This is a genomic window from Candidatus Cloacimonadaceae bacterium, assembly GCA_030693415.1.
Taxonomy (GTDB): Bacteria; Cloacimonadota; Cloacimonadia; order Cloacimonadales; family Cloacimonadaceae; genus JAUYAR01.
Genome location: JAUYAR010000143.1, coordinates 1 through 57,671, shown reverse-complemented (window position 1 = coordinate 57,671; position 57,671 = coordinate 1). Strand labels below are relative to the sequence as shown.

Here is a 57,671-nt window from a genome sequence, read left to right as displayed (position 1 = left end):
GATCCAACAGGCTATATCCCCCATAGATTTCGCGAACAACACCATTGTCAACAATACTGCATCAATAGCGTTGTCGATGTGGCAAAACGGTCAACAAAGCATCAAGGTATCGAATAACGTGTTTAGCTCTCAAACTGTTGGAGGAAGCGTCCGGTCGGTAAATTTTGCCAACCCCATTGTAACTTACAACGTGTTCCATAATACAACAGCTCTTGGATTTCAAATATCGCCTATTTCAAACATCATCGGCAATCCCAGCCTGGACGCGAATTATCAGCCGATCTGGAGCGCAACAGTCATGTCGCCATGCGTTGATAAAGGCAACCCGGATACTAATGGTAACGGAGTCTTGTGGAATGAGGATCCTGAGGATCGGGATCCGGATGGCACTCCTTTCGATATCGGAGCAATCAGAGCAGTTGATCATCGGTATGAAGAATATGCCATGCCTGTCGGTAATGTCAGTAGCGGAATAAAATGGATGAGTTTTCCGGCACTGAATACGCTGACGGCGGGATATACTACAAATTCAAGCTTCTTTGCGCCGATTATTCATCAGGCGAGACTTGACTGGGTAACGTGGAAATGGGAAAATTATGCGGAAATTACGATGCGGTATAATCTTCAAGGAAATATTGTTAATGATCAAGCGATAGCGAACAGCATCCAAGGCTATAAGGTAAAGGTTCTGGATACTCATCTAACCCCGATTTCAATCAAAACATCCGGCTTTCTGCAAGCGCCCAATACGGTTATCAATCTATATGCTTACCAAAGCGGCAGCACAACCGTTGCAAACGAAAACTGGATCGGTTATTTCGACCGGCGCAGTGCTCGTCCCTTTGATGCCTTGGCTCCGATCCTGAACTTTGTTACTTCGATCAAGACCCAGTATTGGAGCATGCACCGCTTGCCCGGTGGCACCTGGTTTGGAGGTGGTGCCCAAGTCGGTAGTACCTTCAATTATGGAGACATGGTAATCCTGACCGTTAGCCAGAACTGCAGCTTTACCTGGAACAACAATAAACCGGTTGATCCCAATACAAGAGACTTGCCGGTTCATTTCAGCTATTTGGAAAAGGAAGACTACATTCCTTTGTTTATCGAGCTTGATGACGCAGAGGGTGCCTTGCTCCCAGACGAGATTGGGTTCTACAAAGATGGCATCTGCAAGGGAGCGGTAAAGGTTGAAGGTGCCTTCACCGATCTCTGTGCCTATCTTGATGCCGGAGAGGTGATAGACCCGGATAATTCCGAGCTTATCCTTTACTACGCCTCCAAGGCGATGCCTGAAAACCGGATGCTGTGCAAGATCAAGCCCGAATCGCTGAATTATTTTAACGATAATGGCTTGAGATATTACACGCTCAAGATAAACACAACTACCGATATTAATCCTGTGATCCCGATTACGGCATTGCAGCAGAATTATCCCAATCCCTTCAACCCCTCCACGACGATCAAGTTTGAGCTGGCGGAGGAAGGTGCGGTTAGCTTGGAAATCTACAACATCAAGGGGCAAAAGGTAAAGACCCTAATAGATGGCATTAAGGTGAGCGGTCCGCATCGGGTGAGCTGGGACGGAACCGATCGGTATGGCAGATCAGTTGCCAGCGGATTGTATCACTACCGCTTGATTACCAAAGACAAGAGCATTTCCAAGAAGATGCTGCTCTTGAAATAGTTGTTCGGGGCGTGTTGCGCGCGCCCAATCATCAACAAATGCCTTTGGGGGCGTGCGCAACACGCCCCTACTTTTAGGAGAACTGATGTCTTATAGAATAGTAATAATCGCAGTCCTGCTGCTTTGCTCACACCTCAGCGCAGCTACCTTGACCGTTGCCTTGGATGGCAGCGGGCAGTTCACGAGTATCCAAACCGCCATCGAGACGGCAAATCATGGCGATATGGTTTTGGTGCATCCGGGCAGATATTATGAAAATATCGATTTCATCGGCAAGCAGATCACGGTTTGCAGCCTAGAAGCAACGACCGGCAACACAAACTATATCGGCACGACCATCATCGATGGCAGCGGAAACGGCTCCTGCGTCGCCTTCCGTAATGCCGAGCAGAATGCTGTTCTCAGGGGCTTTAAGCTTACCAACGGTACCGGATATCCCCTGTTTGCCATGCAGCTTCGTATGGGCGGCGGGATACTGATCTATCTTGATTGCAATGTCAGCGTGATTAACTGCGAGATTACCAATAATCGCGCCGTTCTTGGAGCAGGAATTTTTGCCACAGATAGTTCGTTGTATTTTAGCGGCTTGAAAATTTACAACAACTACGCTATCAGTTCGGGAGGTGGCATTTTAATTTGGGGATCCCTTGCTCACTATCCCACGATTGTGTTTGACCCGGTCAATAGGTGTTCTGTTTATGAGAATTACGGAACTAACCCGGTCGATATATCCGTGATCGATTTAAGAGCTAATCTGCAAATAAATCTGGATCTGTTCACGCTGGGCTCTGCGAATACATTTTATGTGGACCGGCATAGCAATCTGAGCGTAATGCATCAATACACCGATACGGTAAACATCTTAAGGGGACATCGAGTGGAAATCAATCATGACCTCTATGTCCGCCCGGATGGGAACGATGGCAATAGCGGATTGAGCCCGGCTCAGGCTATGAAGACCATCACCAAAGCTATGCACAGAGTCGCCGCCGACAGCCTTTATCGAAAGACGGTTTACGTTTTGCCCGGCACCTACAACGAAGGAGCGGGCGAACAAATCTTCCCCATTCCGCTCAAATCGCACGTCAAATTGATCGGCTCGGGCTCGGATCAGGTGACCTTGTATTCTGATGTTTTTAATGGATTGAATGTCTCTATTTTTTTTGCTGGCTATAAAAGAAGAAATCTGTCCATTGATGGCTTTAGGGTAACTGAGGGCAACAATAATTTTCGTAGCGCAATTTACTTTGGCGATTTGACGACATCTGTAACCTTTTCTGATATTTTAATAGAGAATATGAGCGTTTATAGGGATGGCGCAATATTTGTCAATAGAATCACGTCATCTGTATTTGATTCAATCGTGCTAAGGAATATCACGGCACAAGAATCAGCGTTTACAATCTGGGATATTCGTTCCGGTACCATTCGTAACTCTGTTTTCGAAAACATCCACTCCACCCATGTCTCAGATGATCCGGACTTATCAGGAACCTCGGTCATGAATTTTTGGGTGACTGACTCCCTTAGTGTAGAAAACTGCGTGTTCCGCAACATTTCAGTTGTGGACAATCAGCATACCTTTGGCATCTCGATAGGAGACCCCCTCCAGCATACAATAAATGTCAACATAAATAATTGTCTCTTTGAAAACATCAGGACAAACAATACCGCCCCCATATATTTTGTGACCAACCGCTATGGCGTGTATAAGGTTTCCAATAGCACTTTCTACAATAACTACGGTCAAGCTGGCGCCGTCGCAGTAATCGGGAAAATAGATATGCGAAACAATATCTTCTATAATCCCGATGGCGCAAGGGAGATTTACATGCTTAATGCAATTCCTCAAGCCAATTTTATCGGAAGGCTGGATTTCGATTATAACAACATCCTGGGCGGATTCACCGGTATCCACAATCCCGACCATCGCAACACCCTGATCTATGGCTCGAACAATAGCTCAGCAGACCCCATGTTTGCCGGTACCACTGCCGGGGACCTGATTATCTGCGCTTAGCCCAAGGCTCGCCTTGTATAGATAGCGGCACACCGGATATTACCGGACTGGAGTTATTGCCCTATGATCTTGCTGGCAACTGGAGGGTCTGGAATGGCAGGATAGATATGGGCTGTTATGAATACGGCTCCGAACCTTGGGTGTCAAATGACGATCCGGTGGTTCCGCCATCTCTGTCGGGCTTGAGTTTATACAACTATCCCAATCCTTTCAATCCTTCCACCACGATTGCGTATCAAATCCCTGAAACTGGGAATGTCCGTTTGGAGATTTATAACATGAAAGGGCAAAAGGTTCGCACCCTTGTCAATGAGCAAAAATACTCCGGAAGCCATAGTGTGCTTTGGAACGGTACCGACCAATCCGGACGCAGTGTAGTTAGCGGAGTATCTTTCTACCGTTTAGTAACTGATAATAAAACACTTAGCAAGAGGATGCTCTTACTAAAATAGTCTCAGTAGTGTGTAAGATACCTCTCATTCGGGGGAAGGTATCAACGCTGAAATCAAAGCTTGACAAATAAACAAGAGGAAAGAAAGTGCTCTTTATGATGCGAATCTTGGGACTACGTGAAAATGATCGATTAACGTCGGTGGAACGACCGGCTAAAATCATTGATACGAAGCGATTTGCTGAAGGCAATACTACAATGACTGAAGTCTCTTGGACAAAGGATCGGTTATGAAGATAATGATATTGCTGCCGCTCTTATTTGCCTTATGCGGCATCGGGATGCTACGCGCTCAGCCGGTTATCACGGTTTCGGTGGCATGCACGGACGTCAACGACGGATATCTGAAATTTGATTCGAGCAACACGGTTACCAGCGTGAGCTTGAACGGTTATCTTATGGTAGGCGATGCGTGGGATTGGTCTGTTATGTATAATTTTGCCACGAAAGCATACATTTCCTTTCCCACGACGCAGGTGCCGGCGGGTTATCATTTGCGCAGTGCCAGCCTGCATTTTTTTGTAGCGGCGGCTTATGGAAACAGCCAAGTGCAGGCATATCCATCATTTGAGATGTCCTGGGGCACGATCTCTCCGAACTGCCTGCTCACGCATGTGAACTATGGCGTGATGCTCGATCCGGGGGATCTAAACACACCCGATCTGCATCCACCGCTGAATCTGTTCAATTCCTATCTGCCGGGATGGAATTGGGCTGAGGTCACGCAATTTGTGCTCGACGATATACAGGAAAATCGTCCCTATTCGCAATACACTTTCAAGCTGCAATATCTCTCGGATTGGGGCTCCGGTGATGATTATTTGGTGATCGCGCCTGGCGGAACGACGGGAAACAATCCCTACCTTTTTCTTGAATGTGCCGCGGATGAAAGCTCCGCGGAAGATCATCTCGCCACTGGTGCTCTAATCATCACTGCCGCTCCCAATCCCTTCCGGGGTGATCTGAGCATCACGGTGCAAGGCAAAGGTTTGGGCAAGGCAAAGCTGGAGATATTCAATCTCAGGGGTCAAAAAGTGCGGACTCTGGAAACCCTCAACACCGCGGCAAACGCCACAAGCTTACATTGGAACGGAAAAGATGATCAAGGCCGAATAGCAGCACCGGGCGTGTATCTGATCCGAATCGACAACAGCTTGCTGAGCAAAGTGATAAGGGTGTTGAAACAACCATGATAACGCGCACGATCACCACTGTCATCCTTTTCGCCCTAATCCTGATCCCCTTGGCAGCGATCGAAACCCCTGATCGCCACAGATGGGAAATTACCATCGGCGCCGGTAACCAGTTGAGCGCCATGCCCATGTATCTGAATATCCGCAACAGTCTCTTTGAGACGATCTATAATGCGGACGAAATCGGTGTCTCGGGAATAATCACGGCAATCAGCTTTTATAACAGTTTTATCAATGCCGTTCCGGAGGGATCGGTTCGCATCTGGCTTGGAATCACGGACTGGACTAATATGAGTCAGGGTTGGATCCCGTCCTCACAACTGACCCAAGTGTTTGACGGAACGCTCAGCTTTCCCATTGGCGAAAACATCATCACTCTTGGACTAAACCAGCCCTTTGAATATACGGGCGGAAACATGGTGATGCTGGTGCAGCACCCCTGGGCTCTGCAAATCTATCACAATTACAGCTATTTCAAAACACAGACCATTGGTAATAACCGCAGCCGGGTGGCAGCCCATAACACAAACGAGCTTGACCCGGCAAATCCACCGACTCCCTCTGGACCACAGTTATCCGGCATGTTTCCCAAGACGACATTGCATTTTGCCTCCCAGCCACCGCAACCGGAGCTTTTCGTCTATCCTTCAACTCATAATTTTGGCGAAGCACTGTTAAACTCGGTGAACAACCGGGTGATCAATCTCTGCAGTACGGGGCTTGAGCCTCTGGTGATCAGCTCTATCTACATATCGGGCGACCCCTGTTTTTCGCTACTTCAAGTTCCGGCATTGCCTTTGAACCTTGCCAATGGCCAGTCCGCGTCATTTTATGTTCATTTCGTGCCAGATGAGACCGGAAATTTGGCAGCCACAGTCTCGCTGAATGCCAATACTGCGCAGGGAATTCATCTGCTGCCGATAAGCGGAACGGGAGTGGATCCCGTGATCTACACGCTGCCTTATTCCCAGAATTTTGATACTGCCACTCCTCCTGCATTACCTTTGGGATGGAGCGCCTATGCCGATCCGAACATTGGGAGCCATTGGGTGAGAACTTTTGCGGATGCCGCAGCGCCCAGTCCACCGAACGTGGCACGCATGATGAACACCAGTCCTCCTCAGGGCTTTCTGATCCTGATCTCTCCCCCACTAACAGAAAACATCTCGATCAGCACTTTGTCGGTTACCTTTTGGGCTCAATCGTTCGCGGAACCAATGGCACACAACCTGTCCGTGGGCGTTATGACTGATCCGGCAAATCCACTTTCCTATACGGAAGTGCGTAGCATTGTCTTGGACAATTCTGATTGGAACGAACATACGGTGCAGTTTCATACTTATCAGGGAGGTGGCAGATACATCGCCTTCAAGCATCCCCAGGAATGGGGTTATATATCGATCCGGCTTGATTCGATCGTGATCGAACCCCTCGCGGATGATGATCTTGCCGCTACATGGATTATTGGCAATTCCTTCCCTGCGGTGGGAGCAGAAAGCGTTTATCAGATCAGGGTGGCAAATCACGGCAATGCCGCGCAGGAAGACTATCAGGTCTGCCTGATGCGGTATGATGAGATCTTGCTTGCCTCGGTTCCCGGTATCCCTATCTCACATGGTGAAAGCGCGGTGCATAACGTTTCATGGATTCCCGCAAACGAAGGCATCACCGAGCTTTATGGCAAAGTGCTGCTGACAGGGGATATCGACCCAAGCAACGATCGCAGCGCCAAGATGAAAGCGACCGTTCTCAGTAGTGGCACCAGTGCGGTCACGATCGGTGCAGGAAATGAACAAGCCCGCATCCCGATTGATCTGTATCGCAGGAATTCACTGTTTGAGACGGTCTTTCTGGCAACCGAGATTGGAGAGATCGGAGTGATAACCGGCGTTCAGTTCTACAACAATTTTCTCACACCCACAATCCTGAACAAACCGTTGAAGATCTGGCTGGGAGAGACGAATGAGCGGGATTTGAGGCATCGATGGATCGCTTCAACCGAACTGGAACTCGTATTTGACGGAAGCGTTGGTTTCATGCCGGGAAACGACATCGCGGTGATCTATTTCGATACAGCCTATAGCTATCTGGGCGGTAATTTGGTGATGATGGTCAACCGTCCCTGGGATATGAGTTATTACAGCTCATCGGATTACTTTTGGTGCCAAAGCATCGGGAATAACCGATCCCGAAACGTTGCTGGGGATTCCGTTGTCTATAATCCCATGGCTCCTCCGCAGCCGGTATTGGTCCAGCTATCCGGTCAGTTTCCCAAGACCAGTTTCTTTATCCGCTATGGCGATTCCGATATTCAGGAGACGACCATTCCGTTTCCGGGTCGTCTGTCCATCAATCCCAATCCGTTCAAGGATCGCGTCTCCATCAGTTATGACATCAATGAAGCTGGGCTGGTGTTGATGGATATCTATAACGTCCGTGGACAATTGGTCAGGTCTCTGGTGCGGGAGACGAAGCAAGCCAGAGATCACGGATGCGTCTGGGACGGAACTGATGACAAAGGTATGCAATGCGGTAGCGGAATCTATATCATCAACCTGCGCGCAGGCAAGCAAAGTATAAACGTCAAAGTAGTGCGGATCAAGTAAATCAGCTCTGGTCTGCTTCCCTGATCTGCAATAGATTCGCCATTGAGATTGAGTTTTCTTGCCAGATCCGCTGTCCTTTTTCACAGGGCAGATCAGGGCACTCGGCACAGGTTCTGAAGCCTTTTTGTAAGGCGCAGGAACGGATTTGGCATACGCTGCAGAAACCGAGATGCTTACCGGAGCCGAGGCATCCGTCACAAACAATGCTTTCGGGATCGATGTCCTTGTCAAAACCTGTTTTATACTTTTCTGCCAGCGCTATTCTGGCTTCGGAATCGTCTGCGAGAGTAGCCTGATACACGCTGCAAACGGTGCAGTCGATGCCGCAGGGGGCGTAGTGCGGTCTCATGGTTTCTCATTATCTGGAAATCTGATGACGATGTCTTTGATCGGCAAGCGATCATGGCTGCCGGCAAGACCGCTGAGCAGCTTGGCGTGAAGGCTTTTCTTTTCTGCCGGATAGCCAAATGGGGAGAGTGCCACGATGCGCCATTTGTCCGGGATTTTCAGATAGCTTCTCAGCTTTTTCTCGCTGAAAGCGGCAAGCCAGCAACTGCCGATGCCCTTTGCCCAAGCGGCGAGCATCATCTGCTGAAATGAGATGGCGGTATCCACCAGATAATAGTCCTGGTGGTTGAGGCGGACGTTTTTGCTCATGTCCGCGCAGGCGATGATCACGCAGGGTGCCTTGCGGAGAAAGTAATTGGATAGTCCGATCAAGCCGCAATTGAAGGCTATACGCTTGATTTCAGCGGTTTCGGTGATCACGATATAGCGCCAGGGTTGTTTGTTCTGAGTAGATGGCGCCACTCTGCCGGCTTCGAGGATTTCCGCCAAAACCTCTGCAGGGATCGGATCCTGCAGAAAATCACGTACGCTGTGGCGGGACAAAATAAGTTCCTGTACGTCCATCTTTTCTCCTGATTTCAAACGCAGACGAAGGGCACTGCTACTCCCGTCCAACCGCCATTTATGGCTGATGGACGCCTTGTGGGTCGGGTCTTTTGGAATAGAACTATTTGTAATGGGTAGTGCATCAGCCCTCAAGGGAATGCAAAGCTTCCGGGCTGTTGATGTTGCGCAGGACGCCTTCGTCATCCACCGGAATGTCGATCACGGTGCAAACCTGGCTGCGGATCAAGCCTGCCAGTCCCTTGTCATTGTCGTCTGCATCAATATTTAGCCAGCTGGGAACGATCACCGGGTGTCCGCTCTTTCCCTGAAATGAAGGACGAATGGTAGAATCCGGCAACGATTTGAAGGTTTCGATCAGGAGCTTGATAGTGGATGCCTTTACAAAAGGGTGATCGACGGGATGGATCAGATAGCCGAGTGCCTGCTGATCTTTCAATTCGCTGATGGCATGGCGCAGGGTTTCCAGCATGCTGCCGGTTTCCAGATTTTTGGGGCAATGCACTTGTGCGATCCCGGCAGAGTGAAGCAGCTCTTTGATGATGTCCGCGAAACTCTTTCCTGCCAACACCGCCTCCGCTTTGGGCATGCCAAAGCGGCGTCCCTTGCCGGAAGCGGGGATGATGGCGATGATCTGATCAGAGGGCATTGAAAGCCTCGATGGCGGAATCCAACTCTTCAAGATTGGTCTCGAAGGTTTCCTGCCAGTATTCGGGTTCCCATTGGGCGAGGATCTCCTCGTAAGATTTGCCCTGCTGTTCCACCCAAGTGTAGTATTTCAGGTTATGGATGCGTTTCTTGACCTGATAGCTGAGCTCGAGATAGTTGTCTTCGGATTGAGATTTGAGTGCCGCTTCCCGGTCGAGGGCGGCTTGCAAAGACGTGTAATTTCCCTTTTCCGTCCTCTGCTCTTCGATGCGTGAGCCATAGAGTTCAGCGGAATCGGTGAAGATGGTGAAGATGACGTCATGCTCGTTCAGCTCAAAATACTTTGCTTGCTTGATCGCGGCTAACAGATTGGCGATTGAGGATATCCCCAGCAGCGGAAGGTCTTTCACGGTTTCAGTCGGGATGCCGGAGCCGATGAGATATTCCTGCCCCGCTGGTTCGTTGAACAGACGCAGCAGACGCATGCAATCCTCATCCCGGATAGCGGCGACGGCATCTGTGTTACGGACGTTGTGCACCCAGGGAATGTGTTTGTCGCCAATGCCTTCGATGCGGTGTCCGCCAAAGCCGTTATTGAGCAAAGTGGGGCATTCGAGGGCTTCGGTGGCGGTGGTTTTCATCCATGGAAAACGCTTTTTCAGGTAGTCCCCGGCGGCAATGGTACCGGCGGAACCGGTGGCGCTGACATATCCGCTTAAAGAACTCTTTTCGGTCTTGGTCAGGTCATAGACTTCCTCGATGGCATTTCCGGTTATATGGTAGTGCCAGAAGGGATTGCCCATCTCTTCGAATTGGTTGAGGATGATGTTGCGCGGATCCCGGCGCAGCTCGTCGCACTTGTCATAGATCTCTTTGACGTTGGATTCGCAACCGGGCGTGGCAAAGACCTCGGCGCCGATCTCCTTCAGCCAGGTGAAGCGCTCCTTGCTCATTTCCTCCGGCAGGATGGCGATCGAGGGGCATGCCAACAAGGCGCAATCGAAAGCTCCGCCGCGACAATAGTTTCCCGTGGATGGCCAGACCGCTTTGTGCAATTCGGGATCAAAACTGCCGCTCACTAATCTCGGAACCAGACAGCCATAAGCGGCACCGACTTTATGCGCTCCAGTGGGGAAGTATTTTCCCACCAAGCCGATGATGCGCGCTTTCACTCCTGAAATGGAGGAAGGGATTTCAAAATAGTTCGGCTTCCCGAAAAGCCCTGTGGAGACGTCGTTCTTCCAGGTGATGCGAAACAGGTTCAAGGGATCGATGTCCCATAGCCCGATCGGCTTGAGACGCTGTTTGACCGCGTCCGGAATCGTCTGTGGAAACATCTGCTGCCGCAGCGTGGGGAGGATTATCCCGCGTTCTTTGCAGCGGCGGGCGTTCTTTTTGATCACCGCGTCAAAGCGGGTTGTAATTAGTTTTGGCATTCGATACTCCTAATTTGCTATATTTAACACAGAGAAAGTCAGAGATATTGTTCACCACAGAGAAACAGAGGTTTCAGAGGGAGAGAAAACTGAGAATTGGTTTTCATATTCAAATATACTACTTGATGGTTTGGCAAAGGTTCTCTATACACAATATCTAAAACTGAGCTTGAGCAAAGCATTTTGATTACTTGGATATTACTGAGAGGGGAGGTTTGAAGCGTAGTCATGTGTTTTATGTGTGCTGCGCCGGGTCTTTCATGTTATTCATGCATCTAAGTCGGGTGATCCCGTCTTTGAGAAGGGGAACATTAAAATTGATCAACAACCCCAGTTGCTTATTGGTCAATTTCAAGTATGACATCAACTGAGCCTCATATATAGGTAGAATGTTGTTGACTGATTTTAGTTCAAGTATTACTGAGTTCTCAACGATCAGATCTGCCCGCAACCTGGAAATGATGCTCAATTCTTTGTAAGTGATAGGTATGATAACTTCCCGTTCAAAACTCAATTCACGATGATCCAACTCACAACACAAACACTCCATATATACGCTCTCGAGTAGTCCCGGTCTAAGATGGCGGTGTACCTCAATACACGCTCCGATGATCTTGCCACTAAGAGCATTTAGCTCACTATCAGTCAGTTTCATCTTTCTCCTCTTTGAGCTCTTCTCTGTCAACTCTGTTTCTCTGTGGTAAAAAATCCTCTGTTACTCTGTGTTAAAGAAAGCTCTTCAGCTTGGCGATCACATCGCTCACCTTGGAATTGAAGATCATCGAAGCGATCACGAAGGGTTTGTAGCCCGCTTCCTGATAGGTATGCAAGCGATAGCGTTCAAAGACGGTTTTCGCCACCTCTCCGCGAGCGCAGGAAACCCCGGAAATATCGGCGGGCAGGCAGTGTTCATAAAGTGCGTTGCCGCCTTTGGTGAGTTTCATCATCGCTTCGGTGCATTCCCAGTCCATGTGTTTGGCGTTTTCGGCAAGGCAGTGCTGTTCAAGCGCTTTGAGTCCTTCTTTGTCGCTTTGGCGCAAAAGACGCGTGCGCTGTTGCATCACCGCCATCGGCGCCCATGATTTGGGATAGACGACATCAGCTTCCGCAAATGCGTCCTGCATGGAATTTGTCACGCGGAAGGAGCCTCCGCTGTGTTTGGCAAAGGACTCGGCATTCTCGACCGTTTCAGTTAGCAGATCATAGCCCTCGGGATGAGCGAGAACGACTTCCATGCCAAAGCGGGTCATCAGATTAATCACTCCCTGGGGCACGGAAAGCGGTTTGCCATAACTGGGGGAATATGCCCAACTCATGGCGATCTTCTTTCCCTTGAGGTTTTCCAGCCCGCCAAAATAGTCCTTGAGCTTGAGCAGATCGGATATGCTCTGAGTGGGATGATCAAGATCGCACTGTAGATTCACGAGCGTGGGTCTTTGCGCCAACACACCTTCGGAAAAGCCTTCACTGACCGCGTCTGCGACTTCCTTCATATAGGAGTGTCCTTCGCCGGGATACATGTCGTCGCGGATGCCGATCACTTCCGTGAGAAAGGAGATCATCGCCGCGGTCTCGCGAACTGTCTCTCCGTGGGCGATCTGGGATTTGACTTCGTCGAGTTCGGAAAGCGCCAACCCGAGTCCGTTTACCGCGGAGGCAAAACTGAAACGCGTGCGGGTGCTGTTGTCCCGAAAGATGGAGATCGCCAAACCATAGTCAAAGACGCGCCAGGGTTTCTTTTCCCTGTGCAGGAGCTGCAGGATTTCCGCCACCGCCATCACGGCTTTGAGGTTGTCCTGGCTGTTTTCCCAGGTCAAGAGGAAATCCTTGCCGAAGTTATCGGTTTTCAGCTCTTCCAGTTCCATTAATAGGGCTTTGATTTGATCGATATTACTCATGATAGTACTCCTTGAAAAGATGATTATTGGTCTTGGTTTGTGGCTCTCATCCGCTGAGCAGCCGCCATCACGGCATCGACGATCTGTTGATAACCGGTGCAGCGGCAGAGGTTTCCCTTGATCGCTTGTCTGATCTGGATCCGGGAGGGAGAAGGATTCTTTATCAGTAAAGCATAGGCGGAAAGCACCATGCCCGGGGTGCAGAAACCGCATTGGATCGCGCCGCAATCGATGAACGCCTGCTGGATCGGATGGAGCGAGCCGTCGGGAAGTGCCAGTCCCTCGATGGTGAGCGCGGATTTGCCCTCAAGGTTTTTCAGCAGCAGTTTGCAAGCGCGTAAAGGAAGATCGTCCACCAGCACGGTGCAGCTTCCGCAGACACCGATGTCGCAGCCGATCTTGGTGCCGGTGAGAGACAGCACCTCGCGCAGCCAGGTGGAAAGCTTCATTTCGGGGTTGGTGATCTGATGTGGAGTTCCGTTCACGGTGATCATGGTTTCATCCTTATCGGTTGATGGCAATGGCGTATACCGGTGGCGCGGAAGATGGCGTTGGCGATCGCAGGCGCCATCAGTTCATTCGTCGGTTCGCCGATTCCCTTGGCTTGGGAGGGGGAATTCGGGTCCGGATTTTCCACGATGATTGCCGTCATTTCAGGTAGGTCGGTAGCACGGGCGATGCGGTAGTCATGGAAATTGGATTGCAGCACCTTTCCCTCTTCGCAACGGCATTCTTCAAACAAGCCATAGCCGGCGCCCATTGCCATGCCGCCATAGAACTGACCTTCGAGCATCGCGGGATTGACCGCTTTGCCTACGTCGTGGGCGGCGACCATGTTGAGCAGCGTCACAGCGCCGGTCTTGGCATTGATTCTCAGCTCCACTGCTTGACAGCCATAAACCCAGGTGAAATATGCGTTTCCCTGTCCGGTGTGTTCGTCCCAATCCACCTTGGGAGCTTTGAAAACACCGAAGGAATAAGGGAAAATCTGTTTGGAATAGCAAAGCCGGATTGCCTCATCCCAGGAGAGTAGGACATTTCCATCCTTATCGAGCAGCTTGCCTTCGGCGAAGCTCTCCACTTTCTTTCCAAGTTCGGAAAGCACCAACTCTGCGATGATCCTTTTTAGGTTGGCAGCGGCATTGACAACTGCGCCGCCGCCCATGATCGTTCCGCGGGAGGCGACGGTTGTTCCTCCATCGGGAATGTTCGAGGTTGAAGGCATGCGATAGCGGATGCGTTCATGCGTGATGCCAAGCTCTTGAGACGCAAGCAGGATCATGGCGGATTCGGCTCCCTGACCGTTTTCGTGGATGCCGGTTTCCAGGAGCACCGAACCATCCGGTTGAACGTTGATGATAGCGGAATTGAAATCTACTCCTTCGGCGCCCAGACTCATGCCGCGATAGCTGATCGCCAAGCCGATGCCATACCATTCTTCCTGGTCGGGATCGCCGAAAGCGCAGAGTTTGCGTTTTTTATCATAGTCGATCTCTTTGAGCACCCGATCCATAACCTCTTGCAGGGAAACGGTATGCGTGTCCAAAACCTGTCCGGTGACGGTGACCGAGCCCTGCCTGACCATATTGATCCGTCTCAGCTCAATTTCATCAATTCCCAATTTCTCCGCTGCTATCTCGATCAGTTGTTCGATGGCAAAATTGACCTGCGGTGAACCGAAACCGCGCATCGCACCGCAAAAGATGTTGTTTGTTATTACGCCATAGACGTCGCAATGGACGTTCGGCACTTCATAACAGCCGCAGCATTGAACTGTGGAACGCCATGTGACCCATGGAGTTACGCTGCAATAAGCACCGCCGTCTGCCACCATGCGTACTTTTACAAAACTAATCTTCCCGTCTTTCAGAAAGCCGGCGCGATACTTAATCTTGTAAGGATGGCGTTTATAGCTTTCGCGCATGCTCCACTCACGACTGTAGGTGATCTTCATCGGTTTCTTCAAAAGCTGTGCACAGAGCGCAGCGCGGGCGCAAACCAAAGCTGCGGTATCGTCTTTACCGCCAAAGCCGCCGCCCATGGGGACTGTTTTCACTTCCACGTCCTTGAGTTCCAACCCCAAAGTGGAAGCGACAAAGCGCCTCGTGGAAAAAGGATGCTGCATGCTGCCGGTCACCTCCATCACTCCGTCCGGGCGAAGATGACAGAGCGATGATTCCGGTTCCAAATAGGCATGCTCGATGCGCGAAGTGCTAAAATCCTGTTCGATCACGACATCCGCTTCCTCTTCGCCCTTCAAGACATCTCCCCTGCGCACGCAGTGATAATTAGTAATATTGCTGCCATGGAAAGGATGCAGGATCGGCGCTTCGGGGTTCATCGCCGCTTCGGGATCGAGGATGGGAACCAGCGGTTCGAGTTTAACATTTACGAGTTTCGCCGCGGCAATCGCCTGATCGCGGGTTTCGGCAACCACCAAAGCCAGCACGTCTCCGGTGGAATTGATGTCTTTGTCCGCCAGAGTGGGGTAGTCCTTGATGATTTGTCCGAAACGGGCGCTGCCGGGGATGTCCTTTGCCGTGAATACAGCTTTCACGCCCGGGAGGGCAAGCGCGTCCGATGCGTCGATACAAAGCAGCCGCGCACGAGGCAGATCGCTATAAACGGGCACCGCGTGCAGCATGCCGTGCATGACCAGATCGTCCGTGTAGAGTGCCCTGCCGGTCACTTTGGCTATGGCGTCGTTGCGAAACGCGTGATTGTCCTTCATAATTCATCCATATCTTTCAAGAACTTAAATAACGTGGTCACCGGATTGTCTCAAAACCAACGCCGTCTTTGATGACCTCTCTCACTGCGATGGAGGCATCTCGGAAACTGAATCGCACAGCGGATCTCACTCGTCCAGCTGTCTCTGTTAAACAGCTTGTTTGCTTGTGAAACATTAGCGCAATCATATCTTATTTTGGATAGATGCAGAGCCGCATGCCTACAAGCGGCATGGGAATGATATTGCCGTCATAATAAATCAATTCCACCCCGGCTTCGAGCATAGTGCAGATTACTCCCGGGCTGTTGCGGATACCACCGACAACCGCCAAACGATAGATGTCGGCATCGGCGAGCTGACCCCGCCAGTGGATATCGGGATCGCTGTAATCATTTCTGTACCGAGCGAGGCGCGTCAAAGCGGTATAAGCAGGTCTGAAAGCGATGTGATATCCGGGCTTGCCGGCAGCAGGGCGCATCCGTTGGCTGAAAATCATGGGGACTTCGATAGACCAGGCAGTTGCCCCGATGTATAGATATTCATCTGCATAAAAGTAGAATGCTCCAGAGTAGGTATTTCCCTTCCAGTATCCATCCTTATAGATGGAATATGTGGGGGCGACCGCGAAACCGAAGTCTTCCGAGAAATCGAAACTTTTCTTCAGTGACAGTTTCACATCGTAACCAATCCCGGATTTCGCCTCCGTGTGGTATCCTTCTGGTTCCTTTGGGATTTTTGAAACCATACCGCTGATGGACGCTTCGCTGCCGAATCCGAGGCCGGCTTTCAGTTGCAACCTCCCTCCGATACCGAGGATAGTGCGCGGCAGCATATGTGCTGCGAGCTCCCAAAGGGGATCGGCGTTTGACTTGACCAGGGAAGTGTGATTGAATGTGACTCCATTAGTGTATGAAATCCCCACTTTACCCAATTCCAGAACTTCCGTGTCTTCCAGGGTAAGTGGAAATACGCCCGCATGACCAACAACCGGCAGGGCAATAAATATCACTGCAAGCAAGATAAGTGTTGGCTTTCGGTATAGAACCTGTGAGTATATCATCATATCCTCAGCGCTTTATCACACACTTTGGATCAACCACCAAACCGGTGGAGAATGCCGCAATCGGCATCAGATAGTATGTTCCATCACTATAGGCCGCTTCACACCCAAGCTCAAAAATCCAATACACCTTTGATTTTGTAAACTTCATGCCGCAAAGCATCGCCAAACGGTATAGTTCCGCTCTCTCAGGCCGTGAATCCGTATATTCATAATGAAATGCGTATGGGCCATAGGAATAGGAAAGGGACTTGCGAAAATCTCTTTCCAAGGAAGTGTAGCCGGGACGAAGGGTGAGGTTGGCAGCCATGGAGCTATTGTGTTTCCGCCAAAAATGGCTGTAAACAATAGGCATTTCGTAGATAACGGCGTCATAGCCCGTCCAAAATTGATAGTTGTCTATCTTGTTGCTTGTAGATGCTCCACGAACCAGCCCCCAGGTGGGAAGGATCGCGATACCGTCTCTGGGAGTGGGATTCCATACTTTCTTCAACGAAAACTTTGCCATGTATCCGAGGTCGAAGTCGTAGCCAAATTCCAACGAATTTAGGAAATAGTGATCCCCGGGAGAGAAGGGATTGACCTGCCCTGAAACGATTAATTCCATATTGTCTCCCAGCCCGTAGGATATCTTGTGGCGACCGGCACCGCGTGTATGGAAACTTTTACGCAGATTCAGACTATTCCCCCAAAGAGTGTCGCCGGGCGCGTCGATCCAGGCCCCGATGTCCTGAGTGCTTCCGGTCAAAAACTCTCTTCTGATAAGTCCGGAATCAATCGCATCGGCTGTCTCCAGTACAGAGGGATCGAAATGAGCACAGCCTGTAAATAATAAAATAACCAGTCCCGCAATACAAATCAGCTTAATATTTCTATTATTCCAGCCGCTGTTCCCGCGGAGGCGGGAATCCAGCCCATTAAAACACTCACCGAACATCAATACCATCCCACTTGATTGGACAAATCATCCCAATTCGGATTTGTCTTCTCGATCAGATTCAGTTTCCACTCAAGATTCCATTTTTTGATACGCTTTTCAGCTAGCAGTGTTTCTCTGATATCTTCAAAAACTTGAAACCAAACCAGTTTATGAATGCCAAACCGCTTTGTAAAACCTTCCTGAATGCCTTTTTTGTGTAGTTCTATTTTGTTAGCCAGGTTCCCGGTTACGCCGGTGTATAAGGTTCCATTGGTTTTGCTTGCAAGGATATAGACGTAGTAGTGTTTCATGGGGGGGTTAAGGAGCTGGATTCCAGCCTTCGAGACTGGAATGACGGCGGGAATGACAGAGGTCTGTGATCCCCATCAGTTTCGCGGGCTTGTGCATAGTCATGGAAACTAAATGCTCTCCCGATATCTTTCCGCTACGGACAAAGTGCTCATACATCGAGGAAAAGAGCGTTTCCAGTCCGGGAATACCGCAAGGCACCTTCTCCGGTTCGTCCTTGAAGCGGTCTTTGTCAGCATCTGTAAACGGACAATGATCTGTGGCGATGATATCGAAGACGCCGTCTTGCATCAGTTCCACCAATTGCCCGCGTGAAGCCTCTTTGCGAAAGGGTGGTGAGCAGAGCCAGCGGTGCGCGTTTTCACTCTTCAAAAGCTCTTCATTATAGATCAAATAGTGCGGCGCGGTCTCGCAAGTGATAGTTGGCAGGTGCTTTTTTGCCTCCGCGATGAGTTGAGCCGCCCTGGGTGTGGAAACATGAACGATATGCACGGGATAAGAATGCTTCAATGCAAGATTCAGAACCTTTTCCACGGCAAGGATTTCCGCTATTTCGGGTCGGCGAAGCGAATGGTCAAAAGGGTGCCGGAAAGGGTGTTTGGAACTTGCATCAGCCACGATGCCGTCATCTTCGGAGTGAACAAGCATTTTTGGCTTTATGTCTGCCAGATCCGTCATCCAGCGTTCTATCGTTTCGTAGGAGGAGTATAATCCGGCAGGGAGATATGTGGTGTAAAGCTTTATGTCGCAACCATCTTTGAATAATGGGATGATCTCGTCCGGGTGAGCTTTCACCGGTGTGAGATGCCAATGCACGTGACCCTCGAAGTCCGCTTGCGCGCGTTTTCTCATACGATGGTATTTATCCGTGAGAGTGATGCCCTCTTCTTCGGTTACGAAAGCGCCGATGCCAATTATCCCGTGCCGCTTGGCAATCAGATTGAGCGCCTTAAAATCGTCCCGTAAGACATATCCGCCAATGCGCTCCCCCACATGCACGTGGAAATCGCAGATTCCGGGCGGCAGGGTGTCAGAAACGTACGGCATTGATATCCTTGAGTCCGTGCCCGGTGATGAGCAGGACACAGCTTTCGCCCTGGAGGATCCATCCCTCTCGCAAAGCTGCTTTCAAGCCTGAAAGCGTGGCTGAACAGGATGGCTCGGCAAAGACGCCGCAGAGTCGGGCAAGCTCGCTCTGATCGTTCAATATCTCTTCGTCCGACACGCGCAGGGATCTTCCAACCGTTTCTTTGAGCGCGCGCACCGACCAATGCGCGTTTGAAGGAGTCTTCACGCTGATCGAATCCGCCACGGTCTGCGGCTTCAAGGCATCATGATAATCCCCTGTCTCCCAATAGGACGTGATGGCGTCAGAGGTTTCATTTTGCACAGACAGCAATCTCGGCAGGCGGTCTATGATTCCAGTCCGTTTCATATCCACAAAGGCTTTGTGGATTCCCGCGAGGATGACTCCATCACCCACAGGCACGACGATCCAATCCGGCACGCCGCCCATTTGGATAAATATCTCCAGCCCGGCAGTCTTTTTACCCTCGATAGTAAATGGATGATAGCCGGTGTTGCGATTCAGGCATGCGTGCGTTTCGGAATAAACCAGCGCCCGGGCAAAGGCATCGTCATAGGTGCCATCGACCTCGTGCAATTCGGCACCGTGGATTTTGATCTGCACCAGTTTAGCCAGCGGAGCTTTGGCAGGGGCGAAGATCACGGCTTTCTTTCCCGCAGAGGCACAAAGGCAGGCAAGCGAGGAAGCGGCGTTTCCGGTGGAGGCGCAAACGATTTCAGCAATGCCGAGACGGTTCGCTTCCGCCACGATCAATTGTGATGCCCTGTCTTTGTAGGAGCCGCTGGGATTGACACCGTCGTTTTTGACGTAAAGGTCACTCATACCGAGAGTTGCAGCGAGACGTTCAACTGGGAAGAGGGGTGTGTTGCCAACCGGAAGAGGTGGATAATATTTAAGCTCGACGGCGGAGAATAGTTCAATTAACCAATTGCTCTCTATCGGTTGTTCCACCGACTTTAGCCTGTTTTTCCACTCTTCCCCGATCGCCGCATAGTCAAACATCGTTTCCAGCACTCCCGGCAAGGGCATTCCCGGTTTGTAATCCTTTGAACATGCCGGACAAAGGTATCTCACCTCGTCCCGTCCATATACAGCCCCACACTGAGTACAACGGAAATGCTTGAAATAGTTCATCTTACCTATTTAACTCATAGACCAGCGCGGCATAGAAAGCAGCCGCTTCGGTGAGATGCTCGATCGGGCATGCCTCATTGGGCGCATGGGCAAAGACCTCATTGCCGGGACCCAGACCGATGCAAGGGATGCCATGCAAGCCGGATATCGCTACTCCGTTGGTGGAAAAAGTCCATTTATCCACTTTCGGCTCGCGTCCCAAAACCTGTTTATAGCACTGAACGGCGCTTTTCAACCATGGCGAATCGAGCGGTGTCACCCAGGTGGGGAAATACTTTTCGGTGGGATAGACCAGTCCGGTGAAAGCCGCTTCGGCATAGGTGAGCACCTCCACTTCCGCTTCCGGATGACCCGCCAGACAGCAGGCTTCGAGGACTTCCGCGACAGCGGATTCCTTGGTCTCTCCAAAAGTGAGGCGTCTGTCCAAAGCGATGCTTGCTGAATCCGGAACGGCGCATTGCGAGGGACCGGTGAAGAAGACCTGCGTCACGCAGATGCTGCCTTTGCCAAGGAAATCGTCCTGCTGGAGACGTTCGTGCAATTTCTCTATTTCCAAAGCGATACGGCTGATCTTATAGATGGCGTTGTCTCCTCTTTCCGGTGCGGAACCGTGACAGGAAAGACCCTTGACATTGACCATCATCTCCATGCGTCCACGGTGTCCGCGATAGATATTCATGTTGGTCGGTTCGGTGATAACGACCATTTCCGGGACGATCTTTCCCTCTTTGATGATATATTGCCAGCAAAGTCCGTCACAATCTTCTTCCATGACGGTGCCGGTGAAGTAGATCGTAAATTTATCGTTGAGCTTGAGGTCTTTGATGATTCTTGCCGCGGTGAGCATCGATGCCATCCCGCCTTCCTGATCGACCGATCCGCGTCCCCAGACCTTTCCATCCTTGACGTGAGCTTCGAAGGGCGGAAAATCCCAGAGCGATTCGTCGCCAGGATAGACGGTATCGATATGCGCATCGAAAGCGATGATGCGATCGCCGCGCCCGAGTTTTCCGATCACGTTTCCAAGCCCGTCGATCCAGGCATCGTCAAAGCCGGCTGCAAGCATTTCCTTCTTTATATATTCCACCACATCTTTTTCAAGCGTGGAAAACGCCGGAATGCGTACCATCTCAAGCAGATAGCGCGTGCTTTCTGATTCATAGCGTCTGGCGCAGGATAATATTTCCTGATACATTGCGAGCTCCTTAAAATCTGTCCCACAAGGATGCTGCTAACGAGCGGGAGCGCTTGCGGGCTTCCTCTTCGTCCAGATCCAACATCAATTGTTTGTTCCACATCAGCACTTTTCCCGCACAGATGGTGGTGTCCACCACGGCTTCGGCGATGCCATAGACTATGTGTCCCAGCCAGGTTTCCTCGTTCAGCGGAGTATGGGGATCATAATCGATAAATATGATATCGGCAGCGCTGCCTTCGGCGAGGGTTCCATGTCCGGCACCCCAATACTTCTGCGCGATCAGGGGATTGTTGAAAAGCAGCGTGGAAGCCAGTTCCATAAAGCCCCGGGCGGGATTGTTCTGTCTCAGGTGTTGCGCCCAGATGCCCACTCGCAATTCCTGCAACATATTCACGGTCATGGCGTCGGTTCCGAGACCAACGCAGAGCCCCAACTCTTCCATCTTGCAGACGTCCGCGATGCCAACGGCATTGTTCAAGTTTGATTGCGGATTAGTGACGATCGCGGCGCCTTTTTCTGCCGCAAGGATCATCTCGCGGGCGTTGAGATGGACTCCATGGGCGAGGATGGAATTGGCATTGATGAGTCCAAAGTCGTTGAGCCGTTCCACCACGCGTTTGCCATAATGTTCGATGTTGAATCTTTCGTCGGATTCCGCTTCGGCGGCATGGATATGTGTGCCGCAGTTCAACTTTTGCACCTGATCGGCGATCGTGTGCAAAGTTTCATCCCCAAGCGTGAAAGCGGCGTGCATGCCAAATAGCCCTTTCAGCATCGGATCGCGGCTTAGACCGCAGGATGCTATCCACTCAGCATTTTCCACAATGCCTTCATGCGCTTTTTCAGGACCATCGCGATCCGAGACTTCATAGCAGAGATTGGCGCGAATGCCGGTTTCTTTCACCGCTTTGGCGATTTGAGAGAGCGAACCGGGGATGGAAAATGGGCTGGCGTGATGGTCGATAATCGTGGTGCAGCCATGCCGAATGGCTCCTAATGCGGAAATCAAAGCACTGGCATGGACGTCCTCCAAAAGCAGCTTTTTATCCAATCGCCACCAGAGGTTTTCCAGCACTTCAATGAAATTTTTGGACGGTGCCGATTTGCCGAGACCGGTCACCAAAGTGGAATAAAAATGATGATGTGCGTTGATCAAACCCGGCATGACGATCTTGCCCGCGGCGTCAAAACGCTCATATTTCAAAAGCGAAAGCTCCGCCTCTGGTGCAATGCGCAGTATCTTTCCATCGGCTACAAGCACCGCGTGGTGTTCCAAAACAGGGCTTTTCCGGTCAAAGGTGAGGATCGTCCCGCCCACGATTATATACGAGTTCATTTTTCGTCTCCTCTATACGATGAGTAGCGCGCGATTAAATATAATACACTTTATTTGTCAACCAGAATCGCAGCCTCGGCTATGCGCCTATGGAATTACCGACGTCCCCGTCGGTTCCTGTCCGCAGGATCGGTTACGGATTTGAGGATGGTTTACAGATTTGCAGATGTTTCAAGTTCATCGCTACAATTGCCGAGGGGGATAGTATCTTTTCGTGTCGCCGACGGGGACGTCGGCGTTCCATGAGGTGGCGTTCCATGAGATTATGGATACCGAACTCCAATTCGGCTGTGGTTTGTTAAACTGTGGGAAATCGGAATTCCCCACCCCAATGTCACGACCTTCACCGAATTAATCCTTGACAGCATTCCGCGTCTCTGAGGATGGTGAGCATCATGGAAAATTCAAATTAGAGGAAATTGATGAAAGAAGGTTATATACCGAAAAATGACTTCCAGTCCATCTTCTTCACCGACAAAGCGGTGCAAGGTGGAAATGATATAAAGTCCCTGTTTCTCAGTCATCTGGAATATTCGTTGGTCAAGGACACCACCAACGTCAAGACTTGGGATATATATTATGCTCTGTCCCTGAGCCTGCGCGACCGCTTGATCGAACGCTGGCTGCGCACCCAATATGAATATCGCAAGCAGGACGTCAAAAAAGTCTATTACCTCTCAATGGAGTTTCTTATCGGCAGGCTTTTGGGCAATACCCTGATCAATCTTGATCTCTATAACGGTGCTTATGACATGCTGCGCGAGATGGGCTACGCGCTTGAGGACATCGCAGAACAAGAACCGGACATGGGACTCGGAAATGGCGGTCTCGGACGCCTGGCGGCTTGTTTCATGGATTCGCTTGCCACGCAGGCATATCCCGCCTACGGTTATGGCATCCGCTACGAATTTGGCATCTTCAAACAGGAGATTGTGCAAGGGTATCAAGTGGAGGAGCCCGATCACTGGCTCAAAAAAGGTTGCCCCTGGGAAATCCAGCGCCCGGAAATCACCTATCGTGTGCGCTTTGGCGGAAAGGTTCTCTCTGATGAGCAATCCGACGGACGGATTTTGCATCGGTGGGTGGATACCGAAGACGTGATGGCGGTGGCTTGGGACATTCCTGTTCCCGGCTACAAAGTTGACAATGTCAATAACTTACGCCTATGGCAGGCTACGGCTACGGATGAATTTGACTTTGACTATTTCAACAGCGGGGACTATGTCCGCGCCGTGGAAAAGAAGAACATCTCGGAAAACATCTCCAAGGTGCTCTATCCCAATGACAACATGCATCTGGGCAGGATCCTGCGCCTGAAGCAGGAATATTTCTTCGTCTCCGCCACGCTTCAAGATATCTTCGCGGGCTGGAAACAGGATCACGACAGCTTTGCCGACCTTCCGGACAAAGTGGCGATCCAGCTCAACGACACGCACCCCGCCATCGCTATTCCGGAAATGCTCAGAATCCTCATCGACGAGGAACGCCTGGGCTTTGAAGCCGCCTGGGACATTACCCGCAAGTGTTTTTCCTACACCAATCACACTATCCTCCCCGAAGCTCTGGAAAAATGGAGCGTGAGCCTCTTTGAAGACCTGCTCCCGCGCCATCTGATGCTGATCTATCAGATCAACAACCACATTTTGGCAGAAGTGACGCGCCTCTATCCCGGAAACATCATCAAAATGCGCAATATGTCCATCATTGATGAAGAACGCGAGAAATCCCTGCACATGGCAAGGCTCTGCATCCACGGAAGCCATACTGTGAACGGAGTGGCGGAGCTGCACACTTCCATTATCAAACAGCGCATTTTCCCGGATTTCTATGAAATGAACCCCGAAAAGTTTCAAAACAAGACCAACGGCATCACCCCGCGACTCTGGCTACGAACCTGCAATCCCCAATTGGCAAGCCTGATCTCGGAACACATCGGAGATAGTTGGATCCGCAATCTCGAATATATCCGCGGCATCGAACAATACCTCGATGATCCCGATTTCCGCACTTCCTTTCAGGAAATCAAGGACATCAACAAGCGTGCGCTCGGCAAACACATCTACCGCTTAACCGGCATCAGAGTCCGCTCGGACAGCATTTTCGACGTCCAGATCAAGCGGCTACACGAGTATAAACGCCAGCTACTAAACGTCTTGGGTACTCTGGCACGATATTGGCGGATCAAGGATAATCCGGAAGCTTTTTATGTGCCGAGAACCGTGATCTTTGCCGGAAAAGCGGCACCGGGATATTTCCTCGCCAAACGCCTGATCAAACTGATCAACAACATCGGCGAGATCGTGAATAAGGACGTGGACGTTGCCGATCGCCTGAAAGTCGTCTTTTTGCCAAACTACACAGTCTCTTTGGCGGAAAAGATCATCCCCGCGGCGGATCTTTCCGAACAGATCTCCACTGCCGGATACGAAGCATCCGGAACGGGAAACATGAAGTTTGCCCTTAACGGTGCTCTGACCATCGGCACCCTCGATGGCGCAAACGTCGAGATGGCTGAGGAGATCGGAGCTGAAAACATGTTTATATTTGGCATGAGTGCCGATGAAGTCACCCAGCTAAAACATTCAGGCTATGATCCTTACGACTGGTATAGCAATGATCCGGAGCTCAAACGCGTGATCGACAGCATTGCGGACGACACTTTCTGCGCACGCGAACCAGGCATCTTCCTACCGATCGTCAAATCACTGCTGGAAGGTGGTGATCCCTACTTGATGCTTACTGATTTTCAATCCTATCTGAAAGCCTCCAAACACGTGGACGAACTCTATCAAAACCGCGATGAATGGATCAAAAAGGCGATCATCAACATCGCCCGCATCGGCAAATTCTCCAGCGACCGCGCAATCCGTGAATATGCCGAAGACATCTGGAAAATCAAACCCTTGCTGCTGGATCTTCATTGAGCTTTTAGGAGATGCGGGTGCTTCAATCGGCAGTTGGCTCGGGCGGAAAAGCTTTCCTGATCTGCGTTTTGGGCTTGCTGTTTATTTTGCCCGCCACCGCAAGGGTTGTCATCAACGAAGTTTGCTATGATCCCGCGGGCGCGGACAGCGGCTATGAATGGATCGAACTCTATAACGCGGGGTCGGAAAATACCTATCTTGAAGGCGCCCAAATCCTCTCCGGCGGAAGCACTTACAGCCTTGTTTATACGCTTCCCTATTTCCTGCTGCGCCCGGGAAGATACCTCCTCATCGGGGAGGCAAACGTTCCCAACGCGGTGTTTTACACCAGTCTCGTTTTCCAAAACGGCGGCTCCGAAACCGATGGCATCCGCTATGTCTCTCCTGACGGATATTATACTGATACAGTACTTTACGACGAACCGAATACCAATGGCTTGATCGACGACAGTGGCAATCCCGGGCTCAGTTTCGCGCCCGACGTGCCTGCCGGATATTCTCTGGCGCGCGTCCGTTGCGGATGGGATACGGATGATTCATTCGCGGATTTCATCGCCGAAGTCAATCCCACGCCGGGGCTGTCAAACCGTGTGTATGTGGACTACGCGCTTGTCCATCCGCGGATTTGGGAAGAGGATGGAGATTGGAAGTTTGAAGTCTTTGTCAAAAACCAAGCTATCATCCCGCCGGCAGATTTACCGGATATGACGGTCAAGCTGGACGGCATCATCATCGCCAACCACTGCATCTGGTACATTCCACCCGGGGATTCGATCTATACGCTTACTTATCTACCAATCACGGAAGGGGTTAACCATCTCATCGAAGCTGAAATCGACCTTCCCGGAGATACCAACCCTGCAAACAACATCATCTCCCTCCACCTGCAGGGACAGGCACTCGAGGCGCCCTATATCAGCGAGTTTATGTATCATCCGCCCACCGGATTTCAGGAGTGGATCGAAATCCATCTACCGCTAACCGGCTCTGCAAAGCAAAACTACCGGATCAAAGACGCCGCCGACAACAGCCTTGCCTTTTCACTGCCCCCGCAAAGCGGATACTATGTTCTCTGCAATGCCCCCGCCCAGCTTTTATCCTTCTATCCGGATTGTCCATCCTCCTCAGTGATCCAAGTGAGCGGATGGGCGGCGCTCAATAATACCGGCGACAGCATCTATCTGTTTGATGAAAATGAACATATCATCGATTCCGTGAGCTACGTGGGTGTCTCTACTCAACAAGGAAAATCCCTTGAACACTACCAAAACCCGCAAAACCAAAGCGCCTGGCGCTATAGTTTTGATCCCTCAGGCGCCACTCCAGGCAGGCAAAACAGCGAACCCGCTCCCTCACATCCCGATATGAGAGGCAAATTAAACGTCTTTGGCAGCCCCTGTAAACCCTCACGAGGAGAATATGTCACCATCAGCTACCGCTTGGACGACAGCGCCAACAAAGCCTCCTGCAAGGTATATGACCGAAATGGAGCTTTGATCAAAGTGCTGGCAAACAACACCTCCATCGGCAGCGAGGGATCCTTCCTCTGGGACGCCAAAAACGAACGCGGAAAATTTGCCCCCCGCGGGCTCTACATCATCCTCTGGGAATCAAAGCCCGTCTCCGGCAACAAGATATTCCGCCGCCAACTCACCGCCGTGATCTATGATTGAGAAAACGGATTCATTGAGAAGGTGTTATGCAGTTTCCGCATCGAAGAGACATAAAATCGTAAAAGGCAGTCGCCTCGACTGCCATCGTTGCTCATCATTCGAGGCAGTGAAATTACGAATATATACAATTCAAGAATAGCCCTATAACCCAAGTCAATAGTGCTTTTACAGGACGTGGGGGTCATCAAATATCGTTGCGTGGGCATAATGCTGTTGAAATTTATCTACATTCTCACACAAAAAAGTGATTAAAAAACGAAAATATCCGTTGACAAAAGCTACTTAAACTTGAGATAAGGAATCATGAAACTTTTTAAAGGAGTTTACTATGAAGAAAGTTGTTTTGATTTTTGCCTTGATAGCTTGCATGGTTATCGTTTATGGCCAAGCGGAGCTTAACGCAAGGAAAGAGGCTGTCGGTTCTCAAACGGCAGAGTTGCAAAAGATTGGTTTTCCCCAGGTTCATAATATTGTTGAGCCTCAAGGCTCGTATGCAGAAGATGTGGCTTTTTCTGCGGATCCAGCCACCACCTATGGCACCCGCGTACTCAAAACAAGCACGGGAACTACTTGGGGCACAAGCGCCCATTGGTCTCCAACGGTGTCCCTACTGCCGCTGATGATGTGGTCATTAATACAAATATGGCAGTGGCGTCTGCTGGCACATGCTTGAGTTTAACCGTCAATAGTGGATTTACTTTAACGATCAATAGCACAAGATCGGTTACGGTAGGTACAGGCGGTGCTACCAATAATGGGACCATTGTTTTAACTGCCGGAACTTCAACTACCACCACATCTTTGTTTGATGCCGGGAACTTCACAAATAGTGAAACCGGTATCTTAACTGCTACCGGTGCCTTTACCCAAGTCTATTTTAATGGAACAGTAGCACGTTCATTTACAAATAATGGCACAGTAACTGCCCCATTGAATCAACTGGTTTTGGCAAGCTCTTCTACCGTGACCCTTTTAGGCAGCAATCAGATCCTCTGCCTAAGAGTTAATTTGTATTACGGAACATTTGTAAATTCCAATCGGATTACCTTCGGAACCGGCGGAACATCTTATGGTGTAGTTCAAATCTCTGCCAACACAACTTATGCTGCGGGCAGCTTTGATCAACCTCCGACCTTCAACTTGGGAACCTCAGGAATGCAATTATTGTATGCTCCAGCACTAAATAACTACTCCACTTCTTTTGAAGTCCCTCCAAACGGCGTCGTTGCCTATTTTTTAGTTGTTTGCACTCCCCGGACTGTGAACATGACCAGAGATATCACCATACCTTGGGTATATACTCCCGGTCTTAATTTATCCTCCGGAACCTTGAATATCGGCGCAAACACGCTTACTATAAACGCAACGATTGGCGTGGCAACCGGAACCTTAACCGGCAGCACTTCATCCAATATTATTTTTAACGGAACTCCGGCAACGACATTGCCCGCTGTTTCCGGAGGGCTAAATAACCTGACCCTTAATAATTCTGCCCAAATAGCCCTAAGCGGAGCGGTTACTGTCAACGGCACATTAACTCTGGCGCAGGGAAGCCTGAGCAACGGCGCTTTTTTAACCATGGCATCAGGAACAACCATTTCACGGTCAACCGGTAGTTTAACTCATGCACCTATACTCGGCGGGACGGTTAATCTGTTATATACCGGCGGTTCGCCAATAGCTACCAGAATTGAAGTACCTGCAGCCTCTTCCGCGATAAATAATTTAACCACAAATACCGGTGGACTGACTCAAAGCCTTACTCCAACGGGAGGATCAGAATCAACCTCATATACTCAAGGCTTCAATGCAGCTACGATACCGGCAGATTGGGCAGTAGAAATAGTTAATAATCCCACTGGTGTTGTTCCCACTATAACTTTTGTTACCACAGGCCTCAATCCCACGGTCAATCCCAACGAAGGAACTCATTTTGTCCGGTTTAACTCTTTTGATTGCGAATCTGGAGACCGGATCAGGCTAAAGAGGACTACGGCACTATCAACTGTCGGAAGAATGAACATCGGGGTTGTGTTCGCTTGGTATATGGATAACGGCTATACGAACGCCGACAACGTCACGGTTCAATGGTCCACAGACGGTACTGTCTGGAACGATTCATTTGCGTATTTCAGATATAGCGCTACCAATGCGTGGGTGACAAATACTTGTTTCTTCCCCGCCGGAGCGGAAAATCAGGCGACCCTTTATATTGCTTTTCTGTTTACCAGCGCTTACGGGAATAACTGCTCCCTGGATCATCTGAGAGTCAATGTCACTACTCCGGTGGCATCCAGCGTCACCGTAAACGGCACGCTTAATTTGACCGGCAATTATACTATTGGAAACGGAAATACGCTCACCATTGCCGGTACAGTTGCAGGTGCGGGTGGGCTAACCGGCGGTGCTACATCGGACGTTACGGTTTCAACCGGTGGCAATATCACATTACCCGCTGTTATGAATACTTTAACCATAAACTCTGGTGGGGGAGTAAGCCTTCCCAATAATGTGACGGTTGGGAGCTTGACAGTAGCCAGTGGCAGCCTGAATTTGAACGGTTATTCCTTATCATTTACCGGTGCGCCAAATCTCAGTTTCCCCGGCACGGGGATTGTTGCGAGCTTGGCTGCTACGGAAACCGAAGCTGTACTAATGCCTGACAGGATAAACAGGCAGTGGCCTATAACAGGGGGATTGTTATCAAACCTGCATGCTACATTTACTTGGACAGCCCTTGACGATAATAATTTTAACTGGACAGGTCAAACTCCCGCAGTCTATCAAGGCATCACAAAACTCGGAACTGTTTCATTCGGCTCCCGCACAATCACTGCTCTGATAACTTCATTAAGCGGGAAAGCTGAATTTACGATCGGGTTGGAAGATGGAGGTACCTTGCCTGTGGAGCTGTCATCTTTCACCGCTGCTATCAGTGCCACCGGATTTGTGCGTTTGATGTGGGTAACCCAATCTGAAACAAATGCTTTGGGATACAATATCTTCCGTGGCAGCGAGCCGGTATTGGAAACCGCATTGCAGCTTAATGTGTTTATCCAGGCCACTAATACTTCGCAAGTACAGGTATATCAATACACGGATTCAGAAGTATTTGAGCCCAGTACCTATTACTACTGGTTGCAGATCTTGGATTTGGATGGAACCATCGCTTTCCATGGACCTATTTCAATTGACTTCACCAACGGGAATAACCCGGGCGCGCCGCCAGTACCGATGATCACGGAGTTGAAGAGTATTTATCCCAATCCATTTAATCCCAATGCCTATATCAGCTATAGCTTGGATAAGGCTTCAACGGTTAGCTTGGTGATCTATAATGCGCGTGGGCAGATTATCCGAACCTACAATGAAGGGAGTAAAAATATTGGTAACTACCAAGTTTACTGGAACGGCTGTGATAACAGTGGCAGAGAATGCGCTACCGGAGTGTATTTCGTCCGGATGACTGCCGGTACATTCAGCTTCACCCGCAAAGCGGTTCTGATGAAATAGGATCCTCATAACTCCTTCGATAAACAACAAATGACCCAGTCACTTAGGTGGCTGGGTTTTTCCTTTGTTCGACAAGTGATCTTTGTTTTTTATAGCCCAAGTTTCGCAAAGTAGTGCCTAAGTAATTGAAAAATAGACGGGAAGGAGATGATATAAACACAGAGTAAAGCAGAGCAAAAACAGAGAAATGAGAGATATTTGTCGATGGAACGGAATATGGAATTACCGACGTCCCCGTCGGTTACAGCGCGCGCTATCTTGTATCGTCAATGATGGGGCTGACGCGCATGAACCGACGGGGACGTCGGTAATTCCATATTCAGTCCTACGGACGGGACAGTTTTTGTGCAGTACTATTTGATCAGGCTTATCTTCCTTGTCAGCAGGTGTTTATCGTATTTCAAGCGCAGTAGATAGATACCTGTGGATAGGTCTCTTCCTCCTTCGTCTTTGCCGTCGAATAGAATCCGATGCGAACCGGTATTTACTTGTGAATCGATCAGTTTGCGCACGCGTTGCCCCCTGATGTTGAAAAGTTCCATTACCACAAAAGCGGAGCGGGAAAGCGAGAAATTGATCGAAGTGCTCGGATTGAAGGGATTGGGAAAGACGCATAGGCTCGCGGATAAAGCGGGAATGAAATTATCGTCATTCGGCAAAGCGGGATCGAGATGGGGAATGATGCTTTGCAAAAGGGCTCGCACTCCATCCGCCTGCATGAAATATAGCGGAAAGCCAAACATGACCAAGCGCCCGCCCGAGGGTTGGATGTCATATCTGAAAGCGGCGATCTGTCCGTTGCCGGCAGCCGTTGCGGACATGGTCGCGGTGTAGAGCGGGTTTTGGACATTGGCAAATGTGTAGATCTGGGGCAGCATACCGTTCCAGGAAGCGGCGGTTTTGAGTGGATCGACTTCCAGATCGGCATAAATATCCGATCTTGCGCTGATCAGAGATGCGGAATTGTCATAGATCAATTGCGCTCCTCCGGTGAAACGGGAAATGAAGCTATCACTCAGCACGGAGGCAGTTTTCCATCCGGAAAGCAGCACTCTGCCGCCGCCGAGGATATATCCACCCAGGGTGTTTTGATGATCGATGAGCAGATTCTGGGAAAAATCATCCGCGTGCCAGAGCACAACTCTATATGTGCCAAGTATGTCCAATGGCGGCAACCCTTGAGTGGCGCAGTCCCATTCGTCAAAAACCAGAGGAGTCAGTGCCGCGGTATAGAAAGCGTCCACCATTTGGTCGTTGGGATTGATGTTTGCGCCGTTGCCGTCGCGGGTTTCATCCACAACCAGGAGTGAATTGGCAAAAGTGAACGCGACCGGAGTGGCATTCATGGGGGTGGACTTTGCAGTAAAATATCCTTGCGCGTCGATGGCGGAAACCGCATACTGATAAGCGGTTCCGTTTTGCGCGCTGCTGTCCGTATAGCTCAAAGCGTTGAGGGGAGCGGGATTGAGCAAGACCCATGCCCCCGCTGTGCCTGGACGGCGAAAGATGTTGTATGAAAGGGACGGATCGCCCAAAAAGCTCTGCCAGGAGATCAACACAGCAGCGTTTGAAGGCAGGCATTCGGTGAGGACGGGTTTCTGTTGATTTATCAGGCGCAGCAGGGTCCAGTTGTTGTGATTGGGAGTGATCGTGATCGCATCCGGATCAAACACGTGGGGATAATAACCTGCATGACCGGAAGGAGTTGCCATCACGTATAGAGAATCCGAACCAGCGTTGTAGCTGATCCGGAAAGGAACTTCGAGGTGAAACTGCGTGGATGTCGGCGAAGTCGTCTTTGCCATGATCTTGGTGGGGGAATTGGACAAAGGGTTCTGCCAGAGGGAATATTCCAGCGAAGGGACGCCGGGACTATAAATCCATTGGAGGAAAAACTGGTGCAGGTCCATCCCGCTGATCTGTTCCGCCATCGTCTGTAGCTCTGAAGTTATTGCGTTTCCATTGTGATAGGTGCTCACCCACTGCTGAAGCAGTTGAAAAAAGTTCGCCTCTCCGATCTTGAGACGCAGCATGTGCAAGACGGAGGCGGCTTTCTCATAAGATGGCGGCGAAAAATAGTCGTAGAAGCTTGGATTATATATGGTTTGCGCTCCGGCTCCGGCTTCCCAGTTCAGGTAATATTGGTGATAGCTGCTGCCCACATAGTTTGCAGATGCTTGCCAGCCCTGGGTTTTATCCACCCAAAGGTGTTCGGAATAAGTGGCAAAGCCCTCTGAGAGCCAGACGTCCTTGAAAGTGAGGAAGGAAACGCAATTGCCATACCATTGATGCGCAAGCTCGTGGGCAATGATCAGTTCATAAGCGCCGGTTCCGGTGATGATGAAGTTTCCGAGCGTGGTCATCGTCTGATGTTCCATCGCGCCGTAGGTGCTCATACTGACTACGGCATTGCCATATTTTTCAAAGGGATAGGCACCGAAGACCGACGAGAAATAGTTGATCATGGCGGGTTGATTGGCAAAATCCACGAGGGCGTTGTTGTATTGGTTCGGCAACACAAAATTGTGAATAGGGATGCCTCCGGCGCTTTGAAGAATCTCGACATAGGGACCTGCAGTGATGCAAACCAGATAGGTGGTCATCGGATGGGAACCGATCCAGTGAGTGGTTGAAGAGCCGTCTCCGTTGTTGACGATGCCGCTTCTGATGCCGTTTGCCGCCACTTTCCAATCGCTGCGCATGGTGATATGCAGATCCACAATCGCTTTGTCCCAAGGGTAGTCATAGCAAGGCCACCAATAGCGTCCGGCGTCGGGATCGCTGATCGTGAACACGCTATTCGTGGAAAAGATCATGCCGATCTGATAGAGATTTGGAGATAGCTGCGGATAGCCGGAATAGAAAACTTGGGTCGTGAAGGTCTGTCCCACTGGGATATTGAGCGCGATATTGATGAGCCCGCCGGTGTGAGTAAAGGTTGCCGGAGCGTCATTGACGAGGATGGCGCTCACGTTCAGGTTGTGCAGGTTATATTGCAGAGCAGTGAGATTTTCCTCCGCCAGCACGGTGGTGAGTACATTTCCGGAGATAAACCTGCTGATGTCGTTGATCGTGAGCGTGATTTCATATTTGATGACGTCAAATCCGGTGGCGGAATCCGCCCTCGCGGTTTCATGGCTGCGCATCCGGAAATGCGGTTTCAGTGCATGGCGATCCCGCGCTTGCAGGATGCCTGCACTCAGTAATATCATCAGGCAAAATAGTGCCGGTCTCAGCATCGTTTTCATCTCCAATCTCCTTTAGAGGGCGTCAAAAAAACCCTTCAAACAGTCTGATCCAATGCTGTTGCAAATATGTTTCCATAGTCCTGATTATTATCAACAGAAAAAATGTCTTTACTAAAAACGGCTCTTGAGGGATATAGTCCGCTAACTCAACATGGAGGAAATATGCACACTGCCCTGAAGCATATACTGCTGTGCCTGCTGCTGGTTAGTATCGGCAGCCTGATGGCGATCGGCGAGACAATATATGAGATTCGCGTGGAAAACACGCGTAATATCGCACCTGAATTGGTGACCAGCGCGATAGGCTTGCGCATCGGTGATCCTTTGGATCCGGAGGAAGTGGCGCGCTCGATCAAAACGCTGCATAAAATGGGCGTTTTTTCCGATATTCAGTTCCTCTCCGAGATCTATAAAACCGGCGTGATTCTGACTATCCGCGTGGTGGAAAATCCGGTGCTATCCTTCATCGAATATGAAGGCATGAAAGTGATCAAAAAAGACCGCCTGGACGAGCTGATCAACCTGCGGGTGGGATCTTTCTGGTCGGATTACCAACGCCACCAGTTGATCTCAAAGCTCACCGGCGAATATCGCAGCAAGGGTTTCAGCTATGCCAAGATCAATGTCTCCGAGGTGCTTTCCGCTGACAATCGCGTCCGCGTCAAGGTCGAAATCGACGAAGGCAGCCGCGTCTTTATCCAGAAGATTACTTTCGTCGGCAATGCCGGTTTTGAGGACAAGGTGCTGCTCAAACGCATGAAAACCAAATCCGCGAACTTGCTCCGCTCGGGTCGTTTCGAACAAGATAAGTTTGATGCGGACTTGCAGAGCCTGATCTCCTTCTACAAGAAAAACGGCTATATCGATGTGCGCGTCGGCCCCTGGGAGCTCAAACAGACCGGAGTACGCACGCTGGAACTGATCATCACCATCTCCGAGGGCGGGAAATATAGCCTCGGCAGCATCAACATCATGGGCAACAGCAACTTCACAAATGAAACGATCATGAGCAAATTCACTCTCAAGGAAGGCAATACTTTCGATCAGGAAAAGTTTGACAAACAGCTTGGCAGGGTCTATGCCATGTATTTCGATGAAGGTTTCATCTACACGGAGATCGCGCCCAAGATCAACAAGGACGGGGATTTGCTCAATATCGATCTCAGCGTCAATGAAGGCAACCGCGCTCGCATCCGTCAGATCCATTTCGCCGGCAACCAACGCACCAAAGAAAAGGTGCTGCGGCGACAGATGGACATCGCTCCCGGAGATTATTATCGCCAGTCGCAGGTGATTCGCAGCCAGCAAAATATCTATAATCTCGGTTTCTTTGAACCGGACATCGGGCTGGACTATAAACGCGTCAACAACATGGGCGACATCGATCTACACATCGACGTGGTGGACAAATCCTCCGGCACCGCCAACGGTGGAGTCGGCTACAACAGTCAGGACGGCATCGTCGGTCAGCTCTCAGTCTCGCAAAACAATCTCTTTGGCAATAACTGGTCCAGCGGGCTCAAATGGGAATTTGGCGGCAAAACCCAGAACTTTGAGTTTGATTTTACCAATCCCAATCTCTATGATTCAAGCGTCCTTCTGGGCGCTAATCTCTATTACACTAAAAAGGACTGGAGCTCTTTCTACTACGAGATCTATACCCGCGGCGCGGGGGTGCGTTTGGGGCAATATATTCCCCTTGTAAACCGCACCCGTCTGGTACTCGGATACACGCTCTATTCCAAGAAATACCGCATCACAAACATGGAACAGATACTCCTTAACGAAGCCGCGAACGCCACTCTGATCGAACTGAACAACCTCGATTGGCGCTACACCAGCTCCCTCAACGCCACCCTCAGCAGAGACACGCGGGACAACATCTTCTTCCCCACCCGCGGCTCGCAGATCACGGTGTATTCTGAGCTTGCCGGCGGTCCCTTTGGTGGTGATTTTGACTATTTCAAACAGATCGCGCAGGTAAATTGGTACACCGAAACCTGGCAGAAGATCACTCTTCGCAGCAAATGGCGCTTTGGCTATGTGGCACCCTATGGAAAATCGGACGACGCTCCACCGGATGAAAAGTTTTACCTCGGAGGCACTGGTCCGGATGGAATTCGCGGCTTTGCAGACCGATCCGTCGGTCCTGCCGGAGGAGGCACCAGGGCGATCATCTTCTCCACCGAGCTTGGCTACCCAATTGGCAGCGATCAGATCATCGCGGTCTCTTTCTTCGATGCCGGAAACAGCTATAACAAATTGCGGGAGTTTAACTTCCTCGATTTCAAGAAAGGTGTCGGCGCCGGCATCCGCATCCGCAGTCCCTTTGGCTTGATCGGATTTGATTATGCCTACAATCTGAACGAAGGGGGCTGGGAGCCGCATTTGCAATTCGGCACTACTTTCTAACAAAAAGATGAAGTATAAACATCTCTTCGGACCTGTATCCTCACGCCGCTTGGGAATTTCCCTCGGTGTGGATTTGGTTCCATACAAGTACTGTCCGCTAAATTGCGTCTATTGCGAGGTTCAGCGCACTACCCATTTGAGCACCAAAAGAGGGGAATTCTATCCCATTCGAGAGATTATCGAAGAGCTTGACGACTATCTCAAAAGCATCCCAAAACTCGATTTCATCACCTTTTCCGGCGCGGGCGAACCAACTCTGCACAGCGGCATCGGCATCATCATCGATTATATCAAAGATCATTATCCTCAATATAAACTGGCGCTACTCACCAACGGCATCCTGCTCTCGGATGATCTTGTCCGTGCTCAGATATTGCGTTGCGATCTGATCCTGCCATCGCTGGACGCCGCGTCTCAGGAAGTCTTTGAAAAGATCAACCGTCCCATGCCCGGTTTGAAAGTGGAAGAGCTGATCTCCTCACTGGTCTCCCTGAGAAAGGAATTCAAAGGCGAAATCCGCCTGGAAGTCTTTATCATCGAGGGTTTGAACGATACTGCCAGTGCGCTTGACTCCCTCGCTATTGCCATAGAAAAAATAGAGCCGGACATCATCCAACTCAACAGCCTTGATCGGGTGGGAGCCGAGGAATGGGTGCGGTCAGCCAGTTCGAGCCAATTGACCAAGATCAAAAAATACCTGGATTCCCGCTTGAACATCCCGGTGGAGATCATCGCCAAGATACACTATGCCAGCGAGTTAAGCATCGTGGATGCGGGGGTCATAGCCGGCATCGAAACGCTGCTAGTTAGCAGAGCGGGCACCGCGGAAGACGTTTCCTCCGCCCTGGGCATTCACATCAACGAAATCAGCAAGATCCTGCGCGAGTTGCACTTGGAAGGTCATCTCCATGCCAAACGCGAGGATTGGGGAGTTGTTTACAGATGGAAGTTCAAAACGTAGCCATCGTCACTGCCGCGGGGAGCGGAACCCGCATGGGCGGAATCGTCAAAAAGCAGTTTCGCGAGCTGGAAGGAATCCCCATTCTGATCCGCACCTTGGGCAGATTCTTTGCTTCGGAGGTGATTGACAGCGTGATCATCACCGCTCCGGAGGAGGACATTCTCTATTGCCAAAGCCTAATCGAGGAATACTTTGGCGATATCGAAAAACCATGGCTGGTCATCGGTGGCGGGATCGAACGGCAGGATTCCATCTTTGGCGCTCTGCAAAGCTGTCCGCACAGCACCCGCTATGTCTTTATCCACGACGCAGTCCGCCCCTTCGTGAATGAAGACCTGATTTCGGATCTCTTTGAGATCGTGCAAATCGACAAAGCGGTGATCCCCGTGGCGCGGCTCAAACATACGATCAAATCCATCGACGACAGCTTCATCGAACAGACAGTCCCCCGGGACAGACTGGTGCAGGCTTTCACTCCGCAGGTCTTTTCCTATCAATTGATCCAGGCGGCTTATGAAAAAGCCTATCAGGACGGCTTCATCAGCACGGACGATTCCTCACTGGTGGAACACTATGGCGGCAAAGTGCGCTATCTCCTTGGCAGCGATCTGAACATCAAGATCACGGATGAGGCGGATATGTTCTTCGCCCGGCAAATAATTGAAAACAATATGATATAACAAGGGAATAAATATGCAAAGCATGCGAGAACGCATCAGCGCCAATTCCAATATTCGGAGACTGCTGATAGAGATAAAGAACCTGAGCATCAATATCCCGATCCCTATTTTCGGCATCGGTTGCGGAGTGCTCGGTTTGGCGCTTCCCAAGGTTTCCCTAAAACTCGGAGAATATGCTTCCATTCTGCTAAAGGCACTGGAATATAGAGGTTACGACTCCACAGGCGCTGCTTTCCAGAGCGAGGGAGAAGAGATCACGCTGCTCAAGGACGTGGGCGCTCCCAGCACTTTGGTGAAAACCCTCGGCATCGAAAAACAAAGCGGACAGATCTTTTGCGGGCAGGTGCGATGGGCGACCTTCGGCTTCGTGAACAAAAAGAACGCCCAGCCCCACGAAGTGAAATGCAAACGCCACATCTACGGCGCCCACAATGGAAACATCACCAACACCCGCGAACTCAAGCTTTTCCTCAGCCACGAAGGGCACATCGTTCAGTCCGACAATGACGGTGAAATGCTCGTGCACTGCGTGGAACACTATTTTGACATTGAAATGGACAGAGCAGGAAACCCTTCCGATGCCGAAGCCCGCAAAGCCTGCATGCGCGGAGCGATCATCCAGACCGCGGAAAAGACGGTTGGCTCCTATGCAGCGGTGATCGTCGATCCCGTCACCAAGTCTTCCTGGGCAATCAAAGCGGGCAGCAGCTTGTACTTTGGCATCGGTTCGATCGAAAATATGCCCTTTTCCCTGGCGTCTTCGGATCTCACTGCGGTGCTCAGATTCACCAAGATGTTAGTCAATCTCCGGGAAGGAGAGTTCATAGAATACACTGCTGACAGCCATCAGATTTTCGCGCAGAAGGACCTGCGTTTCAAGCGTTTGAACCAACCAGACGAAGTCCATGCCAAGGGTACCACGATCGAAAGCAAGCCGGTCTATTCCAAGCTTCGCGCCGAGGACGTGGAACTATTGCCCGAGTATGAATACTTCATGGAGCAGGAGATCTATGCCCAGTCCGAATCCACCGGCAAACTGGTGAAACTCTTTCAAGGCGGATCAAACACCGGCAAGCGCATGTTGAAACTGATCACCCAGCTAAACATGCAGGAAAGCTTTGAAGCCCAAATGCATGAACTGATCGACATTCACGAGTTTCAGGACAAGCTCGATTATTTTGACCGAATCAGCGCCTCCGATGCCTTCGACACCTTCTATGAAGCCGCAAAGCAATCCTACAAAGAGATCTACGACGTCGCGGTGAAAGAGGACTTTGATAAAAAATACTTCTTCTCCAATGAAAAGAACATCTTCATCGACATGATGGGCGCAGAGTTTGACCTGCGCAAACTCACTCTGGCAAAGGCTTATGACTCCATCTCGGAACAAAATAGCGTGCGTGAGTTTGAGCTTAGCGTCAAGGGCTTTCTCTCCACGGTCAAAACCACCATCCAGGCAAACCGCAATGCCTACACCATCGCCTGCGGGACTTCCTTCCACGCCACCAAAGTAGGCGCGTTTTTCTTCAACGAGATCGCACAGGTGGAGATCATTCCCATCCTTCCCGGCGATTTCAGAGGCGAGTATTCAAACTGCATCAAGGACAACGACCTAATCATCGGAGTCTCCCAATCCGGTGAAACAAAAGACCTGATCGACATCTTCAACGACATCGACAATGCCGATCTGGACGTGCGTAAAGTGGTGTTAGTCAACAATATGAATTCCACTTTGGGACAAGAAAAGAGCGATGTCGCCATTCCCATTCTCTGCGGACCGGAGATCGCCGTTCCCGCCACAAAAAGCTTCATGAACCAGATCACGCTTTTCTATTATCTCGCCATTCGCACCGCCCAAATGAAACTGCAGGAAATCGACAACGGCTGCGATCCCAAGCTCAAACAGCAAAAACTCATCGCCCTCGAAAAACGGGTCAAGAGCATGGCAAACATCCCCTCCCTGATCATGGAAACCATTGATAACACGGCTGATGTGGTCGATTCCATTGCCGCAAAGATTTATATGGAACCCTCCTTGCACATTCTCGCCACCAAGATCAGCGGCGTCGCTATGGAAGGCGCGCTTAAGATCCGCGAGACCGTATTGAACCACGCCGAGGGGCGCGAAGCGTCTGAATTTAAACACGGGCCAAACACTATTTTGGGAAAAAACACCGTCTTTGGTCTCAAGCACGTGCGCAATTTTGTCCGTGCTTTTGGCGATATCATCGACACCATAGACGACCAAGCCCAGCAGCTTGATATCTCCCGAAGCGAGACCAAAGAGATATATAAGGCATTGGGAAATTATATCTTTACCGGAAACATGCCCTTCAACCTCAGCACCGAAGCTGATCAACTCTTCAAGGAAACTGTGCACGAGCGAGATTTCTTCGAACCCCTATACCGCAATTATCCGCTTATCTATGTGACCGGACCGGACGAGCGCGACGTCAATCTCACTATCTCACAGATCAATACGCACAAAATCCGCGGCGCCAACACCTACGTGATTGCCGAGGAAAATGACAAGCTGATGAAGAACGCCAGCAGCATTCCCAACGAGGGGCAATACTACGGGTGGGGCTACATCATGCTGCCCAAGACCGGCGACAGCGTTCTGACCTGCTTTTCCGCCACCGTTGTGCTGCAACTGTTGGCACTGAGAATGAGCGTGCGCAAGATGAAAAAGCTGGATAGATTGAACATGCTTGACCATGGCGTGCATCCCGACGTGCCCAAAAACGTCTCCAAATCCATCACGGTGGACTAAGAACATGCTGCGCATCGGCATCGGCTATGACGTTCACCGGTTGATACCGGCAAGAAAGCTTATCCTCGGAGGGGTGGAAATCCCCTTTGAAAAAGGCTTGGATGGGCATTCGGACGCGGACGTCCTCATCCACGCTATCATTGATGCCATTCTTGGAGCACTGGCTTTGGGCGATATCGGCAGCCATTTCCCGGATACCAATCCTGCATATAAAGGTATGGACAGTAGCGTATTACTCAAGCATTGCGCCTCCCTGATGCGAGGAAACCACTATGATATCGTCAATCTGGACAGCACTGTCTGCGCGAAGGAACCGAAATTGAGAGACCACATCGACGCCATGCGAATCAGATTGGCGGAGATTCTGGCTACCGATGTGGGCGCGATCTCCATCAAAGCCACTACGGAAGAGGGTCTCGGCGTTTCCGGATGCGGGGAGGGCATATCCGCCACTTGCGTCGTCCTCGTCGGCAAGGTCTGATATGAAAGCCATCGGCATCGTCGGATATCATCACACCGGCAAGACGACTATGGCGGTTGCGGTGATCCGCGAACTCACGCAAAGGGGCTATAAAGTAGCCTCCATCAAGGATATCCACAACGAAAGCTACCGTGCAGACAGCGAAGGCAGCAATTCATGGAAGCACGCCAAAGCCGGAGCTACGCAGGTTTTTGCCCGCGGTTTGCAGGACAGCGCACTGATTTTGACCCCCTCACCGGATTTGAAAGACATCATTCCGCTCTTAACAGCGGACTTTTTGGTCATCGAAGGCATGAAACACGCGGCGCTGCCCAAAATCGTCTGCGCCGAAACGACCGGTCAGCTTGATGAACTGATCGACGAGACGACGATCGGCATCTCCGGTAAGATCGCGTCTGAACTCGAAAGCTATCATAACCTACCGGTATATTGTCTGCAAAATAACCTTGAACAACTCATAAACGACATATTGACAAAGACTTTCGAGATCCTCCCCCAGAGCGACCCGGATTGCTGTTCCGCCTGCGGAAAAAGCTGTTTCGATCTGGCAGCGGACATTGTTCAGGGAAGGGCAAAACGCGAAGACTGCGTGTTAGACGGCAAAAAGCGGCTCCGTTTATATGTCAACGACCGTGAAATCGTGATCGTTCCCTTTGTGCAGAATATGCTCAAAGACGTCATCAGCGCGATGACGGATAACCTGAACGGCATCGATCCCTCCGGAACCATCCGAATCGAGATAAAACGATGACAAAGAATGATTTATACCAAGAGCTTTATGCCGGTCACGATCCAGAAATGCTTCAAATCTGGCAAAAATCCGTCATCGGCATCGCTGGAGCCGGGGGCTTGGGATCAAATATCGCCGTCTCGCTCGCTCGTGCCGGCATCGGGACCTTGATCATCGCGGATTATGACACCGTTTGCACCGCCAATTTGAACCGGCAGCAGTATTTCCTCGATCAAGTCGGCTCTCTCAAGGTCGAAGCCTTGAAAGCTAATCTTGATCGAATCAATCCATTTATCCGGATCATCATCCATCCTCTGAAAGTGACCCCTGAAAACGTCGGGAGCCTTTTTGGCACGGCAGAGATCATGATCGAAGCCTTCGATCTGGCGGAACAGAAACAGATGTTGATCGAAAGCTGGCAATCGCTATTCCCCACGAGACCTATCATCGCCGCTTCCGGCTTGGCGGGCGTGGGTAACAACGAAAGCTTGAAAACCTTGCAAACGGATAATCTATATATCATCGGCGATGGCGTTTCAGAGCTCGCTCCCGGCATCAATCCCATCTCCGCAAGAGTCGCGGTGGTGGCGAACATGCAAGCGAATCTGTGCTTGGAATTGCTGCTCAAGATGCATGCGTGAATCCCCTTTTTGACCGATACATATTTCGCGGCGATGACGTATGTTTATTATATGAAATTAGAGAGGATACGATGAATACGATCACAGTAAACGGAAACATCATCGATTGGGAAGATGGCATGACGGTTCGCGACGTGCTGATAAAGATGAATTATACCTTCAGGATGCTGGTGATCAAGATCGACGGCGTTTTGGTGAAAAAGGTCAATTATGATATCACTCCCGTTCCTGTAGGGGCGGACGTGATGGTCTATCACCTCATCAGCGGAGGCTGATCCCTGCTGGGTTCATAGGGAGGAAGTCGCAGCCGCAGCATCGGCATGCTGCGCTACACATTGGGAAGCCGAACTCCGATTCGGCTGTGGGGAATCGGAATTCTCAACAGCCTCATAGCTCCCACGCCCCACTGCGTCAATCAAGCCTTAATCAAGCGTTAATCAAGCGTAATAAAACTAACGCTTGATTAACGCTTGATTAAGGCTTGATTAACGCTATGGAAGGAGGAAGGAGTGGCAAAGGATTGAAAATTAAACAAGTTGAAGTTATGTTTGGAGTTATGTTGATGTTAATCTGAAGTTATATGGAGTTATTTGAAGTTAATTTGAGGCTATTTGAAGTCATGTTGAAGTCAAGTTGAAGCCAATCTCGAGCCTCATTAGCCCAAGTGGCACGGACGCCGGTGAATATCTATCCGCGCAAATGAATCAAAAAGGAATCCAGCACCTCGCCGGTCGGAGCATAAACATCAACCGAGAGGATATCCTCATCGCGTTTGCCGATGCAATAATGGTATTCTTTTCGAAAGACGATGGAGTGGGGATTATCGTGTCTGGCATCGCGAAGAGGGGCTCCGCCGCCGCCGGTGGATACATAAGTGATGCCATTGTGTTTGGAGCGTTCATAATTGTGGTCGTGTCCGTTGAATACAGCTCTCACGTTGTGTTTCGCAAAGAGCGTGGGGAGGAAGAGTCCGAGCCCAAGCGCGTCGCCATGCGCTCCGGAACTAAAGATGGGGTGGTGGAGAATGATGATCGCCGGTAGATGCTGGTTTTCCGCAAGTTCCTTTTGCAGCCACGAGTATTGAATCGAGCCGGGGTTGATATCGATGGTGCTGTCCAACAGGATGAAGAGCATTTTGTCATAGGAAACCGAGTAATATGTCCGCGCTCCGATGGAGGGGAAGTTTCTCAGAAAGAGCGCTGCGTCGCGTTCGTGGTTTCCTTTGGCGGGATGGATGGCGCAATACTCGATCAGCGGCTCCGAGATGCGGAAAAAATTGTCGTATTCTTCCTGCGAAAGCCCGTTAGTGCCGAGATCACCGGTGTGGAAGGCGATGTGGGGTTCATGGGCAGTGATGGCGTTGACGATTTGCCGGTGGACATCGTCGTTGGTTCTGGTATCTCCATAGATGGCGATTTTGGCGTTGAGCAAGCCTGTCAAAAGCAGGAGGAAGATCAGAACAAAGCGAAGGGAACTGATGTTTCCGCCGCCGAATAACCTGCCGAGATGGATATTGCTTGAGCACTTGCGCGCCATTTACCTTTCCTGAAGCTTGATATATTCCTTTTGAAATTCCTGCAAATCTTCCCAGGCGGGTCTTTTCCAGTTTTCGTTTCTGAGCAGCGCGGCGGGATGATAGGTCACGAAAGCTCTGATGCCGCAAAACTCGTGTCTTTCCAAGCGCAGGCTTTCCAAGGTGCCTTTCGCCTGGAGCAATGTCTGTGCCGCCACCAAGCCCAGAAAGAGAAAGATGCGGGGTTGAATGATGCCGATTTGCTCGATCAGATAGGGCAGGCAGGCTTCGCGCTCTCCGGCATCAGGATTGCGGTTTCCGGGAGGACGGCATTTGACGATGTTCGCGATATAGACTTGCTCGCGGGTGAGGTTGATGGCGAGGAGCATTCTTTCCAACAAGCCGCCGGCTGCTCCCACGAAGGGTCTGCCGCTCTGGTTTTCCTGCTCGCCGGGTGCTTCTCCGATGATCATAGCGATCGCGTTTGGATCGCCTTCGCCATAGACAAGCAAATTGCGCCCGGTGTGAAGAGCGCACTTTGTGCAATTGGCATATTTGAGCTTCAAGCTGCCCAACAGCTTGGCTTTGTCGCTCACCGGCGCGTAAATCTCATGGATTCCGCTGTTTCGCAGCAGCTCGAGCTGCTGTTTGATGGCGCGATTGCTCATTGATATTTAGATGTCTTCGGAATCTTCCGCGTCTCCCTGCTCAAAGAAAAAGTCATCATCATCGTCATCGGAATAGTTTTCCAGATTGTCTTTTTTGAGTTCTTGGATAAATTTGACCGAGTCATCGATGGTTTCTTCGCTGAGATCCACGTCGCTGAGATCTTCATCACTTACCTGCAGGGCGGCTTGCGCCATTGCCAGCTCGGCTTCCGCGAGTTCGGAGAGATAGTCCGGCACTTCGTTGTCCGCCACGTGCTTCATGGCAATGATGGGTATTTTATCCGTGAAACGGTTTTTCACATAGGATGGAAACTGGCTCAGACGCTGTGCTTCCAGCTTTGCAAGCAGGCAGTACAGATAGTTCATATCCGTCTTTTCCAGAAAGCTTTCGATCTTTTCATTGATCATTTTTGTATCTCCTGTCCGAGGAAGCCGTTGATCGGCTCCCGGTATCTGTAAACGCGGTTTTCTTCCGCGCTGATGATCGCCAATACCTCATTGACGGCTTGGTCCAGATCATCGTTTATCACTAAGTAATCGTAGCTGGGGATGTATTTCAATTCATCGCGTGCAATACCGAGCCGCTTTTCGATCTCCGGCATGGAATCGGTGTTGCGCTTGATCAACCGGTCTTTCAAAACCTCCATCGAAGGAGGGATGATGAAAATCTTCACGTAGGGCACGTTTGAAGAACTGATCTGCGCGGCGCCCTGCACGTCGATATCCATGATCACGTGCCGCTGTTTTTCCAGACGGCTTTGGATATAGCTGATCGAGGTGGCATACCAGTTGTCAAAGACCTTCGCTTGCTCGAGAAAATCACCCGCAGTGCTGCGCAGAAAAAAATCTGATTCGCTCACAAAGTGATAGTGGACTGCGGTTTGTTCTGCTCCCCGCGGCGCACGGGTGGTGTAGGAAACGGAATAATCGATGACGTCGGATCGTTTGAGCACTTCAGTGAGGATCGTGCTTTTCCCGCCACCGGAGGGAGCGGAGAGGATGATTAAAAAGCTCTTGTTTTTTTCGATCACGTTTATATATTAATGGCGGTTATCAGGGTTCGATGAGTTTCTTGTATTCCTGCGCGGTTAGCAGGTTTTCCAGCTCGTCTGTGTTGCTCAGACGCACTTTGATCAACCAGCCTTCTTCAAAGGGGGATTTGTTCATCAAGTCCGGGCTGTCTTCCAGATCGCTATTACGTTCTTCGATCTTGCCGCTGACCGGGCTGATGAAGTCTTCCACCGCTTTCACGGCTTCGATCGAACCGCAGGGCTCGCCGGCGGAAACGTTGACGCCCATTTCGGGTAATTCGACAAAAACAATGTCTCCCAATTCGTGTTGGGCAAAATCGGTAATCCCGATGATGGCAAGATCGTCAATGACTCTCACCCATTCATGGCTCTCGGTATAATAAAGGTCATCATGTACCAGCATTATTTCCTCCATAAGATGACTTCATGGTATTTTTTTCCCAAGTCTTTGTGCAGGGCTTTTATGTCAAGCACAAAACCTCGCGGTGTGGAAGGAACATGGAATTACCGACGTCCCCGTCGGTTGCAACGCCGCAGCTCACCTATTTACCAATTCACACTAACGGAACATGGAATTACCGACGTCCCCGTCGGTTGCAGCCCGTCAGTCCCATCAGTGGCGACACAACTTAGCTCGGGTGTGAAGCACGCAATATGTATAAAGAGAAAACAATGAGAAAATGATCTGCAGATCACCCTGTGATACTATATAATATTCTACATGATGTTGTGGTGTCGCCTTTGATTAGGTTGCCGCGTAGCAACCGACGGGGACGTCGGTAATTCCATATCATGGAGCGCCGCCTCATGGAACGCCGACGTCCCCGTCGGCGATAGTAGCGATGAACATGACACATTTGCCAATCTATAACCCATCTACAAATCTATCAAACCATCTACAAATCTGTAACCTATCCTGCCGCGTAGCAACCGACGGGGACGTCGGTAATTCCATGTTTGGTGCTACGTGGTGTAGCCTTTGATGAGGTTGCCGCGTAGCAACCGACGGGGACGTCGGTAATTCCATGTTTGGTGCTATGTTGTGTAGCCTTTGATGAGGTTGCCGCGTAGCAACCGACGGGGACGTCGGTAATTCCATGTTTGGTGCTATGTGGTGTCGCCTTTGATGAGGTTGCCGCGTAGCAACCGACGGGGACGTCGGTAATTCCATGTTTGGTGCTACGTGGTGTCGCCTTTGATGAGGTTGCCGCGTAGCAACCGACGGGGACGTCGGTAATTCCATGTTTGGTGCTATGTGGTGTCGCCTTTGATGAGGTTGCCGCGTAGCAACCGACGGGGACGTCGGTAATTCCATGTTCGGTGCACCCGCACACCTAACAAAAAAAAAGCCCCGGGAGATCCCGGGGCTTTAGTGATGATTGGTTTATTATATGCGGATTATTTCGCCAGCACCATCTTCTTGGATTCGCGATAGTTGCCGCTGATCATACGATAGAGGTAGAGACCGCTGCTCACGTTTCTGCCGGAGGTGTCTTTGCCGTCCCACAGAATGTGGTAATAGCCGGGTGTGCTGTGGTCATTATCATAGGTGCGGATCATCTGACCCTTGACGTTATAGACTTCGATGCGGACTTTGCCCGCTTCCTTCAAGCTATAGCTGATTTTTGTGCTGGGATTGAAGGGATTGGGGTACGCTTCCATCAGCTTTGTAAACAGAGGAATAGGAGGTGTTCCGGGATCCTCGGGATCGAGGGTCACCAAGACCGTGATCGGTCCGTGCAGGTTCGAAGTTCCATCCAGATCGACACTTTCCAACCAATAGTAATAGGTTTCGTTGTTGTAGATCTCGTTGTCGATGAATTTGTAGCTCATCTGGGTGCCGAGGGCGACTCCATCGGCGGGCGTGATCACGTTTTGGTTGAGCTGGATGGCGTTGCCCACGTTGTTGCTGTCTCCGCGCAGGATGTTATATCCCAGATGGTTGGTTTCGGAAGCCGTCACCCAGGCGATCTTGACGAACATGCTCACATCGAAGGTGGCTGTGAAGGATGCAAGCTCCACCGGCAGGGTTTGTTCGGGTGCCTGTGGGAACACAAAGGTGACATCATCGTCATTTTTACCCATCTTTCCAGGAATGACAATTGTGACGGTGGTGGTTGTCCAGGACGGTTGAGCCATGACCATGATCCAAGCTCCGGTACCAATGCGGTAAGCAATCTGTACTGGAATGAATCCCAGATCGTGCGTCACTACTACTGTGGTACCGCCAAAGGTGGTGCCGGATAAGACAAAGCTCAATCCGGCATTATACAGTGAGTAATCTGCATATCCGATGCTTACGTTGACGAGCGCATTGGGAGGGGTTAGATTGGTGATATTCACTGAAGCATTAATAGTATTACTGTTGGATTCATCAATGATTGGAGGCACGGCTACGTTTGCCACTCCGGCTGCTGCGGTAGTCTGGTTCACCTGGGTATTGGGAGGCAGGATACGGATGTTGTCTATATCCCAGGAATCAATGTTATACTGATTTCCGAAGGTGTACCAGGATAGATAGAGCCGGTCTGCCTTTGCCATGGTGATGGGGAAGGTCAATTCTTCCGGACCCAAATTCGTGGTCGCATTGACGTTCCACAGAGGTGTCCAGTCCACTGCATTGTAAGAATACTGGAATTGCAGGTTGAGACCGGTTCCATATACATCGAACCAATGCCGGAATTTGATCGTCACTTGGGCAAGCCCGCTCACGGCAATCGGAGGTGATACCAGACGTGTCCATTGGCCGCTAACGTCGCCGGACGGGTAATGATGATGGAGTTCGGGTGCTGTGCCTCCGGCAAGGTTTGCATTGGGAAGGCTCCAGAGACCGGAAACAGCCGGACTCGATGCAAAGACCATCCATCCGTTCACATCCGTTGCCGGTGTGAAAGTGAAGATCTTGGGCAGGTTATAAACGGTGTTATCGACTCCTTTCCCGCTCAAACCAAACAGACGCTCTTGCTTCACATCGATATTATCCACTACCCGCAAGCTGGCAACCTTGTCGCCAATCGTTCCGGGCTGGAAAGCGACCGAAACGGTCATCGTCTGGTTCGCAGTCAGCTCTTTCGGATAGCTATTCGTATCAGTGAGGATAAAGCGTTCGGCATCAGTACCTGTGATGCTGATCGGGGGATTGATTATGAGGATTCCCCCACCGGCGTTACGGATCGTAAAGACAGTCGGTGCAGTAGTAGTACCGATCTGCACATCACCGAAGTTCTTGCTGTTGGGAGTGATCTCGAAAACCGGTGAAGTAGAGACAACTTCCACCATGACATCATCCAGCACATTCGCATAACCATATTTATCAATGCCTTCAAAGGCAATCTGATATGTGGCGCTGGGATTCGGTAACGCAAGATTCGGCACTAATGTCCAAACGTTTACATCGGTAGTATAGTGAGCGATTTCGACCCAGCTTGAGCTGGGACTAGTCCGATAAAAGACCTTCAATTCATTTTGGTCGGGAGACCATAATTGTTGACCATACCAGAAGGATAATTTATGAACAGGATTGGCGCTCAGGTTAATGGGAGGGCTGACTAATTTGGTTCTCCACGGTCCTCCTGAAGTTGCGGTAAATCTGGCATTCAATGTCCCGGAACGGGCGGTAGTAATATTGCCGCCGCCGGCGCCGGTTGCATAAGTCCAGACTTTAGTTCCGACCTCTTGGATCTGCGACCAGTTAACCCGGGAGGGAGAATTAGCTTCGAAGGTCTCGGTCCAAGGGAAATTAGAGATCGTGGGGTCAGGTCTGGTGGTGAAACTGCGTTCCAAGCTTTGCACTTCCTGAGCGCCGTTGACGGAATATACCGACCAGAAATGGAGAGTATTATATGCCAGAGGAACTGCGCGCACATAGCTGTTGGTGGCGCAGGGGACCATATTGGCAACTTGCGAGCCACCGGAGGTGGTGCCGATTTTGATCTTATATCCGCTCACACCGGCAATAGCACCCCAGGTGAAAGTAAGCTGTTCCGGGATACCGATAGCGTCCACTCCGGGGTAGGTGAGCACCGGAATGCCGGTGGCAGTGGTGAAGTCGCGGACAACTGTCCAGTCGGATTCGCCTTGGGCGTTGTATGCCTTCACTTGCCAGTAATAGAGCTGGTTGAACAGCTTGGCAGGGTTGTAGGAAGTGGTGGCAACATTAATGGCAAAACCCGGAGGATTGACTACACCGAAACGCACATCGTAGCTGGCGGGAGTCCCGCCCTCGGGATTAGCGCTCCAGACGAGCGGTGCGTTGATTGCCACGCCCGAGATGCCCGCTCCCGGACTGACGTAGATCGGTGTTGCCGGAGGCATAAGCACAGGCATATAGTCACCTTCGTAGGCGCCTATATCAGGTCTGCTCCCGTGACGCAGCACATGGAGGAAGTCCCTCAATATGGTAGCGATATAAGTGGCATTGCTTTCCACGCGGGTCTCACGGCCGGGATTGATACGCAGGTCACATGCTGCGGCATTCACAAACGCCACATCTTCCCAATATGAGCTAAGATCCCGATCCACGAGCGCAGCTTTGTAATTTGCCAGACTGATATACGGAGTTGCAACGAAATAACCGATTAGCTGGTTCTCGAGTTCATCTCCGGCATGGTAGATATTGGTGGCGGAGCCGGCGCCGATGTTAGCGTTGCCTGCTGTGGTTTTCCAGATTACAACCGTTCTGCCGGTACTGCCGGGAACGCTCTTATTTACGAAGATATTGTTCAGCAATGTGTTGTCACCTGCGCTGATAAAGAGCGATGCTGTGGAGAAATTGGCGCTGCTACCTGTAGCATCCAAATACGTGGTATTATAAGAAATATTGTTTGTCGTTCCACCTGTGAGCCGGATTGTATTGATGGAAGCGACAGTGCCTGTGTTATCCGGAGCCTTCAAATTGCAGATAACGTTGTTATAGACGTTATGGATCGCTCCGCCGATGACAACAAGACCGTATGATAGACCTGCAGTACCGTTACCGGTGAGATCTTTCACACTGTTCCTGAAAATGTTTGTCTCTGAATTGGGACAGGCAGAGGAGATTCCGGTAACAGTTCCAGTCCCTCTGAGAGTTTGGACGGTATTGCGGGCTACATCAACCGTAACCGGAGGAGTTGACTGTCCAGACGAGCCGATCAAGATACCGGTGACAGCTCCTGTTCCCACGATGTTGTTGATCAAATTGTCCGAAATTGAAGAGGCACCATTGTAGTTGATATTCAAGGGGTTGAGCAATCCGGTTCCGCCAGTCCAGTTTTCAAAGGTGTTGAAAGTTATGGTTTTACTGGGGGCGCCGCCATCGGTGTTCTGGATTCCGGTCACCACTGAAGTGCCCGAAACCGTGATATTGGAGAAATTATTATAAGTCATGCTTGAGTTTGAGCCGGCGGGAGAAGAAGAATTCGTGACTATCCCCGTCAAATTGCCGCCTGCCACAGTTTTTGTAAAAGTGCCGACGATGCGGTTGTAATTGACATTCTGAACACCGCTTGCAGGCATCGTATTGCCGGTATTGATCAGAATGACGGCACCCGTCGTGTTCATGCTGATATTGGTGAATGTGTTGTCAAGCACCCTCTGTGTCTGGCAAGCGCCGATTTGGGAGATGAAGGTGATAGCGCCTGTAGCAGCTAAGGTGTGCGTAGTTGTGTGGAAATTATTGTAGTTGATATCAATCGTAGTTGTCAGATTTCCACCCTCATTCGCGATGCCAACCATGGTGCCTGCGGCGACCGCAGAGCGAACCGAGACGTTGTTATAGAGAATCGTTCTGGTGAAAGAACCGGTTGTGGGCAGTGTACCGGTAGTTTGGACATAAATACCGCGCAGCGTGCCCGCTGTAGTTCCACCGATGGAGCTGGTGATCTGATTATAAGAAATATTGAAGTTCTGCTGGTTGTTGATCAGGATACCATTCACCGAGCCGGATACGGAAATGTATCCGCTGAAGGTTCCGGTATTGCCAAAATTACTGATCGTATTGGCAGTTCCAACGCCGCTGCCGCCGATATCCAAGCCGGGCGCCATAAAATCACCTGTAAGAGAGCCAACCACTATGATTCCCATGTTTACATTGGATATGATGTTGCTGTAAATCTTGAGGTTATCGTTGGCGCCGTCTGTGGATGTGATGTCCGCTGCAGTTGTCATTGCTGTAGCGGTATGACGGCTGTTGGAATAGATGCCGAAGCTGTTTTGATAAAGGCGTTCCAACGTGATCAAATTGTTCTGGATAGTGATGTTTTTGCAACCATTTGTGGCAGTGGCATAAAAAAGTGCCACACCGAATTCGGTCATGTTGTTCGACGCCGCAGTGTAAACGCGTGCAGCGCTATGTTCGCGCATATCGAAACCTTGGATCGTGATCCAGTCACCGCCGATGATCTTGAAGATGGCGTCATTGATCGCACCGACCGTGTGAGTTTCGGGTGCGGTGATGATGTTGTTGTTGCCCCGGATGACGATGGGTCTATCGCTCGCCCCGGTGAGGGTGGTGATGCTGTATCCGCCGTTAGGTGAGGTTTCAGGATTGCCTGCCAGCAGGTTCAGCGTGACCCCGGGGACTCCCACGCCCTGAGTGTTCAGGGCAGAGATTGCCGCGGCAAGGGTGGTGTAAGTTTGCCCCGTCCCGATGTCAATGGTCCCGCTTAGTTGCGCGTGAGCGACGGAGAATGTTCCCAGTACAAATGCCAGGAACAGGATGATAACGAGATTTTGTTTCATAAGTATCTCCTTATGTTTTGATTATTTGTGGTTATAGATTGAAAATAAGCTGTGGGTGCGAGGCATAAACCAGCCAAACGCACTCCACCCGACGTTTGAAAAACCATTTTTAGATCGTGATGCGCGGCATCGAATCTTCTCATAAACATATAAAAATCCTTTTACTTAAGTGTGAGAGACACAAATCCAGAGTGTCGAAATCTCATCCTTTGGCGATAGGGTGGAGGACTGCGATATTTCGTCAAGCATTATTTTTGATTAATTCAAACTTTTTTTCACGGGATCGTTGAATCTTTTCCATCGTTTGCCTCTTGCGCGTTTTTATGTTGACAAAATGCGCTACTTTCAAAGCGTGGCACAGCAAAATTCAAGTTTTATCAACGGATAGCATGAAGCTTTCCAATGTGCCGGATCATGTTAGTGTCTCGTCAAGCATTCAATGTCGCAAAAGGCATGTTTGCGTCTTTTGGGATGCCGAACTCCGATTCGGCTGTGGTTTGCTTTAGCTGTGGGGAATCGGAATTCCCCACCCCAAGCTTGACATGACACTAGGTGGCGGATCCTGCTTTGCGTTGATAAAATTGATTATTGGAGTCTCAATGCGAACATTCGACGCGATTCTTCCATATTTGAAGAAGAGCTACGGCAAGATCGCCGGTGGAATCGTGATGCTGATCTTGGTGGATCTCGTTCAGCTCGCCATGCCAAAGGTGATGCAATATGCCATCGACGGCATCCAGGAGCGCAGGATCACCGAAACAGGATTGATCTGGGTGGGTTTGATCATCTTCGGGCTTGCGATGGCGGTGATGCTGCTCAGATATTTCTGGCGTGTCCTGATCATCGGCAATTCTCACCTGATCGAAAAGCATCTGCGGCAGGATTTTTACAACCATCTGCTGAAGCTTTCTCAAAACTATTTCAACCGCAGCAAGATCGGGGACCTGATGGCGTATGCCACCAACGATCTGAACGCCGTGCGCATGCTTTTGGGCATGGGACTGATCGCCGCGATGGACATCGTGTTGATGACGATCGCCTCCTTCGCCTTCATGGGTTCGATCAATTGGCGTCTGACCGGTTTGGCGGTGATTCCGCTACCGCTTTTGACCATCACCATCGCCTATTTCGGCAAGAAGATGCACAAGCGCTTTGCCAAGGTGCAGGAAAGCTTTGCCACGCTCAGCGGCAGGCTACAGGAAAGCATTTCCGGCATCCGCATCGTGAAGGCATTCGTGCAGGAAAAAGCCGAGCTCAGGAAAGTGGACGAAGTCTCTCTGGACTATGTGAAACAAAACGTCTCGATGGCGAGGATCTCCGGCATCTTTCATCCTTTCATGGGATTTGTGATCAGCACTTCGATGATCATCACCCTTTTCTTTGGCGGCAGAGCGACCATTCGCGGAGAGATCACCATTGGCGAATTCATCGCCTTTTTCCAATACCTCGGGATGCTGGTCTGGCCAATGATCGCCATCGGCTGGATCGTGGATATGTATCAACGTGGAACTGCTTCGCTGAAACGGCTGAACGATATCTTTGCCGTGCAGCCGGAGATCGATGACAAAGATGCGGACACATCCATCACCGCCATCGAGGGCACCATCGAGATCATAAACCTCAGCTTCCGTTATGGTGAAGAACTGCCTTTGATCTTTGACGACATCAGCACGCACATCGATTCCGGCAAAACCCTCGCCGTAGTAGGCCCCACCGGCTGTGGAAAAACGACGTTGATCGAGCTTTTAGTCCGCATCTACAATCCCCCCAAGGGCGCTCTTTTCATCGATGGCAAACCGGTGCACACCATACCTCTTTCCGTGCTCAGAAGAGACATGGTGCTCGTGCCGCAGGATATTTTCCTCTTTTCGGATACGATCGCCAACAACATCCGTCTCGGCAATCCCGAAACTTCGATCGAAGCTGTGTTTGAAGCCGCACGCATGGCTCAGGTCTATGATGAGATCATGGATTTTGACCAGAAGTTTGAGACCCTCGTCGGCGAACGCGGCATCACGCTTTCCGGAGGGCAAAAACAGCGCGTCGCCATCGCCAGAGCGCTGCTCACCAATCCTCAGGTACTGATCCTGGACGATGCCCTTTCCGCGGTGGATACCAAGACGGAGCGCTTTATCCTGGAAAACTTGATCGAGCTGCGCAAAGGCAAGACCACGATCATCATCGCCCACAGAATTTCCTCCATTCAGCATGCCGACCGCATCATCGTGATCGGAGAAACCGTCATTGCCGAAAGCGGCACGCACGAAGAGCTCATCGCCCATCGCGGTCTCTACAACGACCTCTATGAAAAGCAAAGAATCCGGGCTCGTCTCGAAGGGGAGGAATTATGAACAACTGGGGCGGCAGAGGCGGTTTCCAATCCGACGACCTGAAAGGCAAGGTCTATGACCGCAGGTTGTATTCCCGGATGCTCAAATACCTGAAACCCTATCTGTGGTGGGTGGTTCTCTCTTTTGTGATTCTCATGCTGGTTGCGGGCGCCGAAGTGGTGCTCCCTTTGATCCAAAGAACGGCGATCGACGATTATATCGTTTCCGACAAATCGATCGCGGTCTTTGATAGCGTAACCGAAATCGATGCCATCTACCATAAATATGCGTTTCTGAAACTCAAGCGATATGACTATCACGACAAGCATTTCCTCATCCTCAGCGCCAAGGACAGAAACCGCATCAACAAGACCGATCTGCTCGATCTGGAAACAAGCGGCAAGCTGAGCAAAAAGACCGTCTATCTCCTGGTGGACAAACCCGCAAATGTTGCCAAGCTGAACGTCTATTTCAGCGAAAATCACGATCCCCACGGCAGCGCGGAAGGGCTTGGCGGCTGGTTTCGAATCAATGGCAAAACCATCGCCATCGGGCGCGACAACCTGAAAAAGCTACCCCAAAAACAGCGTCTTGAGGTTCGTAGCGAAGCAGCGCACAACCTCGTCTGGCTGGCGCTTATCTTCTTTGGCATCATTTTGTTGCGCTTGGTTTCCAGCTATTTCCAAAGCGTGATCACCGCCTATTTTTCACAAATGGCGATGAACGATCTGCGCCACGATGTCTTTGCCCATCTGCAAAAGATGCCGGTCAAATACTTCGATCAAAACCCCGTGGGCAGGCTCCTGACCAGAGTGACAAACGACATTCGCGCCATCGACGAAATGCTCGCTTCCGGAGTGATCACCATCATTCAGGACGTGATCCTGATCGTGGCTATCATCACTTTGATGTTGGTGCTAAACTGGCAATTGGCATTGGTGAGCTTTATCATCCTGCCCGTCGTGCTTTGGGTAATCTACGAATACAGACGCCGCACGAGAGTGATCTATCGTGAAGTGCGCAAATATCTTGCACAGCTCAATGCCACGCTCGCGGAACATATCAGCGGGCAGAAGATCATCCAGCTATTCAATCAGTATTTTCACAAGCGGGAGGAGTTTTCCTCCATCAATCAGGACTATTATCACACCTCGATCAAGCAGCTCAAACTCTTTGCTTTTTTCCGTCCCATCATCCACGTGTCCTCACAAGTCGCGGTGGCTTTCATCATCTGGTATGGCGGCGGGCAGATCCTCAGAAACGTGATCACCATCGGGCTCTTGATGGCTTTCACCCAATATGTCCACAAGCTCTTTGAACCGATCAACGACTTCACCGAAAAGTTCAACGTTTTGCAAGGCGCGCTTGCCGGTGCCGAACGCATCTTTGATCTCATGGATACCGAGCCGGACGACTATCGCGAGCACCTAATACGCAATATCAAGCTGGAAGGCGAGATCGAGTTTCAAAACGTCTGGATGGCATATAACACGGACGAATGGGTGCTGAAAGACGTCTCCTTCCACATCAAACCGGGCGAAAAAGTCGCTCTTGTCGGGCACACCGGCAGCGGCAAGACCTCGATCGTGAATCTCATTTTGGGCATGTATCCATATCAGAAGGGCAGTATCCGTCTCGATGGCAAATTGCTGGATGCCTATGCGCTGCAAGACCTGCGCTCCAATATCGGCATCGTCCAACAAGACGTCTTTATCTTCAGCGGAAACATCAGGGAAAACATCGCGCTGAACAACCTCCAGCTCACCGATGAAGATATCCGGCAGGTGGCAAAATATGTGAACGCGGATAAGTTTATCGCCAAACTTCCCTCCGGCTATGACGAACCGGTGATGGAACGCGGCGCCACCCTTTCCACGGGTCAAAGACAGCTCATCGCCTTTGCCCGCGTGCTGGCATACGATCCTTCCATCTTCATCCTCGATGAAGCAACCTCAAATATCGATACCGAAACCGAGATCCTCATCCAGGACGCTCTCAAGAAGATCATCGAACACCGCAGCTCGATCATCATCGCCCACCGCCTTTCCACCATCCAACACGTCGATCGCATCATCGTCTTGCACAAAGGCGAGATCGTCGAAGAGGGTTCCCACTTTGATCTCTTGGATAAAAAGGGCTTGTATCATGATCTCTATCGCTTGCAATATACGTGAGCGAGAGATGAGAGAAGAGAGATGAGAACATGGAATTACCGACGTCCCCGTCGGTTCCAGCGCGACAGTTCCAGAAAGGGCGATACAATATAGCAAGGGATGAACATGGAATTACCGACGTCCCCGTCGGTTCCAGCGCGACAGTTCCAGAAAGGGCGATACAATATAGCCTGGGGTGGAGGAGATGAGAGATACAGAGATGAAATTCACCACAGAGAAACAGAGAGATCAGAGAAGAGAAAAAAGTCCTGGATTTCAGCCTTCCACCTTTTCACCCTTCGCAGGATCGGCATCCTGCGCTACAAAAACCCATTCCTGTCCCGCCCTTCAAGCTAAATTGATGCGTGAAATTCTCATGTTGGCAGGTAGAAAATTATCCCAAGTTTCGCATTTTAGGGACTAAGTTATTGGTATATATGACAGTCATTTTTCAGTAAGGCACTAAACTCTGTGTTTAGAGATGATTTGATTTTTGAAGACTTTGACGTTCAGCAGGGAGTAGATTTTGTCTGCCTTGCCCTCGGGCAGACCAGTTTGTCTGACGTGTACCCGATACCCTTTGGCATCGGTAAAGATC

Annotated in this window: 42 protein-coding genes (1 of these 42 running past the window's edge); 19 read left to right on the top strand and 23 right to left on the bottom strand. The window is 50.5% G+C overall.

The window, feature by feature from the left end; translation table 11 throughout:
• From Q8M98_08630 to Q8M98_08610, 5 genes are all read left to right on the top strand, one after another.
• Nucleotides 1–1,684: the 3' portion of a T9SS type A sorting domain-containing protein gene (locus Q8M98_08630; protein ID MDP3114828.1), read on the top strand. The gene continues 536 nt to the left of window position 1, outside the view; only the last 1,684 of its 2,220 coding nucleotides appear in the window; the start codon falls outside the window, past its left edge; its stop codon occupies nt 1,682–1,684.
• 85 nt (nt 1,685–1,769) lie between these two features.
• Nucleotides 1,770–3,704, top strand: coding sequence for a hypothetical protein (locus Q8M98_08625; GenBank protein MDP3114827.1), 1,935 nt, complete (start codon nt 1,770–1,772; stop codon nt 3,702–3,704).
• A 107-nt stretch (nt 3,705–3,811) separates the two neighbouring features.
• A complete protein-coding gene (locus Q8M98_08620; protein ID MDP3114826.1) occupies nt 3,812–4,156 on the top strand; it encodes a T9SS type A sorting domain-containing protein in 345 nt (114 codons plus the stop codon).
• 229 nt (nt 4,157–4,385) lie between these two features.
• Nucleotides 4,386–5,348: a T9SS type A sorting domain-containing protein gene (locus tag Q8M98_08615; protein ID MDP3114825.1), complete on the top strand. Its 963-nt coding sequence runs from the start codon at nt 4,386–4,388 to the stop codon at nt 5,346–5,348.
• Nucleotides 5,345–7,954 carry a FlgD immunoglobulin-like domain containing protein gene (locus Q8M98_08610; GenBank protein ID MDP3114824.1) on the top strand — a complete coding sequence of 870 codons (2,610 nt, stop codon included), beginning with the start codon at nt 5,345–5,347 and terminating at the stop codon, nt 7,952–7,954. The genes Q8M98_08615 and Q8M98_08610 overlap by 4 nt, the downstream gene beginning before the upstream one ends.
• A gap of 1 nt (nt 7,955) precedes the next feature.
• Here the strand turns inward: Q8M98_08610 and Q8M98_08605 are convergent, their stop codons facing one another.
• From Q8M98_08605 to ssnA, 15 genes are all read right to left on the bottom strand, one after another.
• The gene (locus Q8M98_08605) at nt 7,956–8,303 is read right to left on the bottom strand and encodes a DUF3795 domain-containing protein (protein MDP3114823.1); all 348 of its coding nucleotides are present in this window, start codon (nt 8,301–8,303) and stop codon (nt 7,956–7,958) included.
• Complete coding sequence (locus Q8M98_08600; protein MDP3114822.1) at nt 8,300–8,866, bottom strand: nitroreductase family protein; 567 nt, start codon at nt 8,864–8,866, stop codon at nt 8,300–8,302. The genes Q8M98_08605 and Q8M98_08600 overlap by 4 nt, the downstream gene beginning before the upstream one ends.
• Before the next feature lie 124 nt (nt 8,867–8,990).
• A complete protein-coding gene (locus Q8M98_08595) occupies nt 8,991–9,515 on the bottom strand; it encodes an NTP transferase domain-containing protein (protein ID MDP3114821.1) in 525 nt (174 codons plus the stop codon).
• On the bottom strand, nt 9,505–10,950 hold the full coding sequence (locus Q8M98_08590) for a pyridoxal-phosphate dependent enzyme (protein ID MDP3114820.1): 1,446 nt from the start codon (nt 10,948–10,950) through the stop codon (nt 9,505–9,507). The genes Q8M98_08595 and Q8M98_08590 overlap by 11 nt, the downstream gene beginning before the upstream one ends.
• Before the next feature lie 235 nt (nt 10,951–11,185).
• A complete protein-coding gene (locus Q8M98_08585) occupies nt 11,186–11,605 on the bottom strand; it encodes a GxxExxY protein (protein MDP3114819.1) in 420 nt (139 codons plus the stop codon).
• A gap of 70 nt (nt 11,606–11,675) precedes the next feature.
• On the bottom strand, nt 11,676–12,848 hold the full coding sequence (ygeW, locus tag Q8M98_08580) for a knotted carbamoyltransferase YgeW (GenBank protein MDP3114818.1): 1,173 nt from the start codon (nt 12,846–12,848) through the stop codon (nt 11,676–11,678).
• Between the two features lie 23 nt (nt 12,849–12,871).
• Nucleotides 12,872–13,342 (bottom strand): (2Fe-2S)-binding protein, encoded by a 471-nt coding sequence (locus Q8M98_08575; protein ID MDP3114817.1) that lies wholly within the window; start codon nt 13,340–13,342, stop codon nt 12,872–12,874.
• Complete coding sequence (locus Q8M98_08570; GenBank protein MDP3114816.1) at nt 13,339–15,579, bottom strand: xanthine dehydrogenase family protein molybdopterin-binding subunit; 2,241 nt, start codon at nt 15,577–15,579, stop codon at nt 13,339–13,341. Before Q8M98_08570 ends, Q8M98_08575 begins: the two co-directional genes overlap by 4 nt.
• Before the next feature lie 190 nt (nt 15,580–15,769).
• Nucleotides 15,770–16,588 carry a hypothetical protein gene (locus Q8M98_08565; protein MDP3114815.1) on the bottom strand — a complete coding sequence of 273 codons (819 nt, stop codon included), beginning with the start codon at nt 16,586–16,588 and terminating at the stop codon, nt 15,770–15,772.
• Between the two features lie 58 nt (nt 16,589–16,646).
• A complete protein-coding gene (locus Q8M98_08560) occupies nt 16,647–17,387 on the bottom strand; it encodes a hypothetical protein (GenBank protein ID MDP3114814.1) in 741 nt (246 codons plus the stop codon).
• Between the two features lie 188 nt (nt 17,388–17,575).
• Nucleotides 17,576–17,869: a GIY-YIG nuclease family protein gene (locus Q8M98_08555; GenBank protein ID MDP3114813.1), complete on the bottom strand. Its 294-nt coding sequence runs from the start codon at nt 17,867–17,869 to the stop codon at nt 17,576–17,578.
• A gap of 7 nt (nt 17,870–17,876) precedes the next feature.
• Complete coding sequence (locus tag Q8M98_08550) at nt 17,877–18,914, bottom strand: dihydroorotase family protein (GenBank protein MDP3114812.1); 1,038 nt, start codon at nt 18,912–18,914, stop codon at nt 17,877–17,879.
• A complete protein-coding gene (thrC, locus tag Q8M98_08545) occupies nt 18,898–20,028 on the bottom strand; it encodes a threonine synthase (protein ID MDP3114811.1) in 1,131 nt (376 codons plus the stop codon). Before thrC ends, Q8M98_08550 begins: the two co-directional genes overlap by 17 nt.
• Before the next feature lie 61 nt (nt 20,029–20,089).
• Nucleotides 20,090–21,283: a YgeY family selenium metabolism-linked hydrolase gene (locus Q8M98_08540; protein MDP3114810.1), complete on the bottom strand. Its 1,194-nt coding sequence runs from the start codon at nt 21,281–21,283 to the stop codon at nt 20,090–20,092.
• Nucleotides 21,284–21,293: 10 nt separating this feature from the next.
• Complete coding sequence (ssnA, locus tag Q8M98_08535; protein MDP3114809.1) at nt 21,294–22,622, bottom strand: putative aminohydrolase SsnA; 1,329 nt, start codon at nt 22,620–22,622, stop codon at nt 21,294–21,296.
• Between the two features lie 422 nt (nt 22,623–23,044).
• On the opposite strand from ssnA, the gene Q8M98_08530 reads away from it, so the two are divergent.
• From Q8M98_08530 to Q8M98_08515, 4 genes are all read left to right on the top strand, one after another.
• Nucleotides 23,045–25,546 (top strand): glycogen/starch/alpha-glucan phosphorylase, encoded by a 2,502-nt coding sequence (locus Q8M98_08530; GenBank protein MDP3114808.1) that lies wholly within the window; start codon nt 23,045–23,047, stop codon nt 25,544–25,546.
• A 17-nt stretch (nt 25,547–25,563) separates the two neighbouring features.
• Complete coding sequence (locus tag Q8M98_08525; protein ID MDP3114807.1) at nt 25,564–27,219, top strand: lamin tail domain-containing protein; 1,656 nt, start codon at nt 25,564–25,566, stop codon at nt 27,217–27,219.
• Nucleotides 27,220–27,547: 328 nt separating this feature from the next.
• The gene (locus tag Q8M98_08520; protein MDP3114806.1) at nt 27,548–27,892 is read left to right on the top strand and encodes a hypothetical protein; all 345 of its coding nucleotides are present in this window, start codon (nt 27,548–27,550) and stop codon (nt 27,890–27,892) included.
• The gene (locus tag Q8M98_08515; GenBank protein MDP3114805.1) at nt 27,889–30,732 is read left to right on the top strand and encodes a FlgD immunoglobulin-like domain containing protein; all 2,844 of its coding nucleotides are present in this window, start codon (nt 27,889–27,891) and stop codon (nt 30,730–30,732) included. The genes Q8M98_08520 and Q8M98_08515 overlap by 4 nt, the downstream gene beginning before the upstream one ends.
• A gap of 353 nt (nt 30,733–31,085) precedes the next feature.
• On the opposite strand, the gene Q8M98_08510 is transcribed toward Q8M98_08515, so the two are convergent.
• Entirely contained in the window at nt 31,086–33,980 is a 2,895-nt protein-coding gene (locus tag Q8M98_08510; protein MDP3114804.1) for a M1 family aminopeptidase, read from the bottom strand.
• Nucleotides 33,981–34,142: 162 nt separating this feature from the next.
• Here Q8M98_08510 and bamA point away from each other — a divergent pair, with 162 nt between their 5' ends.
• From bamA to thiS, 8 genes are all read left to right on the top strand, one after another.
• Nucleotides 34,143–36,392 carry an outer membrane protein assembly factor BamA gene (gene bamA, locus Q8M98_08505; protein MDP3114803.1) on the top strand — a complete coding sequence of 750 codons (2,250 nt, stop codon included), beginning with the start codon at nt 34,143–34,145 and terminating at the stop codon, nt 36,390–36,392.
• 7 nt (nt 36,393–36,399) lie between these two features.
• Nucleotides 36,400–37,353 (top strand): radical SAM protein, encoded by a 954-nt coding sequence (locus tag Q8M98_08500; GenBank protein MDP3114802.1) that lies wholly within the window; start codon nt 36,400–36,402, stop codon nt 37,351–37,353.
• A complete protein-coding gene (ispD, locus tag Q8M98_08495; protein ID MDP3114801.1) occupies nt 37,335–38,033 on the top strand; it encodes a 2-C-methyl-D-erythritol 4-phosphate cytidylyltransferase in 699 nt (232 codons plus the stop codon). The genes Q8M98_08500 and ispD overlap by 19 nt, the downstream gene beginning before the upstream one ends.
• A gap of 13 nt (nt 38,034–38,046) precedes the next feature.
• Complete coding sequence (locus tag Q8M98_08490; protein ID MDP3114800.1) at nt 38,047–40,806, top strand: SIS domain-containing protein; 2,760 nt, start codon at nt 38,047–38,049, stop codon at nt 40,804–40,806.
• A gap of 4 nt (nt 40,807–40,810) precedes the next feature.
• Nucleotides 40,811–41,287 (top strand): 2-C-methyl-D-erythritol 2,4-cyclodiphosphate synthase, encoded by a 477-nt coding sequence (ispF, locus tag Q8M98_08485; GenBank protein ID MDP3114799.1) that lies wholly within the window; start codon nt 40,811–40,813, stop codon nt 41,285–41,287.
• A 1-nt stretch (nt 41,288) separates the two neighbouring features.
• A complete protein-coding gene (gene mobB / locus Q8M98_08480) occupies nt 41,289–42,038 on the top strand; it encodes a molybdopterin-guanine dinucleotide biosynthesis protein B (GenBank protein MDP3114798.1) in 750 nt (249 codons plus the stop codon).
• Nucleotides 42,035–42,658 (top strand): sulfur carrier protein ThiS adenylyltransferase ThiF, encoded by a 624-nt coding sequence (thiF, locus tag Q8M98_08475; GenBank protein ID MDP3114797.1) that lies wholly within the window; start codon nt 42,035–42,037, stop codon nt 42,656–42,658. Before mobB ends, thiF begins: the two co-directional genes overlap by 4 nt.
• 71 nt (nt 42,659–42,729) lie before the next feature.
• Entirely contained in the window at nt 42,730–42,933 is a 204-nt protein-coding gene (thiS, locus tag Q8M98_08470) for a sulfur carrier protein ThiS (protein MDP3114796.1), read from the top strand.
• Nucleotides 42,934–43,345: 412 nt separating this feature from the next.
• Here the strand turns inward: thiS and Q8M98_08465 are convergent, their stop codons facing one another.
• The 7 genes from Q8M98_08465 to Q8M98_08435 all read right to left on the bottom strand — a co-directional run bounded on the left by Q8M98_08465 (nt 43,346) and on the right by Q8M98_08435 (nt 52,590).
• Entirely contained in the window at nt 43,346–44,194 is an 849-nt protein-coding gene (locus Q8M98_08465) for a metallophosphoesterase (GenBank protein MDP3114795.1), read from the bottom strand.
• Nucleotides 44,195–44,839 carry a uracil-DNA glycosylase gene (locus Q8M98_08460; protein MDP3114794.1) on the bottom strand — a complete coding sequence of 215 codons (645 nt, stop codon included), beginning with the start codon at nt 44,837–44,839 and terminating at the stop codon, nt 44,195–44,197.
• 6 nt (nt 44,840–44,845) lie between these two features.
• The gene (locus Q8M98_08455; protein MDP3114793.1) at nt 44,846–45,247 is read right to left on the bottom strand and encodes a hypothetical protein; all 402 of its coding nucleotides are present in this window, start codon (nt 45,245–45,247) and stop codon (nt 44,846–44,848) included.
• On the bottom strand, nt 45,244–45,870 hold the full coding sequence (gene gmk, locus Q8M98_08450; protein MDP3114792.1) for a guanylate kinase: 627 nt from the start codon (nt 45,868–45,870) through the stop codon (nt 45,244–45,246). Before gmk ends, Q8M98_08455 begins: the two co-directional genes overlap by 4 nt.
• A gap of 22 nt (nt 45,871–45,892) precedes the next feature.
• On the bottom strand, nt 45,893–46,273 hold the full coding sequence (gene gcvH, locus Q8M98_08445) for a glycine cleavage system protein GcvH (protein MDP3114791.1): 381 nt from the start codon (nt 46,271–46,273) through the stop codon (nt 45,893–45,895).
• A 508-nt stretch (nt 46,274–46,781) separates the two neighbouring features.
• A complete protein-coding gene (locus Q8M98_08440) occupies nt 46,782–47,204 on the bottom strand; it encodes a hypothetical protein (protein ID MDP3114790.1) in 423 nt (140 codons plus the stop codon).
• Nucleotides 47,205–47,268: 64 nt separating this feature from the next.
• The gene (locus Q8M98_08435; protein MDP3114789.1) at nt 47,269–52,590 is read right to left on the bottom strand and encodes a choice-of-anchor D domain-containing protein; all 5,322 of its coding nucleotides are present in this window, start codon (nt 52,588–52,590) and stop codon (nt 47,269–47,271) included.
• Nucleotides 52,591–53,189: 599 nt separating this feature from the next.
• Between Q8M98_08435 and Q8M98_08430 the strand changes: the two genes are divergently transcribed.
• Both Q8M98_08430 and Q8M98_08425 read left to right on the top strand, forming a co-directional pair.
• The gene (locus tag Q8M98_08430; GenBank protein ID MDP3114788.1) at nt 53,190–54,941 is read left to right on the top strand and encodes an ABC transporter ATP-binding protein; all 1,752 of its coding nucleotides are present in this window, start codon (nt 53,190–53,192) and stop codon (nt 54,939–54,941) included.
• Nucleotides 54,938–57,094 (top strand): ABC transporter ATP-binding protein, encoded by a 2,157-nt coding sequence (locus tag Q8M98_08425; protein ID MDP3114787.1) that lies wholly within the window; start codon nt 54,938–54,940, stop codon nt 57,092–57,094. The genes Q8M98_08430 and Q8M98_08425 overlap by 4 nt, the downstream gene beginning before the upstream one ends.
• The last annotated feature ends 577 nt before the right edge of the window (nt 57,095–57,671 follow it).

Excerpts from the sequence above, each read along its gene's own strand:
- Q8M98_08625 (MDP3114827.1), top strand. The coding sequence starts at position 1,770 with ATGTCTTATAGAATAGTAATAATCGCAGTCCTGCTGCTTTGCTCACAC.
- Q8M98_08620 (MDP3114826.1), top strand. The coding sequence starts at position 3,812 with ATGGGCTGTTATGAATACGGCTCCGAACCTTGGGTGTCAAATGACGAT.
- Q8M98_08615 (MDP3114825.1), top strand. The coding sequence starts at position 4,386 with ATGAAGATAATGATATTGCTGCCGCTCTTATTTGCCTTATGCGGCATC.
- Q8M98_08610 (MDP3114824.1), top strand. The coding sequence starts at position 5,345 with ATGATAACGCGCACGATCACCACTGTCATCCTTTTCGCCCTAATCCTG.
- Q8M98_08605 (MDP3114823.1), bottom strand. The coding sequence starts at position 8,303 with ATGAGACCGCACTACGCCCCCTGCGGCATCGACTGCACCGTTTGCAGC.
- Q8M98_08600 (MDP3114822.1), bottom strand. The coding sequence starts at position 8,866 with ATGGACGTACAGGAACTTATTTTGTCCCGCCACAGCGTACGTGATTTT.
- Q8M98_08595 (MDP3114821.1), bottom strand. The coding sequence starts at position 9,515 with ATGCCCTCTGATCAGATCATCGCCATCATCCCCGCTTCCGGCAAGGGA.
- Q8M98_08590 (MDP3114820.1), bottom strand. The coding sequence starts at position 10,950 with ATGCCAAAACTAATTACAACCCGCTTTGACGCGGTGATCAAAAAGAAC.
- Q8M98_08585 (MDP3114819.1), bottom strand. The coding sequence starts at position 11,605 with ATGAAACTGACTGATAGTGAGCTAAATGCTCTTAGTGGCAAGATCATC.
- ygeW (MDP3114818.1), bottom strand. The coding sequence starts at position 12,848 with ATGAGTAATATCGATCAAATCAAAGCCCTATTAATGGAACTGGAAGAG.
- Q8M98_08575 (MDP3114817.1), bottom strand. The coding sequence starts at position 13,342 with ATGATCACCGTGAACGGAACTCCACATCAGATCACCAACCCCGAAATG.
- Q8M98_08570 (MDP3114816.1), bottom strand. The coding sequence starts at position 15,579 with ATGAAGGACAATCACGCGTTTCGCAACGACGCCATAGCCAAAGTGACC.
- Q8M98_08555 (MDP3114813.1), bottom strand. The coding sequence starts at position 17,869 with ATGAAACACTACTACGTCTATATCCTTGCAAGCAAAACCAATGGAACC.
- Q8M98_08550 (MDP3114812.1), bottom strand. The coding sequence starts at position 18,914 with ATGCCGTACGTTTCTGACACCCTGCCGCCCGGAATCTGCGATTTCCAC.
- Q8M98_08540 (MDP3114810.1), bottom strand. The coding sequence starts at position 21,283 with ATGTATCAGGAAATATTATCCTGCGCCAGACGCTATGAATCAGAAAGC.
- ssnA (MDP3114809.1), bottom strand. The coding sequence starts at position 22,622 with ATGAACTCGTATATAATCGTGGGCGGGACGATCCTCACCTTTGACCGG.
- Q8M98_08530 (MDP3114808.1), top strand. The coding sequence starts at position 23,045 with ATGAAAGAAGGTTATATACCGAAAAATGACTTCCAGTCCATCTTCTTC.
- Q8M98_08520 (MDP3114806.1), top strand. The coding sequence starts at position 27,548 with ATGAAGAAAGTTGTTTTGATTTTTGCCTTGATAGCTTGCATGGTTATC.
- Q8M98_08510 (MDP3114804.1), bottom strand. The coding sequence starts at position 33,980 with ATGAAAACGATGCTGAGACCGGCACTATTTTGCCTGATGATATTACTG.
- bamA (MDP3114803.1), top strand. The coding sequence starts at position 34,143 with ATGCACACTGCCCTGAAGCATATACTGCTGTGCCTGCTGCTGGTTAGT.
- Q8M98_08500 (MDP3114802.1), top strand. The coding sequence starts at position 36,400 with ATGAAGTATAAACATCTCTTCGGACCTGTATCCTCACGCCGCTTGGGA.
- ispD (MDP3114801.1), top strand. The coding sequence starts at position 37,335 with ATGGAAGTTCAAAACGTAGCCATCGTCACTGCCGCGGGGAGCGGAACC.
- Q8M98_08490 (MDP3114800.1), top strand. The coding sequence starts at position 38,047 with ATGCAAAGCATGCGAGAACGCATCAGCGCCAATTCCAATATTCGGAGA.
- ispF (MDP3114799.1), top strand. The coding sequence starts at position 40,811 with ATGCTGCGCATCGGCATCGGCTATGACGTTCACCGGTTGATACCGGCA.
- mobB (MDP3114798.1), top strand. The coding sequence starts at position 41,289 with ATGAAAGCCATCGGCATCGTCGGATATCATCACACCGGCAAGACGACT.
- thiF (MDP3114797.1), top strand. The coding sequence starts at position 42,035 with ATGACAAAGAATGATTTATACCAAGAGCTTTATGCCGGTCACGATCCA.
- thiS (MDP3114796.1), top strand. The coding sequence starts at position 42,730 with ATGAATACGATCACAGTAAACGGAAACATCATCGATTGGGAAGATGGC.
- Q8M98_08465 (MDP3114795.1), bottom strand. The coding sequence starts at position 44,194 with ATGGCGCGCAAGTGCTCAAGCAATATCCATCTCGGCAGGTTATTCGGC.
- Q8M98_08460 (MDP3114794.1), bottom strand. The coding sequence starts at position 44,839 with ATGAGCAATCGCGCCATCAAACAGCAGCTCGAGCTGCTGCGAAACAGC.
- Q8M98_08455 (MDP3114793.1), bottom strand. The coding sequence starts at position 45,247 with ATGATCAATGAAAAGATCGAAAGCTTTCTGGAAAAGACGGATATGAAC.
- gcvH (MDP3114791.1), bottom strand. The coding sequence starts at position 46,273 with ATGCTGGTACATGATGACCTTTATTATACCGAGAGCCATGAATGGGTG.
- Q8M98_08435 (MDP3114789.1), bottom strand. The coding sequence starts at position 52,590 with ATGAAACAAAATCTCGTTATCATCCTGTTCCTGGCATTTGTACTGGGA.
- Q8M98_08430 (MDP3114788.1), top strand. The coding sequence starts at position 53,190 with ATGCGAACATTCGACGCGATTCTTCCATATTTGAAGAAGAGCTACGGC.
- Q8M98_08425 (MDP3114787.1), top strand. The coding sequence starts at position 54,938 with ATGAACAACTGGGGCGGCAGAGGCGGTTTCCAATCCGACGACCTGAAA.